The organism is Luteimonas sp. MC1828, assembly GCF_016461615.1.
In the GTDB taxonomy this organism is placed as follows: Bacteria; Pseudomonadota; Gammaproteobacteria; order Xanthomonadales; family Xanthomonadaceae; genus Luteimonas.
The window spans coordinates 673832-730417 of sequence record NZ_JAEMNY010000002.1 but is presented as its reverse complement, the minus strand read 5'-3'; the positions used below and the strand labels follow the sequence as shown (position 1 = coordinate 730417).

Annotated in this window: 48 protein-coding genes, 1 tRNA gene and 1 pseudogene (2 of these 50 only partly in view); 9 read left to right on the top strand and 41 right to left on the bottom strand. The window is 70.9% G+C overall.

Translation table 11 applies throughout. From position 1 onward, the window contains the following. The 3 genes in view from lgt to JHB91_RS13175 are tightly spaced (at most 37 nt apart) and all read right to left on the bottom strand, a layout consistent with a single transcriptional unit that may run on beyond the window. Positions 1-197, bottom strand: the beginning of a protein-coding gene (gene lgt, locus JHB91_RS13185; protein WP_199373330.1) for a prolipoprotein diacylglyceryl transferase. 727 nt of this gene lie to the left of the window's left edge; 197 of the gene's 924 nt are visible here — the first part of the coding sequence; the start codon lies at positions 195-197; the stop codon falls past the left edge of the window. 7 nt (positions 198-204) lie between these two features. Further along, positions 205-942, bottom strand: a complete 738-nt coding sequence (locus JHB91_RS13180; protein WP_199473186.1) for a TerC family protein — start codon at positions 940-942, stop codon at positions 205-207. Between the two features lie 37 nt (positions 943-979). Continuing rightward, positions 980-1360 (bottom strand): diacylglycerol kinase, encoded by a 381-nt coding sequence (locus JHB91_RS13175; RefSeq protein ID WP_199373331.1) that lies wholly within the window; start codon positions 1358-1360, stop codon positions 980-982. A gap of 296 nt (positions 1361-1656) precedes the next feature. Here JHB91_RS13175 and JHB91_RS13170 point away from each other — a divergent pair, with 296 nt between their 5' ends. Then, on the top strand, positions 1657-2142 hold the full coding sequence (locus tag JHB91_RS13170) for a hypothetical protein (RefSeq protein WP_199473185.1): 486 nt from the start codon (positions 1657-1659) through the stop codon (positions 2140-2142). 69 nt (positions 2143-2211) lie between these two features. Here JHB91_RS13170 and JHB91_RS13165 read toward each other — a convergent pair whose 3' ends face one another. The 11 genes from JHB91_RS13165 to nudE all read right to left on the bottom strand — a co-directional run bounded on the left by JHB91_RS13165 (position 2212) and on the right by nudE (position 12238). Continuing rightward, entirely contained in the window at positions 2212-2871 is a 660-nt protein-coding gene (locus JHB91_RS13165; RefSeq protein WP_199473184.1) for a LysM peptidoglycan-binding domain-containing protein, read from the bottom strand. Between the two features lie 146 nt (positions 2872-3017). Then, positions 3018-3992: an isoaspartyl peptidase/L-asparaginase gene (locus JHB91_RS13160; protein ID WP_233398742.1), complete on the bottom strand. Its 975-nt coding sequence runs from the start codon at positions 3990-3992 to the stop codon at positions 3018-3020. Positions 3993-4079: 87 nt separating this feature from the next. Further along, positions 4080-5315, bottom strand: coding sequence for an ABC transporter permease (locus JHB91_RS13155; RefSeq protein WP_199473182.1), 1236 nt, complete (start codon positions 5313-5315; stop codon positions 4080-4082). Beyond that, the gene (locus tag JHB91_RS13150; RefSeq protein WP_199373336.1) at positions 5312-6016 is read right to left on the bottom strand and encodes an ABC transporter ATP-binding protein; all 705 of its coding nucleotides are present in this window, start codon (positions 6014-6016) and stop codon (positions 5312-5314) included. The genes JHB91_RS13155 and JHB91_RS13150 overlap by 4 nt, the downstream gene beginning before the upstream one ends. Further along, positions 6013-7533: an efflux RND transporter periplasmic adaptor subunit gene (locus JHB91_RS13145; protein WP_199473181.1), complete on the bottom strand. Its 1521-nt coding sequence runs from the start codon at positions 7531-7533 to the stop codon at positions 6013-6015. The genes JHB91_RS13150 and JHB91_RS13145 overlap by 4 nt, the downstream gene beginning before the upstream one ends. A gap of 87 nt (positions 7534-7620) precedes the next feature. Then, positions 7621-8916: a HAMP domain-containing sensor histidine kinase gene (locus tag JHB91_RS13140; protein WP_199473180.1), complete on the bottom strand. Its 1296-nt coding sequence runs from the start codon at positions 8914-8916 to the stop codon at positions 7621-7623. A 13-nt stretch (positions 8917-8929) separates the two neighbouring features. Continuing rightward, positions 8930-9643 carry a response regulator transcription factor gene (locus tag JHB91_RS13135; RefSeq protein ID WP_199373339.1) on the bottom strand — a complete coding sequence of 238 codons (714 nt, stop codon included), beginning with the start codon at positions 9641-9643 and terminating at the stop codon, positions 8930-8932. Positions 9644-9742: 99 nt separating this feature from the next. Beyond that, positions 9743-10045: an Mpo1-like protein gene (locus JHB91_RS13130; RefSeq protein WP_199473179.1), complete on the bottom strand. Its 303-nt coding sequence runs from the start codon at positions 10043-10045 to the stop codon at positions 9743-9745. A 14-nt stretch (positions 10046-10059) separates the two neighbouring features. Beyond that, positions 10060-10863 carry a nucleoside triphosphate pyrophosphohydrolase gene (gene mazG, locus JHB91_RS13125; RefSeq protein ID WP_199374286.1) on the bottom strand — a complete coding sequence of 268 codons (804 nt, stop codon included), beginning with the start codon at positions 10861-10863 and terminating at the stop codon, positions 10060-10062. 42 nt (positions 10864-10905) lie between these two features. Continuing rightward, on the bottom strand, positions 10906-11697 hold the full coding sequence (gene cysQ, locus JHB91_RS13120) for a 3'(2'),5'-bisphosphate nucleotidase CysQ (protein WP_199473178.1): 792 nt from the start codon (positions 11695-11697) through the stop codon (positions 10906-10908). Next, complete coding sequence (gene nudE / locus JHB91_RS13115) at positions 11684-12238, bottom strand: ADP compounds hydrolase NudE (RefSeq protein ID WP_199473177.1); 555 nt, start codon at positions 12236-12238, stop codon at positions 11684-11686. Before nudE ends, cysQ begins: the two co-directional genes overlap by 14 nt. Positions 12239-12276: 38 nt before the next feature. On the opposite strand from nudE, the gene bioA reads away from it, so the two are divergent. After that, entirely contained in the window at positions 12277-13680 is a 1404-nt protein-coding gene (gene bioA, locus JHB91_RS13110) for an adenosylmethionine--8-amino-7-oxononanoate transaminase (protein ID WP_199473176.1), read from the top strand. Then, entirely contained in the window at positions 13671-14408 is a 738-nt protein-coding gene (locus JHB91_RS13105) for a 16S rRNA (uracil(1498)-N(3))-methyltransferase (RefSeq protein WP_199473175.1), read from the top strand. The genes bioA and JHB91_RS13105 overlap by 10 nt, the downstream gene beginning before the upstream one ends. Before the next feature lie 33 nt (positions 14409-14441). Here JHB91_RS13105 and JHB91_RS13100 read toward each other — a convergent pair whose 3' ends face one another. Genes JHB91_RS13100 through pilG form a run of 7 tightly spaced genes read right to left on the bottom strand, consistent with a single transcriptional unit; the run spans position 14442 to position 26269 of the window. Then, complete coding sequence (locus JHB91_RS13100) at positions 14442-14921, bottom strand: chemotaxis protein CheW (RefSeq protein ID WP_199473174.1); 480 nt, start codon at positions 14919-14921, stop codon at positions 14442-14444. An 8-nt stretch (positions 14922-14929) separates the two neighbouring features. Continuing rightward, positions 14930-16405: a chemotaxis protein CheB gene (locus tag JHB91_RS13095; RefSeq protein WP_199473173.1), complete on the bottom strand. Its 1476-nt coding sequence runs from the start codon at positions 16403-16405 to the stop codon at positions 14930-14932. Continuing rightward, complete coding sequence (locus JHB91_RS13090; RefSeq protein ID WP_199473172.1) at positions 16398-22859, bottom strand: Hpt domain-containing protein; 6462 nt, start codon at positions 22857-22859, stop codon at positions 16398-16400. Before JHB91_RS13090 ends, JHB91_RS13095 begins: the two co-directional genes overlap by 8 nt. 11 nt (positions 22860-22870) lie before the next feature. After that, positions 22871-24892 carry a methyl-accepting chemotaxis protein gene (locus tag JHB91_RS13085; protein ID WP_199373348.1) on the bottom strand — a complete coding sequence of 674 codons (2022 nt, stop codon included), beginning with the start codon at positions 24890-24892 and terminating at the stop codon, positions 22871-22873. 31 nt (positions 24893-24923) lie between these two features. Beyond that, positions 24924-25451, bottom strand: a complete 528-nt coding sequence (locus tag JHB91_RS13080) for a chemotaxis protein CheW (RefSeq protein WP_199374288.1) — start codon at positions 25449-25451, stop codon at positions 24924-24926. A 31-nt stretch (positions 25452-25482) separates the two neighbouring features. Next, entirely contained in the window at positions 25483-25848 is a 366-nt protein-coding gene (locus JHB91_RS13075; RefSeq protein ID WP_199373349.1) for a response regulator, read from the bottom strand. A 19-nt stretch (positions 25849-25867) separates the two neighbouring features. Further along, a complete protein-coding gene (pilG, locus tag JHB91_RS13070; RefSeq protein ID WP_182825315.1) occupies positions 25868-26269 on the bottom strand; it encodes a twitching motility response regulator PilG in 402 nt (133 codons plus the stop codon). 180 nt (positions 26270-26449) lie between these two features. Here pilG and gshB point away from each other — a divergent pair, with 180 nt between their 5' ends. Together gshB and JHB91_RS13060 are read left to right on the top strand one after the other, a co-directional pair. After that, on the top strand, positions 26450-27388 hold the full coding sequence (gshB, locus tag JHB91_RS13065) for a glutathione synthase (RefSeq protein WP_199473171.1): 939 nt from the start codon (positions 26450-26452) through the stop codon (positions 27386-27388). 99 nt (positions 27389-27487) lie between these two features. Next, positions 27488-28276 (top strand): energy transducer TonB, encoded by a 789-nt coding sequence (locus JHB91_RS13060; RefSeq protein WP_199473257.1) that lies wholly within the window; start codon positions 27488-27490, stop codon positions 28274-28276. Positions 28277-28306: 30 nt separating this feature from the next. On the opposite strand, the gene lepB is transcribed toward JHB91_RS13060, so the two are convergent. From lepB to mrcB, 5 genes are all read right to left on the bottom strand, one after another. After that, complete coding sequence (lepB, locus tag JHB91_RS13055; protein ID WP_199473170.1) at positions 28307-28933, bottom strand: signal peptidase I; 627 nt, start codon at positions 28931-28933, stop codon at positions 28307-28309. 70 nt (positions 28934-29003) lie between these two features. Further along, positions 29004-29726 carry a tRNA (adenosine(37)-N6)-threonylcarbamoyltransferase complex dimerization subunit type 1 TsaB gene (tsaB, locus tag JHB91_RS13050; RefSeq protein WP_199473169.1) on the bottom strand — a complete coding sequence of 241 codons (723 nt, stop codon included), beginning with the start codon at positions 29724-29726 and terminating at the stop codon, positions 29004-29006. A gap of 54 nt (positions 29727-29780) precedes the next feature. Beyond that, positions 29781-31763, bottom strand: coding sequence for an ATP-dependent DNA helicase (locus JHB91_RS13045; RefSeq protein WP_199473168.1), 1983 nt, complete (start codon positions 31761-31763; stop codon positions 29781-29783). Between the two features lie 94 nt (positions 31764-31857). Beyond that, the gene (locus tag JHB91_RS13040; RefSeq protein ID WP_199473167.1) at positions 31858-32400 is read right to left on the bottom strand and encodes a hypothetical protein; all 543 of its coding nucleotides are present in this window, start codon (positions 32398-32400) and stop codon (positions 31858-31860) included. Between the two features lie 2 nt (positions 32401-32402). Next, the gene (gene mrcB, locus JHB91_RS13035) at positions 32403-34814 is read right to left on the bottom strand and encodes a penicillin-binding protein 1B (RefSeq protein WP_199473166.1); all 2412 of its coding nucleotides are present in this window, start codon (positions 34812-34814) and stop codon (positions 32403-32405) included. A 147-nt stretch (positions 34815-34961) separates the two neighbouring features. On the opposite strand from mrcB, the gene JHB91_RS13030 reads away from it, so the two are divergent. Beyond that, the gene (locus tag JHB91_RS13030; RefSeq protein ID WP_199473165.1) at positions 34962-37055 is read left to right on the top strand and encodes a glycosyltransferase; all 2094 of its coding nucleotides are present in this window, start codon (positions 34962-34964) and stop codon (positions 37053-37055) included. 7 nt (positions 37056-37062) lie between these two features. Here the strand turns inward: JHB91_RS13030 and JHB91_RS13025 are convergent, their stop codons facing one another. Together JHB91_RS13025 and JHB91_RS13020 are read right to left on the bottom strand one after the other, a co-directional pair. Continuing rightward, positions 37063-38658 (bottom strand): hypothetical protein, encoded by a 1596-nt coding sequence (locus JHB91_RS13025; RefSeq protein ID WP_199473164.1) that lies wholly within the window; start codon positions 38656-38658, stop codon positions 37063-37065. A 54-nt stretch (positions 38659-38712) separates the two neighbouring features. Continuing rightward, a complete protein-coding gene (locus JHB91_RS13020; RefSeq protein WP_199473163.1) occupies positions 38713-40896 on the bottom strand; it encodes a bifunctional (p)ppGpp synthetase/guanosine-3',5'-bis(diphosphate) 3'-pyrophosphohydrolase in 2184 nt (727 codons plus the stop codon). Between the two features lie 64 nt (positions 40897-40960). Here JHB91_RS13020 and JHB91_RS13015 point away from each other — a divergent pair, with 64 nt between their 5' ends. Further along, on the top strand, positions 40961-41443 hold the full coding sequence (locus JHB91_RS13015; protein ID WP_199473256.1) for a hypothetical protein: 483 nt from the start codon (positions 40961-40963) through the stop codon (positions 41441-41443). Here the strand turns inward: JHB91_RS13015 and hrpA are convergent. Continuing rightward, positions 41436-45371, bottom strand: a complete 3936-nt coding sequence (gene hrpA, locus JHB91_RS13010) for an ATP-dependent RNA helicase HrpA (protein ID WP_233398700.1) — start codon at positions 45369-45371, stop codon at positions 41436-41438. The two genes, JHB91_RS13015 and hrpA, sit on opposite strands and share 8 nt — an antisense overlap. 219 nt (positions 45372-45590) lie before the next feature. Between hrpA and JHB91_RS13005 the strand changes: the two are divergent. Beyond that, positions 45591-46070: pseudogene (locus JHB91_RS13005) on the top strand (Dps family protein); the annotation flags it as partial. Positions 46071-46175: 105 nt separating this feature from the next. Then, the gene (gene recQ, locus JHB91_RS13000) at positions 46176-47996 is read left to right on the top strand and encodes a DNA helicase RecQ (RefSeq protein ID WP_199473160.1); all 1821 of its coding nucleotides are present in this window, start codon (positions 46176-46178) and stop codon (positions 47994-47996) included. Between the two features lie 6 nt (positions 47997-48002). Here recQ and JHB91_RS12995 read toward each other — a convergent pair whose 3' ends face one another. The 12 genes from JHB91_RS12995 to ruvB all read right to left on the bottom strand — a co-directional run. Continuing rightward, positions 48003-49013: an NAD(P)-dependent alcohol dehydrogenase gene (locus JHB91_RS12995; protein WP_199473159.1), complete on the bottom strand. Its 1011-nt coding sequence runs from the start codon at positions 49011-49013 to the stop codon at positions 48003-48005. A gap of 61 nt (positions 49014-49074) precedes the next feature. After that, positions 49075-49150: transfer RNA gene (locus JHB91_RS12990), tRNA-Lys, on the bottom strand. A gap of 68 nt (positions 49151-49218) precedes the next feature. After that, entirely contained in the window at positions 49219-49890 is a 672-nt protein-coding gene (gene queC / locus JHB91_RS12985) for a 7-cyano-7-deazaguanine synthase QueC (protein ID WP_199473158.1), read from the bottom strand. 34 nt (positions 49891-49924) lie between these two features. Further along, a complete protein-coding gene (queE, locus tag JHB91_RS12980; protein WP_199473157.1) occupies positions 49925-50611 on the bottom strand; it encodes a 7-carboxy-7-deazaguanine synthase QueE in 687 nt (228 codons plus the stop codon). 60 nt (positions 50612-50671) lie between these two features. Beyond that, complete coding sequence (gene ybgF / locus JHB91_RS12975; protein WP_199473156.1) at positions 50672-51499, bottom strand: tol-pal system protein YbgF; 828 nt, start codon at positions 51497-51499, stop codon at positions 50672-50674. 92 nt (positions 51500-51591) lie between these two features. Further along, positions 51592-52104, bottom strand: coding sequence for a peptidoglycan-associated lipoprotein Pal (gene pal / locus JHB91_RS12970; protein ID WP_199473155.1), 513 nt, complete (start codon positions 52102-52104; stop codon positions 51592-51594). Positions 52105-52168: 64 nt separating this feature from the next. Beyond that, a complete protein-coding gene (gene tolB / locus JHB91_RS12965; RefSeq protein ID WP_199473154.1) occupies positions 52169-53506 on the bottom strand; it encodes a Tol-Pal system beta propeller repeat protein TolB in 1338 nt (445 codons plus the stop codon). A 99-nt stretch (positions 53507-53605) separates the two neighbouring features. Beyond that, the gene (locus JHB91_RS12960) at positions 53606-54583 is read right to left on the bottom strand and encodes a cell envelope integrity protein TolA (protein ID WP_199473153.1); all 978 of its coding nucleotides are present in this window, start codon (positions 54581-54583) and stop codon (positions 53606-53608) included. After that, positions 54583-55023 (bottom strand): protein TolR, encoded by a 441-nt coding sequence (tolR, locus tag JHB91_RS12955; protein ID WP_199473152.1) that lies wholly within the window; start codon positions 55021-55023, stop codon positions 54583-54585. The genes JHB91_RS12960 and tolR overlap by 1 nt, the downstream gene beginning before the upstream one ends. 3 nt (positions 55024-55026) lie before the next feature. Beyond that, positions 55027-55827 (bottom strand): protein TolQ, encoded by an 801-nt coding sequence (gene tolQ / locus JHB91_RS12950; RefSeq protein WP_199473151.1) that lies wholly within the window; start codon positions 55825-55827, stop codon positions 55027-55029. Further along, positions 55824-56264: a tol-pal system-associated acyl-CoA thioesterase gene (ybgC, locus tag JHB91_RS12945; RefSeq protein WP_199373375.1), complete on the bottom strand. Its 441-nt coding sequence runs from the start codon at positions 56262-56264 to the stop codon at positions 55824-55826. The genes tolQ and ybgC overlap by 4 nt, the downstream gene beginning before the upstream one ends. Further along, positions 56261-56586 carry the final stretch of a Holliday junction branch migration DNA helicase RuvB gene (gene ruvB, locus JHB91_RS12940; protein ID WP_199373376.1) on the bottom strand. 697 nt of this gene lie beyond the right edge of the window, so the window shows 326 of its 1023 coding nt (coding positions 698-1023); its start codon lies off the right edge, out of view; the stop codon is at positions 56261-56263. The genes ybgC and ruvB overlap by 4 nt, the downstream gene beginning before the upstream one ends.

The following is a 56586-nucleotide window of genomic DNA, read 5'->3' as shown; positions in this document are numbered from 1 at the left end:
AGGTCGCCGAAGCCGGCGTCGTCCACGCCGGGCAGGCGCCCGGCACGGATGCGCGAACGCCCCAGCCACCACGCGCTGGCGAACGCCAGCAGGTACATCACCCCGTACCAGTGCACCGCCGGCTGGAACGTCCGCCCGAACAGCGCGAACGCCGGGGACTGGAGCGCGATCGGATCGATCAGGTGCAGGTAGGTCATGCCGTGGTCAGTCCGGAGCCACGTGGCGCAGCGCGCGGCGCTTGGCCCACAGGTTCAGCAGCTCCACGAACGCGGAGAAGCCCATCGCGCCGTAGATGTAGCCACGCGGAATGTGCAGCTCGAAGCCCTCGGCGATCAGGTACGCACCGATCAGCACGATGAACGCCAGCGCCAGCATCTTGATGGTCGGGTTGTTGTCGATGAACGTGCCCAGCGGGCGCGCCGCAAGCAGCATCACGCCTACCGCGATCAGGATCGCGATCACCATCACCGGCACGTAGTCGCCGGCCATGCCGACCGCCGCGATCACCGAGTCCAGCGAGAACACGATGTCGATGACCGCGATCTGCGCGATCACCATCGCGAACGACGTCGCCGCCTTGCCGGCGCCGCTGGCGTCCTCGTGCGCACCGGCGACCAGCTCGCGGATCTCCATCGCGCCCTTCACGATGAGGAACAGGCCGCCAAGGATCAGTACCAGGTCGCGCACTGAAACGCCCTGACCGAACACCGTGAACAGGTCACTGGTCAGTCCCGCCAGCCACGCCAGCGTGAGCAGCAAGCCGATGCGGGTGATGCAGGCCACGGCGATGCCGAACTTGCGGGCGAACTCGCGTTTCTCGGCCGGCAGGCGGCTCACGGCGATCGAGATGAACACCAGGTTGTCGATGCCGAGCACGATCTCGATCGTGGCCAGCGTGACCAGCAGGATCCAGACCTGCGGGTCGGAGATCAATTCCATCATTGCTTGCATATCCTTGGGAAATTCGTTTGGAGCTGCGTCACGCCAGGCGCGGCAACAGCAGTGCGCCCCAGACCAGCAGCACGTTGAGCATCAGCACGAACACCGCGGCGGAGCCCATGTCCTTGGCGCGTCCGGCCAGTTCATGGTGTTCATCGCCATAGCGGGCGATGACCGCTTCGATCGCGGAATTCAGCAGCTCAGCCGACAGCACCAGCAGCAACGAGCCGACCAGCAGGGCGCGCTCCACGCCACCCTCGCCCAGCCACAGGCCCAGCGGTGCCAGCACGACGAACAGCAACACCTCGAGCCGGAACGAAGACTCGTGCAGCCACGCCGCGCGCAGGCCCTGCATCGACCAGCCCGCGGCCTTGAGCATCCGCGCAGGCCCCCTGGGCATGTGTCCGGTTTCGTCGGCCATCACAGGAACTGCATGCTGATTCGCTGCCGCGTCCGACCAGAAGGTGGCAATTTTGCCACAAGGGCGGTTCCGGGGCCTGATCGGCTTCAGGTTGGCGCGTCGGGGCCGCGGCGCGGCAACTCCGGCCCCCGGCAGCGCGCCCGCCGTGGCCGTCTGTTTGCCCATGGGGATGCGTGCGCGTTCACTCCGCGCGCAGGCCCGGGCTGAGAGCATCCGCACTCACCGTATCGGGAACACGCATGCACCGGCACGCTGCTATCCTCGGACCGTTCATCGCACTCGCAATGGGAGCCACCATGAACCAAGCTTTCGCACAGGCCGCGCCCCGGCAGATGCACACCGGTGACACCGGCTATGCGCTGTTGCTCGAAGCCGCCAGTGCGCCGTTGCACGCGCGCCTGGGCGACGGGGTGTCCTTGCAGGTCGAGCGCCTCGACCGCCTCGGCAACTGGGCGTTCGTGCTCGGCACCATGCGCGCCGCGGGCGGCGGGCGCGTTGATTACCAGGGCACGCCGTTCGCGGAAGCCGCAGCGCAGGGTGGCATGTCCGATGTCTACGTCGCGCTGCTGCGCCGCGAACCGGATGCGGATGGCGCCAACCAGGCCGCGGCGGCAGCGCCCGCCGCGGCAGCGGCGCGCGACCAGGCCGGTGATGGCGACGATGACGCTGGTTTCCCCGCCGGCAGCTGGACGGTGCTCGATTACGCGATCGGCCCGGGTGACGTCGTCTGGCTCGACTGGCCGCAGGAACACGCCGCCCCGCGCGCGCTGTTCGGCTTCTGAGCCGACGCCGGCAATGACGGAAAGGCCGGGCAATGCCCGGCCTTTTGCATTCCCGTACCGCGGCCCGAATCAGCCCCTCGGGCTGATGATCTCGTAGTTGCCGGAGGCTCCGCCCCAGCTGATGCGCTGCGAGCCGTCTGCATTGACGTTGTTCGAGCCGATGAAGGTCGGCCTGCCGTTCTCCATGCCTGCAAACAACACCACGTGCGACTGGCCGTTGCGCTGCATCAGCACCACGTCGCCCGGACGCGCATTGGCCAGCGAAACCGTCTGCCAACCATCGGACTTCAGGTTGTTCGCCAGCGTGTTGACCGACGCGCTGGCCTGGCCGGCATCGATCAGCCCCGCCTTCTGCAGGCAGGCGGACACGAAATTCGCGCAGTTGACGTTGTTCGGCACCCAGCTCTGCATCGGCAGCTCGCTGCTGTGCTTAAGCTCGCCGGCGTTGCGGCCGATGAACTGCTCGGCGATCGCCGCGGCATTGTTGCCGCCCACCCTGGACGACCCGCCCACGTCCTGAGTACCGGCCACCCCGCCCGAGCCGCCGATCCCTCCCCCATTGCCCCCCGCGCCCGGAATGTTCAGCGTATCGCCGGCGTAGATCAGGTCGGCATCCTTGATCTGCGCGTTGCTCGCCATCAGCGCGTCGACGCTGGTGCCGTAGCGCTGCGCGATGTGCGACAGCGTGTCGCCGCTGACGATGTGGTGGCTGCTGCCGATGGCGGTCATTGGCGTCTCCGTTCCGCGGTCTGCGCGGCTGCGTGGTCTACGCAACGGAGTCTCGGTGCGGGGGCCACCAGCCACAACCCGGGGGCGGCCCCTATCGGGTTTACCCGAGGTGGCACGCACGGCTGCCGGCTGCCCGGCGCCTCGGCCTACTCCTCGCGGAAAATCGCCGTGCCGCGCGAACCGTCGGGCTTGACCCAGCCCCGATACATGCCTGACGTGTTGAACGGCATGGCGATGTTGCCGTCGGCATCGAGCGCGATCGCCCCACCGTCGCCGCCGAGGCCGGGCACTACGTTCATCAGCACTTCGTCGGCCGCCGCCTGCAGGCTGTCGCCGCGGTAGGCGACGCGCGCGCAGATGTCGTGCGCCACGGCAGCGCGGATGAAGAACTCGCCCCAACCGGTGCCGGACACGCCGCAGCGATCGTCGGCCCAGGTGCCCGCGCCGATCACCGGCGAATCGCCAACGCGGCCCCAGCGTTTGTTGGTCATGCCACCCGTCGAGGTGGCGGCGGCGATGTGGCCGTGCGCATCGAGCGCCACCGCGCCGACCGTGCCGAAGTACGTGCCCTTCAGGTCCGCCGGATCGGCGGCGCCGGAGTGGCGTGCCGCCGCCTCGCGCGCCTGCGCCTGCTCGAGCTGCTCGCGGCGGTGGTCGGTATCGAACCAGCGGTTGTCGACCCGGTCGAGTTCAGGCCGGGTATCGGCGAACGCTTCCGCGCCGTCGCCGATGAGCATTACGTGCGGCGAATGTTCCATCACCGCGCGCGCAAGGCGCACCGGGTTGCGCACCGTGGTCACGCCGGCCACCGCGCCCGCACGGCGCGTGTGGCCTTCCATCACAGAAGCGTCCAGCTCATGGCGTCCCTCGGCGTTGAACACCGCACCCTTGCCGGCGTTGAAGCGAGGCGATTCCTCCAGCGCGCGCACGGCGGCCTCGGCCGCGTCGAGCGCGCTGCCACCGCGGGCGAGCACGGCGTGTCCGGCGTCGAGCGCACGATCCAGATCGGCGCGGATCGCCCGATCCTCGCCGGCATCCAGCGCATCGCGTTCGATGACGCCGGCACCACCGTGGATCACCAGGGCGGTGGGGCGGTCGTTGGCATGGGCAGGACTGGTCATGGCGAGCGTGGTCGTCAGCAGGAGGGCGATCAGGCGCATGGCGGATCCCCGTGGGCGGGCCACAAGGATAGCCGACCGCCGCGCGCGCTACTGCGAGCGCAACGCCTCGATCGGGTCCAGCTGCGATGCCTTGCGCGCCGGGTAATAACCGAAGAACAGGCCGGTCGCGATCGAGAACCCCGCGGCCAGCGCGATCACCTGGCCGTTGAGCGCCACCGGCAGGTCGCCGAACCTGGCCACCAGCAGCGCGCCCGCGATGCCGATCACGATGCCGAGCGCACCGCCGATCAGTGACAGCAGCATCGCCTCGGCCAGGAACTGCCGGCGCACGTCGGTGGGCCCGGCGCCGACCGCCATGCGCAGGCCGATCTCGCGGATGCGCTCGGTCACCGACACCAGCATGATGTTCATGATGCCGATGCCGCCGACGATCAGGGAGATGCTGGCCACCGCACCCAGCAACAGCGACATCAGCCGCGTGGTGGCGGTGCGCGTGGCGACGATCTCGCTGATGTTGCGCACGCTGAAATCGTCGTCCTTGCCTGGCCCGATGCGATGGCGCTGGCGCAGCAGCGCCTCCACCTCGCCCTGCGCGTAGCCGAGGTCGTCGGCGTCGGCCACGGTGAGCGCGACCTGCATCACCGCCCCCGGTGGCAGGCCCATGGCGCCAAGCAGGCGGCGCCGCGCGGTCTGCAGCGGCACCATCATCACGTCGTCCTGGTCCTGGCCGAAGCCGCCCTGCCCCTTCGGCGCCAGGGTGCCGGTGACCACGAACGGCACACGGCCGATGCGGATGGTCTGGCCGACGCCGGAGTCCTCGCCGAACAGCTCGCGCCGCACGGTATCGCCGAGGATCACGCCCTTGGCGGCGGCGCTGTAGTCCTGGGCGCCGAAGGCCTCGCCCTCGGCGATGGTCCAGCCGTTGATGTCGAAGAAGTCCGGCTGCACGCCCTGCCAGCTGGTCGACCAGTTGTTCTCGGCATACACCACCTGGGTGCCGCCGCGCAGCGCGCCAGCGACGTACTGCACCTCGGGAATTTCCTGGCGGATCGCGTCCACGTCGCCTTCGGTGAGCGTGTAGAAACTGCTGGCGCTCATGCGCGCGCCGCCCTGGCCGCGGCCCGCGCCCGGCGAGATGTCCAGCCGTTGCGAACCAAGGCCGGAGACCATCTTGTCGATCTCGGCCTGCGTGCCCTGGCCGACCGACACCATCACGATCACCGCCGCGATGCCGATGATCACGCCCAGCGAGGTCAGCACGCTGCGCATCCAGTTGCCGCGCAGCGCGTGGGTGGCGGTGCGCAGGATGTCGCTGAACTTCATGGCGTCGCCTCGGCGTGTTCCGGGTGCAGTTCGCCGTCGCGCATCACGCAGATGCGATCGGCATGGGCGGCGACTTCGGCGTCGTGGGTGATCAGGATCACGGTGTGGCCGTCGTCGCGCAGGCGCTTGAACAGCGTCAGGATCTCCTCGCCGGTCTTGGAGTCGAGCGCACCGGTGGGTTCGTCGGCCAGCAGGATCGGCGGCCGGTTGATCAGCGCGCGCGCGATCGCCACGCGCTGCTGCTGGCCGCCGGAGAGTTCATTCGGGCGATGCCCGCCGCGTTCGCCAAGCCCCACCGCGGCCAGCGCCTCGCGGGCTCTCTCCTGTCGCTCCGCCGGCGGGATGCGGGCGTAGCCGAGCGGCATTTCCACGTTCTCCAGCGCGGTCATGCGCGGCAGCAGGTGGAAGCCCTGGAACACGAAGCCGATCTTGTCGCGGCGCAGGATCGCGAGCTCCTCGGCGTCCAGCGCGGACACGTCCACGCCGTCGCAGAGGTAGCTGCCGGCGCTGGGCTTGTCCAGGCAACCGATCAGGTTCATCAGCGTCGACTTCCCCGAACCCGACGGCCCCATGATCGCGATGAAGTCGCCGCGCTCGATGCGCAGGTCGACCGCCTTGAGCGCGACCACCTCGGCTTCGCTGCCGGGCGAGTACACCTTGCCCAGGCCGCGGGTCTCGATCACCGGGACGCGGGTGGTCATTTCGCGGGGCGCTCGCCGGTCACCAGCAGGTCGCCGGCTTCGAGCGCACCCGACAGCTCGGTGTCGGTGCCGTCGCTGGCGCCGACGCGCACCAGCACGGGCTGCGGGCTGCCGTCGACGAGCTTGTATACGGTGGCGCGCGTGGCGCCGACCAGCGAGGAGAGCGCGGCATCCCACCTGGCCGCCTGGCTTTCATCGAGGCTGCCACGGAAGCCTGCGAAATCCTCGCGGAAGCGCTGCAGCATGCGCTGGCGCATCTGCGAGGCCGCACCCGCGGCGCCGCCGGCGGACATCACGACCATCCGCGGGCCGCCGCCCTGGCCGCCCCCCTGGCCACCACCCGCGCCGGCGGCACCGGGCCGCGGCGCGGCCTGGCGTGCGACCTGGCGCGCCTGAACCGCCGCAAGCGCTTCGTCGAATGCCGCCTGCTGCGCCGGGGCCAGGCCCAGGTCAGCAGCTACCCGCGCGAGGTCCGCGGAGACACCGTTGCGTGCCCCGCCCGGCGGCATGGCGGCTGCTGCACCCTCGGCGCCGGTGGGCTTGTAGCGCAGCGCGGCGTTGGACACCTTGAGCACGTCATCGCGGCGGTTGACCTCGATCTCGGCGTTGACGGTCAGGCCGGGCAGCAGGGTGCCGTCGCTGTTGTCCACGGTCACCACCACCGGATAGGTCACCACGTTGCTGGTGTTGGTCGCGGCCAGGCGCACCTGCTCCACAACGCCGCGGAACTGGCGATCGGCGAATGCGTCAGCGGTGAAACTCACGCCTTGGCCGGCCTTGACCTGGCCGATATCGGCCTCGTCGACCGCCAGCTCGATCTTCATCTTCGACAGGTCCTCGGCGATGGTGAACAGCTCCGGTGCCTGCAGGCTGGCGGCCACGGTCTGGCCGGCCTCGATGGTGCGTGTCAGCACCACGCCGTCGACCGGCGAACGGATCACCGTGCGGTCGAGGTTGATGCGCGTGGTGCGGGTGGCGGCGGTTTGCTGCTGGATCTGCGCCTGTGCCGAGCGCACCTGCGCCTGCGCCTGCTCGCGCGCCGCGCGCGCAAGATCGATGTCGCTGCGCGCCACCAGCTGGCGGTCGCCAAGTTCCGCCTTGCGGCGATAGTCGAGTTCGGCGTTGCGCAGCGTCGCCTGCGCCTGGCTGAGCGACGCGCGTGCGCTGGCGATCTGCGCCGAGCCCTGTTCGATCTGCGCCTGGTAGCTGCTTGGATCGATGCGCGCGAGCACCTGCCCGCTTTCCACCTTGTCGTTGAAGTCGACCAGCACTTGGGTCACCTGGCCGGAGATCTGGCTGCCCACCACCACGGTGGAAATGGCGCTGAGCGTGCCGGTGGCGGAAATCGCCATGCGGATGTCGCCACGCTGGACCTCGGTGGTGCGGTACGCGCCTTCCTCGCTGGCACCGCGCGTGCCGCTCCACCACGCGCCAGCCGCGGCAAGCGCAGCGATCGCAACGGCGACAAGGATGTACGGCCGGGCGCGACGCCCGGCGGGCTTGGATCGTGTGCTCATGCGGTCTGTGGCTGCTGGCTGGGGTCGGGAGGCTAACGCATCATCGCGGCCTGCGTTGACCGCGTGCGCGCAACGCACGCAACCGGATCAGTGTTTCGCCCGCGCCGCCCCGAATTCGATGGTCACCGTGGTGCCCTGCCCCGCAACGCTGTCGATGCGCATCGGCCAGCCTGCGCGCTCGCTCAGCTGGCGCGCGATCGCCAGGCCCATGCCCTTGCCGCCGACGTACTGGTCGGCGCGGTAGAAGGGCTCGAACACGCGTTCCAGCACCTCGTCATCCATGCCGATACCGGTGTCGGTGATCTCGAGGCGATTGCGCCGCACGACCACGTCGATGCGCCCGGATTCGGTGAAGAAGCAGGCGTTGCGCAGCAGGTTGCCAACCATCACCGCCATCGCGCGCGACGATCCGCGCAGTCGCGGCGCGGCCTCTTCGTGCAGCGACAGCACCACGCCGGGCTTGTCGGTGAGCATTTCCCGCGCACCCTCGACCGCAAGGGAAACCATCGGGAGCAACTCGAACTCCTCGTCGGGGCCCGGCACGTCTTCGCGCGCCAGGATCAGGAACGCATCAAGCACGCCTTCCATCTCGCGCGCGGCAAGCTGGATCCGGCTGAGCGAACGCTGCATGCGCGGGGGCGTTTCCGGATCGCCGCGCAGCATGTCGGCGGCCACGCGGACCACCGCCAACGGCGTGCGCAGTTCGTGGCTCGCCTCGCGCGTGAAGTCACGCTCGCGGCGCATGAACGCCTGGGTGCGCTCCGTCAGGCCGCGCAGCGCATCGCCGAGCAGCCGCACCTCGCGCCCGGCCTCGCCCGTGAGTTGGCCGGGATCGATGGCGTCGAGATCCGGCGCGCGCGGATCCCATCGCGCCACCTCGCCCGCCATCTGCGTGACCGGCAGCACCATCTGCCTGGCGATGCGGTAGCTCAGCCAGCTCACCGCGGCAATCGCCAGCGAGGCCAGCAGCACCGCGATGAACAGCGTCCAGGTGGCCACCCGGTCGACGAGCGCGAACGACATGGTGATGTACAGCCGACCGTCGCGGCGTTCATCGATCAACAGGCGTTGGCGCACGCCGGCGATGCGCAGGTCGTGCAGACCCGGCGCCAGACTGGTGTAACTGTCGGGCACCGCCCGATTCCCGCCCCCGGAAGCCGGCACGAACCAAGCATGCACCGTCGCCGTACCGGGGACCGGGTGCGCGGGATCGTTGGCGCGCCCGTCCCAGAACGCGCGCGCCTCGGCGCGGATGCGTTCGGCGGTCATCCAGTCCCGCGCCAGCGACCCAGACCCGTACAGCACGACCACGACCGCGAACACCGCGAGTACCGCCTGGACGATGAACACGCGACGCAGCTTGTGCGGCAACCCTTGTGGCATCAACGTGGAACCGTCAGGCCGGGGGCTGTTCGATGTCCGCGATGCGATAGCCGGCGCTCTGCACGGTATGCAGCAGCGGCTTGTCGAACGGCTTGTCGATGGTCTTGCGCAGGTTGTAGAGATGGCTGCGCAGCGTGTCCGAATCGGGCAGGCTGTTGCCCCAGATCTCGCGCTCGATCTCCTGGCGGTTGACCACCCGCGGCGACTCGCGCATGAGGATGGTGAGGAGCTTCAGCCCGATCGGCGACAGCTGCAGTTCGCTGCCGCCGCGCGTGGCGCGGAGGCTCGCCGGGTCGAGGACCAGGTCGGCGACCTTCAGCACCTCCGAACCCACCTGGCGCCGCTCGCGACGGATCAGGGCACGCAGGCGCGCCTCGAGCTCCTGGATCGCGAACGGCTTGGTGAGGTAGTCGTCGGCGCCGGCACCCAGGCCGGTGAGCTTTTCGTCCAGCGTGTCACGCGCGGTCAGCATCAGCACCGGCGTGGACTTGCGGGCTTCCTCGCGCAGGCGCTTGCAGACTTCGATGCCGTCAAGCCGCGGCAGCATCAGGTCCAGCACCACCACGTCGTAGTTGTTCTCCGCGGCCAGGCGGTAACCGTCCAGGCCATCGGCGGCGTAATCGACCTCGAACCCCTTCCCCTCCAGGTACTCACCCACCATTTCCGAAATATTGCGGTTGTCCTCGACGATCAGGACAAGTCCACCCGGCTCCTGCGATCCGCGCATATGTGCTCCACTCCAAGGCAGTCTTCAGCTTTGTGAAAGGCTGCCGTGTGGCAGGTCTACGCGCCGTGAAGGCCCGGAGAAAGATCGCAAAAAAACCCGTCAGAACGGAATCCGGCCGGTCAGGATGTCCTTGAACATCACCCAGTCGCCGGCGAACGAGTACAGCGGGTGGCGGAATGTGGCCGGGCGGTTCTTCTCGAAGACATAGTGCCCCACCCAGGCGAACCCGTAGCCGCAGGCCAGGGCGGCCAGTACCCACCAGGCGTTGCCACGGAACATCGCCATGGCGACGCAGGCCAGCGCACCGCAGCTGCCCGCGAAGTGGAGCCGTCGCGAGGTGCGGTTGGCGTGCTCGGACAGGTAGAACGGATAGAACTCGCGGAAACTGGTGAAGCGCGACATCCCGGCCCCCGTCCTCAGTTGCTCTCGCGCGCCTTGGCGAGATCCCAGTAGCGATCCTGCTCTTCCAGCGACAGGCACTGCAAGCCGGTGCCGTCCGATGCGGCCATCGCCTCCATGCTGCGGAAGCGGCGCTCGAACTTGTGGTTGGCGCGGCGCAGCGCGGATCCGACATCGACCTTTGCGTGGCGGGCGAGATTGGCCGCGACGAACAGCAGGTCGCCGATCTCCGCTTCCAGGCGATCGCGGGCCGCGGCGTCATCCGCGTCGCCCGCCACCGCGTCGAACTCGACGCGCACTTCCGCAAGCTCTTCCTCGAGCTTGGCGAACACCGGTGCCGGCCCGGGCCAATCGAAACCGACCCGCGCCGCGCGATGCTGCAGCTTGGTTGCGCGCTGCCACTCCGGCAGGCCGCGGGCTATGCCGGCGAGCGCCGAGGTGTCGGCATCGCCGGCGGCCGCGCGCTCGGCGCGCTTGATGGCGTCCCACTCGCGCAGCACGCCTTCGGCATCGTCCTGGCTTGCATCGCCGAACACGTGCGGGTGGCGGCGCTCCATCTTGTCGGCGATCGCGTTGGCGACGTCGCCGAAGGCGAACGCACCCTGCTCCGCCGCCATCTGCGCATGGAACACCACCTGCAGCAGCAGGTCACCGAGCTCCTCGCACAGCGCTGGCAGGTCGCCGCGGTCGATCGCGTCGGCGACCTCGTAGGCCTCCTCGATCGTGTACGGCGCGATGCTCGCGAAGTCCTGCTCGAGATCCCACGGACAGCCGCCATCGGGATCGCGCAGCCGCGCCATGATCGCCAGCAACCGCTGCATGGGGTCGAGTTGTCCGTTCACGTGTTGCTCCTGGGCACGCGCCTAGATCCAGTCACGCCAGGGCAGCTGCGGATCGCCGAGCGCGATGAAGTCGCCGTTGAGCAGGGTGTCGCGCTGGTTGTAGCGGAACGGGCGGCCGCGCGGATCGAGCACGCAGCCGCCGGCGGCTTCGAGGATCGCCTGGCCTGCGGCGGTATCCCACTCGCTGGTCGGGCCGAAGCGCGGATACGCATCCATGCCGCCCTCGGCGAGCAGGCAGAACTTCAGCGACGAGCCGAGGCCGATGGTGGCGTGTTCGCCGATGCGCGCCATCAGCGCGGCGGTGCGCGTGTCGAGGTGCGAGCGGCTGGCGGCGACCGTCAACGGCATCGTGGCCGGGCGCCGCGTCTGGATCGCGCGCTCGCCGTCGGCGTCGCAACGCCACGCGCCCACGCCAGGCGTGCCGTGCCAGAGCACGCCGGTCACCGGTGCCTGGATCACGCCGAACACCGGCACGCCGTCATCGACCAGCGCGATGTTGACGGTGAACTCGCCATTGCGCTTGATGAACTCGCGGGTGCCATCGAGCGGATCGACCAGCCAGAACGTGCGCCAGCCGTGGCGCGTGGCCGGCGGTACGTGCGCCGACTCTTCCGACAGCACGGGAATGTCGGGCGTCAACGCGGCAAGGCCCGCGACGATGCAGCGGTGCGCGGCCATGTCGGCGGCGGTCAGCGGGCTGGCGTCGGCCTTGTGCTCGACCGCGAACTCGCCGGCGTACACCGCCATGATCGCGGCCGCGGCATCGCGCGCGACGGCCAGCACGCCGGCGCGCACGCCCTCAGCCAGCGGCATGGTGCGCCAGCCAGTCGCGGACGATGAACAGCGCGGCGATCGAGCGGCCTTCGGAGAAGTCCTCGCGCAGGATCAACTCATGCAGGCGGTCGAAGCGCCATGGCACGACCTCCAGCTCCTCGGGCTCGTCGCCGGGCAGGCGCTCGGGATACAGGTCGCGCGCCAGCACGAGGTGCGTCTGGTGGCTCATGTAGGTCGGCGCCAGGGTCAGCGCGCGCAGCACGTCGATGCGCTGCGCGCCGTAGCCGGCTTCCTCCTTGAGCTCGCGGTTTGCGGCCTCGACGGGCGTCTCACCGGCGTCGATGCGGCCCTTGACCAGGCCCAGTTCGTAGCGGTGCACGCCGGCGGCGTACTCGCGCACCAGCAGCACCGTGTCGGCGTCGAGCATCGGCACCACCACCACCGCGCCATGGCCGCGGCCATGCAGGCGCTCGTAGCGGCGGCGCTCGCCGTTGCCGAACTCGATGTCCATGTGCTCGAGGCGGTACGGGCCGGCATCGCTCTCGGTGATGCCGTGGATGATCGGCAGCCGGCGGCTCATCGCGACGTCCACGCGGCCGCTCGGGCGATAATGCAGCGATGTCCGACAAGACGATCCACGATCCCGCCATTCTAGCCGAGCCCGGCCGCTGGCGTTCCCGCGACCTGGCCGTGGTCTGGCACCCGTGCACGCAGATGCGCGAGCAGGCCGGCGAGCTGCCGATGCTCGAAGTCGCGCGCGGCGACGGCGCCTGGCTGGTCGGCCACGACGGCCGGCGCACGCTGGATGCGGTCAGCAGCTGGTGGACCAATATCCACGGCCACGCCGAGCCGCGCATCGCCGAGGCGGTGGCGCGCCAGGCGCGCACGCTGGAGCACGTGATCCTCGCCGGCGCCACGCACCCCGGCGCAGTGGAACTCGCCGAGCGCCTGCTTGCGCTCGCGCCACGCCAGCCCGGCCGCGCGCCGCTGGCCAAGGTGTTCTACGCCGACAACGGCTCGGCCGGCGTGGAAGTCGCGCTGAAGATGGCATTCCAGTGGTTCCGCAACCGCGGCGACGAGCCGCGGCGCACGAAGTTCGCGGCGCTGTCCAACGGGTACCACGGCGAAACGATCGGCGCGCTCTCGGTGGGCGACATCCCGCTGTACCGCCGCGTGTACGCGCCGCTGCTGCTGGAGGCGATGTTCACGCCCTCGCCCGATGCCTACCTGGCCGCTCCCGGCCAGTCTGCGGCGGCCTGCGCGGAGGATGCCGCGGACGCGCTGGCGCGCCTGTTCGACGACCATCCCGGCGAGTTCTGCGCACTGATCCTGGAGCCGCGGCTGCAGTGCGCCGGCGGCATGCGCATGCACGACCCGGTGTACCTGAAGCGCGCGCGCGAGCTGTGCGACGTGCACGGCGTGTTCCTGATCGCGGACGAGATCGCCACCGGCTTCGGCCGCACCGGCACCATGTTCGCCTGCGAACAGGCCGGCATCATGCCGGACCTGATGTGCCTGTCGAAGGGCCTGACCGGCGGCTTCCTGCCGCTGGCGGCCGTGCTCGCCACGGAGGCGATCTACGACGGCTTCCTCGACGACACGCGTGAACGTGCGTTCCTGCATTCGCACAGCTACACCGGCAACCCGCTGGCGTGCGCCGCGGCGCTGACCTCGCTCGACATCTTCGCCAGCGACGATGTCGTCGCCCGCAACCAGCAGACGGCCGCGAAGATGGCCGCGCTCGCCGCGCCGTTCGCGTCACTGCCGCACGTCGCCGACGTCCGCCAGGCCGGCATGGTGGTGGCCTTCGAACTGGCCCGCGATGGCAACCGCGCGACACCATTCGCGGCCTCCGACAAGGTCGGCCTGCGCGCCCATCGCGAAGCCATCGAACGCGGCGTTCTGCTGCGTCCGCTCGGCGACATCCTGTACTGGATGCCGCCCTACTGCATCGATGACGACCAGTTGGCGCTGCTCGCCGAGACCACGGCCGCGGCGATCGCGGCGGGTACATGCGCCTGACCCGCGCCTGGGTCGATGCGGTGCTGGCGCCCGGCATGCGCCTGGCGCTGCCCGAGGATGCGGCGGCCCATCTGCTCCGCGCACTGCGACTCGACGTGGGTGACAGCTGCGTGCTGTTCAACGGCGACGGCCACGACTACGACGCGCGCGTGGTCGCGGCCGGCAAGCGCGGCGGCGAGGTCGAAGTGCTGGCCGCGCGCGTGGTGGATGCCGAATCGCCGCTGCGCATCATCCTGCTGCAGGGCGTGGCGCGCGGCGAGAAGATGGACTGGATCCTGCAGAAGGCCACCGAGCTCGGCGTCGCCGGGTTCGTGCCGGTCAACAGCGAGCGCAGCGAGGTGCGGCTGGACGCCGCGCGGTCCGCAAAACGCGTGCAGCACTGGCAGGGCGTGGTGGCGTCCGCCTGTGGCCAGAGCGGCCGCGCGCGATTGCCGTCGGTGGCCGCTCCGCTCGGCCTGGCCGAGGCGATGGCGTCGCTGCCGGGAGACGCCCTGCGGGTGACGCTCGACCCGTGCGCGGCGACCGGCATCCACGCGCTGGCGATGCCGGCGTCGGCCACGGTGGTCGTCGGCGTCGGTCCGGAGGGCGGCTGGTCGCCGCGCGACCGCGAGCAGCTGGTCGCGGCGGGGTTCAGCGGCGTGCGGTTGGGGCCGCGGATCCTGCGCACCGAAACCGCCGGCATCGCGGCGATCAGCGTGCTGCAGGCGGCGTTCGGGGACCTGCGCTAGGCGACGCCCGGTGCGGGCGCCGAAGGCATGGCGTCAGGCAGCCAGGGCGCCGTGGATCGCGCGCTCGACCGCGTCCACGTCCGGCAGCAGCGCCGGCTCGTTGTTGAGCAGCACGCGCATGCGCACGGCGGTCGGCAACGCCTGATCGCCATCGCCGTCACCGGCGTCCTCCACCAGCGCGTCACGCGCCACCGTCACCAGGCGCGGGAAGCCCTGGGTCAGGAGCGCCAGGTGCGGAAGCTTGGCGTCCTCGCCCAGCGCCTTCAGCACCACGACCTTGCTGCCAAGGCCGCCGGCCTCGTCAGCCAGGCCGGACAGGCGCGAGAACGACACCAGCGGCAGTTGCCAGCCACGCCAGCGGATGCGGCCCAGCAGCCAGTGCGGGGCACCGTCCACCGGCTCCGGTTCGGCGAAGGACAGGACCTCGGCGATCGTGGCGTTGGGCAGCAGCAGGCGCGCGCCTGCGACCTGGATCAGGACGCCGCGGATCTCGGTGCTGGCAGGGGTGCTCATGTGGGTTCTCAACTTGGCCAGCGGTCGCACAGATGCTGCGCGAGGTCGGAGGGATCGGCCGACGCGGCACCACGCGCGATCAGCGCGTCGGCGGCGGCAGCGTCGTAGCAGGTCTCCGGCGACTGGGCCATCACCAGCGCACCGTCCATCGCCAGCGCCATGGCGCGCTCTGCGCGCACCGGATCGCTGCCGCTCAGGAACAGCAGCGCACTGTCGCCTGCCGGAAGCGCCGCGACGGGATCCCGCGCGTCGTCCTCTCCAACCGCCTCGAACACCAGGCGCGCGCGGTCGGCGACGACCACCAGCTCCGGCGGCAGGAAATAGATCGTGGCGGCCTCGGCGGCCTGGCCGGCTTCGGCGAGCGCCACCGGCAGCGGCGTCGCGCGTTCCATCTGCTTCACCAGCCGGTCGTAGCGTCCGCCGTCGAGCTGCAGGCGCACCAGCACCGCGCGCGGGAAACCCTCGGGCAGCGTGCCGAGCAGCTGGCGCACCGCATCCGGCCCACCCAGCCCGCCTTCCACCAGCACCGCGCCGCGCAGCGTGCCGTGGCCATAGCTGTCGAACTCGGCCAGCGACAGCCCGCCGAGGCGGCTTTCCAGGGCATCGAGATCGACGGAGGGCGCGGATGGCCGGCTTGCCAGCGGCGCGTCGTCTTCGGCCAGCGACAGGCCATCGCCCAGCGCGAGCATGTCGGCCCTGCTGCTGTCGTCGCTGTTGTCGGCGCTGTCGTCGGCCTCGCCTTCACCCGCCTCGACGACATCCGCGGCTGGCGCCTGCGGGTCGACCAGGCTGAATCCGAAATCGTGATCGGCGGCCACCAGCGATGCCTGGTCGCCGTGCGCGGCTTGCGCCTGCTCCGCCAGCAGCGCGGCGAGCCCCGGGTCGTCGGCCAGCGACGCACCGTAATCGCCGGTCGGCGCCGAAGAGGACCAGTCCATGTCTTCGGCCGACACCAGCCCGGACAAGCCGGAGCCCGGCACGGGATCATCGAACGCGTCCGCGCGTGGCACCTCGGCGGCAAGCTCAAGCGCCGTGTCCGCCAGCGCGACCAGATCGAGTGTGCTGCCGTCGAACTCGCGCGCCGGCAATGCACCCGGTCGGGGATGGAGGGCGTGTTCGTCCTCGGCTCCGGGCGGCAGCACGTCGTGGTGCCGGTTGAGCTTGGCGGCGAGGTGGCGGACCCAGCGCGCCGCGTCCCAGCCTTCGCGTTGCGCGGCCAACTCGGCCTCGTCGAACACAACCACGATCGCGGGATCCATGAGCAGGGCGTCGTAGCCCTCCAGCGCGTCCTCGATCGCCGGCTCCAGCGCGACCAGCACTGCCTGCGGCGCAAGCGCCACGGCCTCGGCGGGATCGGCCGTGACCGGATCGGCTGCCAGCGCGAGCTCCGCGCCGGCATCGGCAATCGCGGCCTCCAGGCGCACGCGCGCCTCACCGGGGCGCGCGAGCAGCAGCACGCGGATCTTGTCGCTCGCGTCAGGCATCTTCGCGCTTCAGCTTCAGCAGGTCGTAGACGTTGCGCACCAGCTCGTTCTCCTGGTACGGCTTGCCGAGATAGCGGTCCACGCCGATCTCGAACGCGCGCTGGCGATGCTTCTCGCTGGTACGCGAGGTGATCATCACGATCGGCACGTTGCGCAGGCGCGGGTCGGCCTTCATCTCGGTGGCGAGCTCGTAGCCGTCCATGCGCGGCATCTCGATGTCGAGCAGCATCAGGTCCGGCACGCGCTCGGCCATCCGCTCCAGGGCATCCAGGCCGTCCTTCGCGGTCGCGACCTCGAAGTTGTGGCGCTCCAGGATGCGGCCGGTGACCTTGCGCATGGTGATCGAGTCGTCGACCACCATCACCAGCGGTACCGGGCGCTGCTCCTGCGCGACCACAGGCTCGGCGTCGCGCGGCATCGTGACCTGGCGGCGCACCAGCGGCGCGACGTCGAGGATCACCACCACGCCGCCGTCGCCCATGATGGTGGCGCCGAAGATGCCCGGGATCGAGGCGACCTGCGGCCCGACCGGCTTCACCACGATTTCGCGGCTGCCGATGATCTGGTCCACCGCCACCGCCGCGCGCAGCTCGCCCGAGCGGACCAGCAGCACCGGCATCTGCATCTGGCCTTCGGCCTTCGCCGCGCCATGACCGACCAGTCCGCCGAGGTCGTGGACGATGTAGTCCTCGCCACCGTAGGAGTAGCTCGCGCCCGGCTTTTCGAACTCGTCGCGGGCAATGCGGCCGACGCCGCGCACCGAGGCGATGGGCACCGCGAAGCTGGTGTCGCCGATCTTGACGAACACCGCCTGGGTCACCGCCAGCGTCTGCGGCAGGCGCAGGATGAAGGTCGTGCCTTCACCCTTGCGGGTCCTGATGTCGAGCGTGCCGCCGAGCTGGCGGACCTCGCTGGCCACGACGTCCATGCCGACGCCGCGGCCGGCCAGGCGGCTGACCTCGTCGACCGTGGAGAAGCCGGGCTCGAAGATCAGCATGTCGAGGTCGGCATCGGCGATCACGGCGTCGGGACGCAGCAGGCCGCGCTCCTCGCCACGCCGGCGGATCGCGGCGCGGTCCAGGCCGTCACCGTCGTCTCCGACCTCGAGCACCACTTCCGAACCCTCGCGGCGAACCGCGATGCGCACGGTGCCCTCTTCCGCCTTTCGCGCCTTGCGGCGCTGCTTGGGCGACTCGAGGCCGTGGGCCACGGCGTTGCGCAGCATGTGCTCCAGCGGCGCGGTCATGCGCTCCAGCACGTTGCGGTCGAGCTCGCCATGCGCGCCGTCGAGCTTCAGCTGCACGTGCTTGCCGGTATCGCCGGCGGCCTGGCGGACCACGCGACGCAGGCGCGGCACCAGCCCGTCGAACGGCACCATGCGCGTGCGCATGAGGCCTTCCTGCAGCTCGGAGCTGACGCGCGACTGCTGCAGCAGCAGGGTTTCGTACTGGCGCGTCAGGTCATCCAGCGTCCCCTGCAGGCTGGTCAGGTCGGCCGCAGACTCGCCAAGCGCGCGCGACAGCTGCTGCAGGGTCGAGAAGCGGTCGAGTTCGAGCGGATCGAAGGTCGCGTCGCCGGTGTCCTGCTCGCGCTGGTACCGGGCGACGATCTGCGCTTCGGTCTCGATGTCGAGGCGGCGCAGCTGGTCGCGCAGACGCATGTTGGTCTGCTCCATCTCGCCCATCGCGCCGCGGAACGCGCCCAGCTGCTGTTCGAGGCGCGCGCGGTAGATCGCCACCTCGCCGGCGTAGTTGACCAGGCGGTCGAGCAGGTCGGCGCGGATGCGCACCTGCTCCTGCGGCGCGCGGACGGCGATGTCGTCGTCGTCGCCCCCAAGCGGCGAGTTGCTGATCGGAGCCGACAGCGGCCGGAGCTCGACCTTCGGCGCGGGGACGCGGACCGCATCGGCGGCCGCCGTGTGCGTCGCCAGGTCATCGCCGCGGGCACGCGCGTCGAACGCGTCGATCAACGCCTGCGACGCGCTGATCGCGCGGCCTTCGCCCACGCGCAGGACCATCGCATGCAGTCGGTCGAAGCCGCGCTCGAGCAGCGGCACGTCACCGCGACCGAGGTCGAAGCGCTGCTCCGCCACGGCTTCCAGCAGGGATTCCATCGCGTGGCCCAGCTCACCGATGGCGAACACGCCCGCCATGCGCGCGCCACCCTTGAGGGTATGCAGGTCGCGCTGCATGCCGACCACCGGATCGCGGTCGCCCGGCGCTTCGCGCAGGCGCGCAAGCAGGCCGTCGGAATGGTCGAGCAGGTCGCGGCTCTCCTCGACGAAGATGTCGATGAGCTCTGGATCGAGGCCGGTGAAGTCGAACGCCGCATCCGGGTCATGGTCCAGCGCGATCGCCGCCAGCAGCGCTGCCACCGCCGGGTCGACGTCGTGCCGGCCGTCGTTGGCGGCTTCGAGTTCTTCGGCTTCGAAGGCTTCGGCGTCGAGGCGCTCGGCTTCGAGGCGCTCGGCCTCGGCACGTTCGGCATCGAGGCGTTCGGCTTCGGCCTGATCGGCGGCGGCGATTTCGGCTTCCAGCTGCTCGAGTTCGAGGCGTTCCGCTTCCGCGCGTTCTGCTTCGACGCGTTCGGCGTCTGCCCGTTCGGCTTCGGCCCGCTCTGCCTCGGCGCTCTCTGCCTCGACGCGGGCTGCTTCAAGACGCTCGGCCTCGACCCGCCCGGCCTCGGCGCGCTCCTCTGCGGCGATTTCGGCTTCCAGCTGTTCGAGCTCTACGCGTTCCGCCTCCAGACGCTCGGCTTCGATGCGCTCGGCGTCGAGCAGTCCGGCTTCCAGCGCATCCAGTGCCGCGCGCTCGGCCTCAAGGCGCCCGGCATCGGATGCATCCAGGTCTTCGGCCAGCATCTCGGCGTCTGCGCCTCCGGCATCGAGCGACGCCACCATCGACTGCGCTGCTTCGGCCCGTTCGGCTTCAAGCCGTTCGCTCTCGATGCGTTCGGCATCGAGACGTTCGAGTTCAAGGCGTTCCGCTTCGAGGCGCTCCGCTTCGACTCGCTCCGCTTCGATTCGTTCGGCTTCGACTCGTTCTGCCTCGACGCGCTCCGCTTCGAGCCGCTCGGCTTCGACGCGTTCGGCTTCGCCGCGTTCGATTTCCACGCGCTCGGCCTCGACGCGCGCCGCCTCGACGCGCGCCGCCTCAAGGCGCTCCGCTTCGAAGCGCTCCGCTTCGAGGCGTTCTGCTTCAAGGCGCTCCGCTTCGAGGCGTTCTGCTTCGAGGCGTTCTGCTTCAATGCGCTCCGCTTCAATGCGCTCCGCTTCAACGCGCTCCGCTTCAATGCGCTCCGCTTCAATGCGCTCCGCCTTAAGGCGCTCCGCTTCGAGGCGCTCCGCTTCAATGCGCTCCGCGTCCGCGGCGACGCTGTCGGATGCGACGGCATCCTCGGAGGTCGGCTGGAAGTTCGCGTATTCGCTCAGGTCGAGATCGACCAGCTCCGGGGACTGGCCAATCAAGGCCTGCATCGCACCGGCAATGCTGTCGTCCGCCGCCGCGTCCGCGTCGGCGTCGCGCTCTCCGGCCTGGCCATCCTGCGGGGCCATCCTGATATCGGGCAGCGCGTCACGCAGGCTCACCAGGCGTGCGGCAAGTGCGATGGCTACCGGCACCTGCGGCGCGGGCGCATGCAGGCCGACCAGGGCGGCGCGTGCCACCTCGGTGAGTTCGCCGATGGCGGCCACGCCTTCCGCGGATGCCGGGGCACCGCCAGCGAGCAGGCGACGGATATACCCCTCGGCGGGCGCCACCACCTGCGCGACCGACGGCACTTCGGTCATCGCGAAGGCGCCGTTCATGGTGTGCAGGGCGCGCAGCAGCTCCTCGCTGGCCGGGGTCGGCGCCTCGGCCGCACGGGCCACCCACGCGTCGACCGTCACCAGGTGACCGGCGACCTCGGCGTCGAGGATTTCAAGCAGGAGCGCGTCGACCGACGCCGGCATCATCTCGATGGGGGCGCCGCCGGCCGTCTCTTCGGCCACGGCCTCGTCGTCCGGCGCAACGGCTGCGGTGTCGAAGTCCGCGCGCGCATCGGCGTCGATCCCCGACAGCGCGCTCGTCGCGGCGTCGCCGGCCGCGGACGCACCATCAATCGCCGCAGCAGACGGCACCGCATGCTCGGGCATGCCTTCGTCGCCGCTGGCGATACGCTCGGCGGAGGCCTGCATGCGCTCGAGGTCGACCTGCACGGGACCGTCGCCGCGCAGCGCAGCCTGCAGCTGCGGCAGGGTGTAGAAGGCCTGGTCGACCATCGCCACCACCGCCGGGCTCGCGACGCGCGTGCCGTCGAGCACGCGGTTGAGCATGTGCTCGACCTTCCAGCTGAATTCACCCAGCGTGCGCGCGCCGACCAGGCGCCCGCTGCCCTTGAGGGTGTGGAACACGCGGCGGATCGGGCGCAGGCGCTCGAGATCGTCGGGCTGCGCACGCCACAGCGGCAGCAGCTGGTCGAGGTTGTCGATCTCTTCCGCGAATTCCTCGAGGAACACCTCGCGGATCTCGTCGTCGATCTCGTCGCCGGTGGCCTCGAAGCCACCCGCGGCGCGCGCGATCGCGGGCGCGGGTGCAGGTGCGGGTGCCGGTTCCGATGCAGCTGCGGGCGCAGGCAGTGCCGCACGCGCGCCGTCGGCGTCGCGGTCGATCAGCGCAGCAACCGTGCGCTCGATGTCCGCCTCGCTGAAGACCGCCTGCGGCTCCGTGCCGGAACCGGCAGGCGATGCGGCAGCTCCGGTATCCAGTTCCGCCGGCAGCGGCCAGTAGCCCAGCGTTTCCAGGCTCTGGCGGGTGACATCGAGGATCTCGTCGCGGTTGAAGCGGTTCTCGCGCAGCGCCTCGAGGTAGTACTCCAGGCTCGCCAGTGCGTCGGCGAAGGTGTCCAGCTGGCGGCCGTTGGGCACGCGGCGGCAGCCGATCAATTCGGTTTCGGTGTAGCGGCGCACACCGGTGAGGTACGCGGCGGGCACTGGCAGCTCGAGCATCTGCAGTGCGCCCGAGACCTCCTGCAGCAGCCGCGGCACCTCGGCCAGCTCGGCGTGGTCCCAGCTGGTCTCGATGAACGCTACGAAGGCCTGGCGCGCATCGGCGAAGTTGGCGATGGCCTCGCGGACCAGCACCTCCAGCACCTTGCGCGACTCGGTGGAGAACAGGTCGTCCTGGTCGCCGCCCTCCTCGTCGCCCGCACCAAGGCGCGAAACCTGGTCGTCGAGCGTGGCTTCGACATAGAGCAGTGCGCCGGCAACGTCGAGCAGCGCGCCCTCGTCGGCGGCACGGTCGCCGCGGACGATGGCCGCCATGGCATCGCGCTGCTGCTGGATCACGCCGCGCGCGACGCCCAGGCCGAGCATGCCGAGGGTGTCGGCGACGCCGCCGAGTGCCTCGACCTGCGGCGCCAGGCGCGAGAGCTCGCCTTCGCCGGTGCGCAGGTGCAGGTCGAGCGCATCCTTGACGCGCAGCAGGTCTTCCTTGACGGCAGCGGATACGGTGTCGAGCAGCGCGCGGTTGCGGCCGCTCAGGCTGCCTTGCGCGTGGCTGATCTCGGAATCGGTGGGCAGCTGGCCGCCCAGTTCGAACGTGTCGTGCAGCGCGCGCAGCTGCTCATGGTCGCCGCTGCCGTGGGCCACGTGGTACAGCAGTTGGCGGGTCGGCTCGAGTACGGCCTCGGCGCGCGGAATGCCGAAGCCGTCGTCCTCGAACATGCGCCGCGATTCGCGCTCGACGCTGGCGAACGCCTGGCGCAGGCCCGGGCCTGCCTGCAGCGCGCCATCGGACATGGCCTTGGCCACCGACGACGCCACCCACAGCATCCGCCTCGCGGGCTCCTGCCGGGTCTGTGCCAGCAGCTCGTCGAGCGATCCGGCAAGCACGCCGGCATTGTCCGGCGCGCCGGATTCCGGCCAGGCGGCCATGGCGTCGCGCAGCCCGGAAAGCAGGGGCTGGACGCGCGCATTGCGCACCGGCGCCGGCTCGACCGTGGTCGGTGCCGGCGCGATCCCGCCGGGCAACGGACGCTGCAGGTCGGGCGCGAACAGCACGCTCTCCGACAACCCCGCTTCGCCGCGTGCCGCGCGCAGCTCGTTGAGCAGCGGCAGCAGCACGATCGGGATGTCCTTGTGGCCGCTCTGCAGGCGCTCGAGGTAATCCGGGAGCAGCACCACGCCGCGCATCAGGGTGGCGCAGGCGGCATCGCGGTCGGTGGTGCGACCGTCCTGCAGCGCCTGGGCCAGGCGCTCCATCTCCTCGGCCACCATCGCCGGCGCGTACAGCTCGACCATGCGCAGCGTGCCCTGCACCTGGTGCAGGTAGCTGGCACAGAAGCGCATGCGGCTGGTGTCGGCGGGGTCGGCGGCGAAGTCCTCGATCTCGATCCGCGCCTGGCGCAGGGTCTCGTCGAGCTCCGGCTTGACCCAGCCGAGCGTGGTGTAGTCGATAGCGTCGCGCAGGGCGGTCATCGGTCTGCGCTTCAGGCCGGCAGCTTGAAGTCGGCGACCGAGCGGCGCAGGTCGGCCGCGAGCTGCGCCAGGTTGCCAATCGACTCGGCGGTCTGGTTGGCGCCCTGCGAAGTCTGCGCGGTGATCGACTGGATCGTGTTCATGGTCGCGGTGATGTTGGTCGCGGCCGCGGACTGCTGCTGCGAGGCGCTCGAGATGCCTTCGATGAGCGATGCCAGGCTGGTCGACACGTTTTCGATCTCACCCAGCGCGGTACCGGCGTCCTCGGCCAGGCGCGCACCGGCGACCACCTCGGACGTCGTCTGTTCCATCGAGCTGACGGCCTCGTTGGTATCGCTCTGAATGGTCTGCACCAGCGTCTCGATGCGCTTGGTGGCGTTGGATGCGCGTTCGGCGAGGCGTTGCACTTCGTCGGCCACGACCGCGAAGCCACGGCCCGCCTCACCGGCGGACGCCGCCTGGATGGCCGCGTTGAGCGCCAGGATGTTGGTCTGCTCGGAGATGTCGTTGATCAGTTCGACGATCGAGCCGATCTCCTGCGAGCTTTCGCCGAGGCGCTTGATGCGCTTGGAGGTTTCCTGGATCTGGTCGCGGATCGAGTCCATGCCGGCGATCGTCTCGCGGACCACGCCCGCGCCCTTGGTGGCGATCTGCACCGAGCGCTGCGCCACGTCGGCGGACTCGGCGGAGTTGCGCGACACCTGGTTGATGCTCTGCGCGATCTCGTTGATGCGGTCGGACGCGGAGTTGATCTCCTGCGCCTGGTGCTCGGCGGCCTCGGCCAGGTGCATGGCGGTGGCCTGCGTCTCCTGCGCGCTGGACGCCACCTGCACCGAGGTGTCGTTGATCGTCTGCACCAGGCTGCGCAGCTGCTCGACGGCGAAGTTGATGGAGTCGGCGATGGCGCCGGTCATGTCCTCGGTGACGGTGGCCTTGACCGTCAGGTCGCCTTCGGCGAGCGAACCCATCTCGTCCAGCAGGCGCATGATCGCCTCCTGGTTGCGGTTGTTGAGCTCCATGGTGTTCTCGAAGCGCTCGCGGCGCTCGCGACCGGACGACCACAGCAGGCCGACCAGCGCGGCCAGCGCCAGGCCACCGAAGATGATCGAGATCCAGATGTTGCCCAGCAGGCTGGTGTCGCGCAGCGAACCGAACGCGGTCAGCGCCTGGAACAGCGATTCGCTGTTGCCGAGCAGCTTGTCCGATCCGGTGGTCAGCGCGGCGGCCGCGTTCTGCGCGGTGAACAGGTCCTCGGAGCTCGCGAGGATCGCGTCGAGGTCCTTTTTCATTTCCCCCCACTGCGTCGTCGCCTGCGCCAGCGCGGCCAGCGCGGCGGCGTTCGACAGCGGCTGCACGTTCATCGCATCGTCGCCGGAGCGCAGGCCTGTGAGCACCTGGTCGAAGACGCCCGCGTCGCGGGCCAGCGCATCGCCCGCGTTGGAGGCACCGGCGCCGCCGGCGCGGATCTCGGTGACGCGACGCGCCATCGTGGACGCCAGCACCACCTCGCGCAGCGCGATGTAGATCTGCGACGACGGCGAGCCGCTGGCCGACATCGCGCGCACCACTTCGTCGAGCTGCGCCTGCAGCTGCGGCACCGCCTGGCTGAAGCGCTCGGCATTGCCGGCGAAGGCGACCACGGCGGCCTCGCTGGCCAGCACCTGGTCGGCGTTCATCGCAAGTGGCGCCCAGGTTTCGCCGACCGCGCGGATCGGGCCGCTGACGCCGGTGGTGGTGCCGAAGTTGCTGTCGAGGCGGGAAATGTCGCCGTCGATCGCGGCCTTGGTGGCGCGGAACGTCGCGAACGACGCGGCATTGCCTTCCACCGCCTCGCGGCCCTGGTTGGCCAGGCGCTGCGAGTTCACCTGCAGGCTGGAGGCCGCCGTACTGGCGCCGCCGAGGCGCGCGGCCTTGGTCATCGCATAGATGGTGTTGCCGGCGAATACCAGCAACGAGACCACGAGCAACCAGATCCAGACGTTGGTGCCGATGTTGCGACCCTTGCCGGCTACGCTGTCGATGACATTGCTCATGGAGTTACCTCTGACCTTGCTGGGGCGGCGGTCATGCCGCGGCGTGTCTGAATTCGGGAGTGCGGGACAGCCTGTCGAGGCTGAAAACCGCCCATGCATGACCGCCCACGTCGTAGGCGCGGTCGATGAAATTGGCGTAGCGGCCATCGGCAAGGCCGGCGGCGTCCGTCTCCTGCTCGACCAGGAAGCTGCGCTGGCCGTACAGCTCGTCGATCGTCACCGCCACGTCGCCGCCGGGCTGGCGCACCAGCAGCACGCGCTGGCCTTCGTGGAGCACGGTGCGCTCGCCTTCCAGGAACATGCGCAGGTCGACAACCGGCAGCAGGTTGCCGCGGATATTGGCGACGCCAAGCATCCAGGGCTGCGCCCCGGGCACCGGCGTCAGCTGCGGCATCGGCAGGATCTCGACCACCTCGTCGAAGCCGGAAGCCAGCGAGCGACGGCCAACGCGATAGCCCACGCCGCGCCACAGGCCAGGCGCATCCAGCTGCTCAGGCAGGCCAGCGATGTGCGCCAGGCTGCGCTGCTCGTAGCTGGCGAGGATCTCGAACGGATCCATCGCCACCGGTTGGGCGTGGGCATTGGCCACTTCAGCCACCGAGCAGGCTGTTGATCTGCTCGACCAGGTCGCTTTCGACCGGCGGCTTGACGATGTAGCCCTTCGCGCCCTGGCGCATGCCCCAGGCCTTGTCGGTCTCCATGCCCTTGGTGCTGACGATCAGCACCGGGATGGCGCTGGTCACCGCATCGCGCGACAGCGCGCGCGTTGCCTGGAAACCATTCATGCCGGGCAGCACCAGGTCCATCAGGACCAGTGCCGGCAGCTCGCGCTTGCAGACTTCGATGCCGTCCTCGGCGTTGGCCGCAGCCAGCACCTGGTGGCCGTTGCGTTCGAGCAACTGGGTGAGGACCGCGGTATCGGTCGGCGAGTCCTCGATCAACAGGATCTTTGCCATGGTGTGCCTGTCCCCCCGGTCAGGCGTTGACGTGTTTGCGGATGGCGTCGAGGAGTTCCTCGCGCGTAAAAGGCTTGGTGACGTACTGCTCGGAGCCCACGATGCGACCGCGGGCCTTGTCGAACAGGCCGTCCTTGGAAGACAGCATGATCACCGGCGTGTGCTTGAAAAGCTGGTTGTTCTTGATCAGTGCGCAGGTCTGGTAGCCGTCCAGGCGCGGCATCATGATGTCCACGAAGATGATCTGCGGCCGCTGGTCGGCGATCTTGGCCAGCGCCTCGAACCCGTCGGTCGCAGTCACCACGTCCGCACCCTCGCGGCGCAGCAGTGTCTCTGCCGTGCGGCGGATGGTCTTCGAATCGTCGATCACCATCACGCGCAGGCCATCAAGGCTGCCGGCGCGGTTTTCGTCCTGCGTCATCATGTCTCCCCGGTGCGCGTCGCTCGTAAACGCCGGCGTCGCTGCAAGCAGTCTTATATCCCAGTCGGACGCCACACTGTCAAGCGAGAATATGGCGTTGTGCGTGCGCGATCAGCAATCGCGGCAGTGGTGCCGCGCGCAGCTGCTAACATTTGTCAGTTACTGCCGTGGAAGGCCCATATGCCACTCGAAGTCATCGTCGTGATGGACCCGATCGGGTCGATCACCATCGCCAAGGATTCGACCTTCGCCATGCTCCTCGAGGCGCAGCGGCGTGGCCATCGCCTTCACTACGTGGTGCCGGGTGGCCTGTCGATGGAAGGTGGCGTGGCGCAGGCGCTCGTCGCGCCGCTGCAGGTCGCTGACGACGCCGCGGGCTGGTTCGAACTGGGAACTGCGTCACAACGCGCGTTCCAGGCGCGCGACGTGGTGCTGATGCGCCGCGACCCGCCGGTCGATTCGGACTACCTGCACGACACGTTGATCCTCGACGCCGCGCGCATGGCCGGCGCCAACGTGGTCAACGATCCGCGTGGACTGCGCGACCTCAACGAGAAGCTCGCCGCCCTGCTCTTCCCGCAGTGCTGCCCGCCGACCCTGGTCAGCCGCAATGCCGCCGCGCTGAAGGCGTTCGTCGGCCACCATGACCAGGCGGTGCTGAAGCCGCTGGATGGCATGGGCGGCCGCTCGATCTTCCGCGCCAGCGCTGGCGATCCCAACCTCAACGTCATCCTCGAGACGCTCACCGACAGCGGCCGGCACCTGGCCATGGCGCAGCGCTACCTGCCGGAGATCACCGAGGGCGACAAGCGCATCCTGCTGGTCGACGGCGTGCCGGTGGACTACTGCCTGGCGCGCATCCCGCAGGGCGACGAGTTCCGCGGCAACCTGGCCGCCGGCGGCCGTGGCGAAGGCCGTCCGCTGAGCGAGCGCGACCGCTGGATCGCGGCGCAGGTCGGCCCCGAGATGGTCCGCCGCGGCATGCGCTTCGTCGGCCTGGACGTGATCGGTGATTACCTCACCGAGGTCAACGTCACCAGCCCGACCTGCATCCGCGAGCTCGACGCCCAGTTCGGCCTCAACATCGCCGGCCTGCTGTTCGACGCCATCGAGCAGTGAGGAGCGGCGGCTGACGTGGCGGCATTGCCTGCGCAATCGGTGATCGGCGAGCGCGACCGGCTCGGCGCAACGCTGGTGCTGTCGCTGCTGGTGCACGGCATGCTGGTGCTGGGCGTCGGCTTCGCGCTCGACGACGCGGCGCCGGTGCTGCCCACGCTGGATGTCATCCTCACCGAAACCACCAGCCCGCTGACGAAGTCGCAGGCCGATTTCCTCGCCCAGGCCAGCAACCAGGGCGGCGGCGAGGACGAGCTCAGCAAGCGCCCGCGCGACGCCCAGGTCGGCCAGCTGCCGCAGGACGAGGCCGGCGTGGCACAGCAGGCGATGCGCGCGCAGTCACCCGACGCCAGCGTCCCGCCGAAAACGCGGGTGGTCGCCAGCCGCAACGGCGAGACGCGCGTCGCCGCGCCGGAGGACACGCCGCTTGCCGACGACACGCCCCTGCCGCGCGGCGAGGAGCGCATCGAGCGCGACCTGGCGATGGCACGACTGGCGGCGGAGATCCACCTGCAGTCGGAGCGCTACGCCAAGCGACCGAAGCGCAAGTTCGTGTCGGCAAGCACCCAGGAGTGGGCGTACGCGACCTACCTGCGCAGCTGGGTGGACCGCGTCGAGCGGGTCGGCAACCTGAACTATCCGGACGAGGCACGCCGCAGGCAGCTGTCCGGCACGCTGGTGATCAGCGTGGCGATCCGCCGCGACGGCTCGGTGGAGCGCGCGGAGGTGATCCAGTCCAGCGGCGTGCGCCTGCTCGACGACGCCGCGCTGCGCATCGCCCGCCTCGCCGAGCCTTACCCGCCGCTGCCGCGTACCGAGGAGGAGATCGATGTCCTCCACGTCACCCGCACCTGGAACTTCCTGCCGGGCGGCGAGCTGGTCGACGACTGACGGCGCGGCACGTGTGCCGCGACCGCAGGGTTACAGCGCCTGCCAGCGCAGGCCCTCGCCGCGCCGGTAGTACACGCCCCGCGCACGGGCATACACCGAATCGGCACTGACCAGTCCGAACATGCGGCCGTCGGCGCTGGCGCCTCGATGGTCGCCGAGCACCAGCAGCTTGCCCGGCGGCACGCGCAGCGAGGCGATGTCCGGCCCGCCGCCATCGCCGAGGTCGAGCGCCACCTGCCGCCCGCCGAAGGACTCGATGCCCGCATCGGCGCCACGCGCCAGCGCCCGGCCATTGATGCTGAGGCGACCATCAAGCAGCGCCACCCGGTCACCCGCCACGGCCACCACGCGCTTGATCAGGCGCGTGCCGTCATGCGGCGACTTGAACACCGCGACATCACCGGCGCGCGGCACATCGCGCTCGATCAAAGTGATGGCGGTGAACGGCACGCGCACGCCGTACGCACTCATGTCGACCACCACGCGATCGCCCGGCTGCAGCGTCGGCTGCATGGAGCCGCTGGGCACCACGTAGTGGTTGGCGAACGAACTGCGCGCCACCAGCAGCAGCGCCAGCATGACCAGCAGCGGTGCCGATTCGCGGAACAGGCGGGCAAGGCGCCCGTGTGCACCCTGCGCGGTGGTGGATTGCGTCATGGCGGAGCCTTGGCGGTGTGGAGGCGTGGACCTCCACCGACCCTGCCGGCTGCGCGAAGGTTCCCGGGCCTCAGCCGCGCTGGCGCGATGCCGCCTGCTCGGCCAGGGTGAGCGCCACGTTGTTGCGCAGGTAGGCGGGTTCCAGCAGCTCGGGAGCCACCGCCTCACCGCGCGCGAATGCCGCCGCCGCCAGCCGTGCCAGGTCGCCGGCGCGCGGCAGCGCCGCGTCGTCGACCGCGACCAGCCGTGCACCGAAACGCGTGCGCAGCGCGCCGTCGAGCGCCGCGAACCCGGTGCCGACGCCGATCCAGCCGCCCTCCCCGGCTTCACCCGGCAGCGCGGCCGCATCCGGTGCCATGACCGCCTCCGGCGCCAGTAGGCGCCACGCGTCGTGCTCGCGCGCGAAGCCGCCGAAGTAGACCTCGCCCATGCGCGCGTCGATCGCCGCCAGCACACGGGCATCCGCAGGGCCTGCTTCCGGGATGCGCGCGCCCTGCGCCAGCACCGCCAGCGTGGACACCGCCAGCGCCGGCAGGTCGAGCGCGAGCGCGATGCCCTGCGCCAGCGAAATCCCGAGCCGCACCCCGGTGAACGCGCCCGGCCCGCGGCTGACCGCGATGCCATCCAGGCTGGCGCGGGCGATGCCGGACTCCGCCAGCAGCGCGTCCGCCCAGGGCAGCGCCAGCTCGGCGTGGCGCCGCGGCGCGACCTCGAAGCGCTCGCGCACCTCGCCATCGAGCCAGAGCGCGACCGAGCAGGCCTCGGTGGAGGTTTCAATGGCAAGCAGGCGCATGGACGGCGGACCGGACGGCGGGGCGCGACAGCGTAACCCGCGCCAGCGCCAGGCTCAGCCCCGGGCGAAGAACGCAGCCACGTCGGCGATGTCGCGGGTGTGCGGGAACGGTGGCAGCGACTTCAGGAAGCGCTTGCCGTAGCCCTTGCCGAGCAGGCGCGGATCGCACAGCACCAGCACGCCGCGATCGGTTTCCGAACGGATCAGCCGGCCCACCCCCTGCTTGAGCGCGATCACCGCCTGCGGCACCTGCTCGTCGCGGAACGGATTGCCGCCGGCGCGGCGGATGGCGTCCAGCCGCGCCTCGAACACCGGATCGTCGGGCGCGGCGAACGGCAGCTTGTCGATCACCACCACGCTCAGCGCGCCGCCGGCCACGTCGACGCCCTCGCGGAAGCTGGCGGCACCCAGCAGCACGCCGTTGCCTGACTCGCGGAACCTCTGCAGCAGGACGTGCCGCGGCGCCTCGCCCTGCACGAACAGCGGCCAGGGCCCGTCGCGCAGGCCCTCCGCGGTCTCGCGCAGCGCGCGGTGCGAAGCGAACAGCAGGAACGCGCGGCCGCCGGAGGCCTCCAGCACCGGGCGCACCGCGGCGGTGACCGCCGAGGTGTAATCGCGCGACGACGGCTCGGGCAGCGACGGCGGCAGGTAGGCGAGCGCCTGGGTGCCCCAGTCGAACGGGCTTGGCGCCAGCAGCGTGCGCGGCTCGACCAGCCCAAGCCGGGTGGCGATATGGTCGAAGCGGCCGTCCACCGCCAGCGTGGCCGACGTGAACACCCAGGCCGCGCCCGAGCGTTCGCGATGCGCGCGCAGCGGCCCGGACACGTCCAGCGGCGTGCGCTGCAGGCGGAAGCCGCGCGGTGACAGTTCGTACCAGCGGATGTCGTCGTCGGCCTCGGCCATGCCGTCGTCGAGGCCACGCGGCACGCACCAGCGCGCGAGACGCCCCTGCTGGTCGAGCGTGCGCACGTGGCAGGCCTCGAGCCCGGGCGCGGCATCGCGCAGCGGCGCCAGCGCCTCGGCCAACGCGTGCAGCGCCGCCGACAGCGCGTCCAGCGCCGTGGCGACGTTGGCGTGCAGCAGCGCCTGCGCCTGCGTGCCGCGCACCGGCAAGACCTCCAGTTCCGCGCGCAGGCCACGCGTCGCCTGCTCCAGCGCGCTCGCCGGCGCCTGCAGCACCGCCAGCGCGCCGTCGACGTCGCGGCATTCGGCGACCGCATCGCGCGCCAGCTCGACCAGCGGGCGCGCCGACAGGCCTTCGCCGAAGAACTGCGCGGCGAGCTCGGGAAGCTGGTGCGCTTCGTCGACCACGAACGCCTCGGCGCCGGGCAGGATCTCGCCGAAGCCCTCCTGCTTCAGTGCCAGGTCGGCCAGCAGCAGGTGGTGGTTGACCACCACGATGTCGGCATCCTGCGCGCGCTGGCGCGCCTGCACCACGAAGCACTCGCCCCAGAACGGGCATTCGTTGCCCAGGCAGTTGTCGGCGGTGGAGGTGACCATCGGCAGCAGCGGCGAGTCTTCGGCCAGCGATTCCAGTTCGGCCAGGTCGCCCATGCGCGTGCGCCCGCCCCACGCGACGATGCGCTCGAACTGCGACGCCTGCGCCGCGCTGGTGAAGCGCGCCTCACCGCGCGCGCGCTCCACGCGATGGCGGCACAGGTAGTTGGCGCGGCCCTTCAGCAGCGCGGTGCGCAGGCCAATGCCGAGCGCATCGCGCACCCGCGGCAGGTCGCGGTGGTAGAGCTGGTCCTGCAGTGCGCGCGTCCCGGTGGAGATGATGGTCTTGCGCCGCGACAGGATGGCGGGCACCAGGTAGGCGAAGGTCTTGCCGGTGCCGGTGCCGGCTTCGGCCAGCAGCACGTCGCGACTGTCGAAGGCCTCGGCCACTGCAGCGGCCAGGTCCTGCTGCGCCGGTCGAGGCCGGAACCCGGGCAGGCGGTCGGCCAGCAGGCCGCCTTCGACCAGCGCGGCGCGGCTGCGCGCCGCCAGCTCGCCCTCGACCTGCGGCGCGGCGACATGGGATTCGGAATGACTCATCTGGTCGCCATGATCGCCGCAAACCGCGGGCCTGGTCGTCATCCGTCGACCGGTGGCGGCGTCGGCGGAGTACGCGCGCGACGCGATCGCGTGCTCAGTAGCGCGCCGGCGGTCCGATCCGGCAGGCGTCGATGGCGGCCTTGGCCGCGGCCGCACCGGCGGCATCTCCCTCGAGCAGGCGCACCTGTTCGAGGGTCGCCCAGTGGCGGCGGCACAGCGGACCGACCTGCGAACCGAGCGCGAACGCGCGCTCGGCGAGGCTGGCGGCCGCGGCGCGGTCGCCCAGCAGCAGCGCCAGCTCGGCGCGCTCCTGCAGCAGCGCGGGATCGCCGGGCACGATCGTTATCGCGTGGTCCAGCGCCTTGGCGGCGTCGGCGACATGGCCTTGGGCTTCGAGGCGATGCGCCTGGTCGCGCAGGTCCTCGACCTCGTTGTCGCGCAGCGGCTGCACCGAGAGTTCGCCTTCGCCATCGCCGGCGGAGGCGCGGATCGCAGCGACCATTTCCGCCGGCGTGGCCGAAGTAAGCGACGTGGACGGGGCGATGGTCGGCGCCGAGGCGCAGGCCGCCAGCGCGGCAAACAGCACGCACGCCAGTGCGATGCGCAGCGACGGCGCGCGGAACGTGGGGGACGTCATGGTCACTGCTGCGGTTCCGAAGGCGGTGGGGGTGGCGGCGAATCCTGGGGCTCTGCCGCGCTTTCGCGGTCGCGACCGAAGCCGAGCCACTCGCGCCAGCCTCCACCGCCCTGCCCGCTCTCCTCGACATAGGCAGGCGGCGCGCAGGGTTGCCAGGGCGGCGCGAAGCCATCGGCGAACGCGAACCGGCGCGCCTCCGGGCAGCCGGCATCGGTGCTGGTGCCGCCGACCACCCACTGCCAGTCGAGGCCCTTGTCGCCGACCTTGAGCGGCGCGGTGGGCAGCGCCTTGAACAGGCCCGACCAGATCCGCATCGCGCCGGTGGCACCATACAGGCCGGTCTGCTCGTTCTTGTCGTTGCCCACCCAGACGACCGCGAGATGGTCGCCGGTGTAACCGGCAAACCAGCTGTCGCGGCCGTCGTTGCTGGTGCCGGTCTTGCCGGCGGCGTTGAGCTTGCCCAGGCCGTCGTTGACCAGCTGCCGGCCGGTGCCGGACGACACCGCGTGCTGCAGGGCCAGCGTCACCAGGCGCGCCGCGGTGCGGTCGCCGTCATCGGGCTGCGGCGGCGCCTTGTCGTAGCGCTTGAGCACGCGGCCGTCGTCGCCCAGCACCCCGCGCACGGTGTACAGCGGCTGGATCTCGCCGTCGGACGCCAGGAACTGGTAAAGCTGCGCCATGGCATACGGGCTCTGGTCGACGGAGCCCAGGATGAGCGCCGGATTGGCCACCGCCTCGATGCCTGCGAGCTGCTTGATCAGGTTGGCCAGGCGCTCCGGGCGCACCGCCATGCCCACCCGCACCGTCGCCTGGTTGTAGGAGCGCGCCAGCGCATCCACCAGGCGCACGCTGCCGTGGCTCCTGCCGTCGGAATTGCCGGGGTTCCAGCGCTTGCCGGTGTCGAGCGTCACGGTCACCGGGGAGTCGTCCACCCAGGTCGCCAGCGACCAGCGGTCCGGCAGGGCCAGCGCCAGCAGGTATACGAACGGCTTCAACAGCGAGCCGACCGGCCGCTGTGCCTCGACCGCGCGGTTGAAGCCGGGGTTCGACACGTCACGGCTGCCGATCACCGCGACCACTTCGCCGTTGTGCACGTCGGTGACCACGAGGCCGGTCTCGAGCGCCGGGCGGCGCGCGTTGTCGAGCGATTTCATGGTGCGCTTGACCGCGGCTTCGGCATACGCCTGCGCCGAGGGCGACATGCTGGTCATGACCGCCAACCCGGCGCCCTGCAGCTCCGCAGCCGAGTAGTCGGCGGCGAGGTGCCGGCGCACCAGGTCCACGTATGCCGGGAAGCGGTTGGCGGCGGCGCTGCCCGGGCGCTCGCTGACGCCCAAAGGCGCGGCGACGGCGCGGTCGTGCTCAGCCTGCTTGATCAGCCCGGTCTCGAGCATCTTGCCGAGCACGAAATCGCGGCGCGCGCGCGCGCGCTCGGGATGGCGGCGCGGATCGTAGTCGGAGGGCCCGCGGATGATGCCGACCAGCAGCGCGACCTGTTCGGTGGAGAGGTCGTCGAGGTGGCGGCCGAACCAGTGCTCGGAGCCCGCAGCCACGCCGCGGATCGCCTGCGCGCCGCGCTGGCCCAGGTACACCTGGTTGAGGTAGGCCTCCAGGATCAGGCCCTTGTCGTAGCGCGCCTCGATCAGCAGCGCATAGATGATCTCGTTGAACTTGCGGCTCCAGGTCTGCTCGCGGCCGATGCCGAGCAGGCCGCTGCGCGCCAGCTGCTGGGTCAGCGTGCTGGCGCCCTGCTTCGTGTCACCGGCCTTCAGGTTCACGAACGCCGCGCGCAGCATGCCGCTGAGGTCGATGCCGCGGTGGTGCGCGAAGTCGCGGTCCTCGACCGCCTGCAGCGCATCGGTGAGCTGCTGCGGCACCTCCTGCACGCGTACCAGCCGGCGCTCTTCCTGTTGCTTGCCGTACAGCGTGGCGATGCGCGCCGGATCCAGGCGCGCGGCCTTGGCGTCGCGGTCGGCCACCAGGTCGCGGACCTTCGAGACCCGGCCCGAGGCCAGGCGCACTTCGACGCGGCTCGGCGCCACGTCGCCGCCGACGTCCTGGAAACCGCGGCTGGCGATGGTGAAACGCCCGCCTTCGCCCGCCGCCCAGGTGCCCGCCTTGCGGCCGTCGCCTTCGCGATAGCCGGCCGCGGCAAGTTCCGTCTTGAGCGTGCCGGCATCCATCGCCAGGCCCGGTGCCAGCGCCAGCGGCCGCGCGTAGACGCGGGTCGGGATCTGCCACTGCAGCTGCCCGAAGCTCTTCCCGACCTGGTGGTTCAGGTACAGCGTGTACGGAATGAGGAAGCCGAGGCCGAGGCCGACGGCGGCCAGCGCCCAGGTCAGCAGCCGGCGGCGCCAGTCAAGCCGCGGGCTGTCGATGTCGTGGTCGTCTTCGTCGTAATCGATGCGTGCCATGTGGGCTCGGCGGCCCGCGGGCCAGGTGGCGCCGGGTGGGCGCGTTGAAGGGATGCGAGAATGGAAAAAAAGCGTGCCGAGTCTAGCCCAGCGCCAGCGCGCTCCCGGTCACGCCGCCACCCCCCAGTCAGCCGGAGTTGTCGCTGGATGTCGTTCTCGATCGCCGACGCGCGCTTTTTCGTCGCCCGTGCCTCCGGCCTGCTGCACCGTGGCCTGCTGAGCCTGCGCACCCGCGGCGTGGCCTCGAGCTGGACGCGCGTGTGCGCGCAGCTCCGGCCCGCGCCGCCGGCACTGCGCGCAGCGCTGTACCTGCCGGCACGCGCGCCGTTCGCGCCGTTCACGCTGCCGACGAGCGAGGCACCGAGGGCGAGCGTGGTGATCCCGGTGTACGGCCAGTTCGCGCATACCCTGGCCTGCCTGCGCGCGCTGGCGGCGCATCCGCCGGCGGCGGCGTTCGAGGTGATCGTGGTCGACGACGGCTCGGCTGACGAGACTGCCGACGCGCTGCCGCGGGTCGCGGGCCTGCGCTATCACCGCCGCGCCGTGAATGGCGGCTTCATCGCCGCCTGCAACGACGGCGCGGCGCTGGCCCGCGGCGAGGTGCTGGTGTTCCTCAACAACGACACCGTGCCGCAGCCGGGCTGGCTGGACGCGCTGCTCGGGACCTTCGACGCGGTGCCCGACGCCGGCCTGGTCGGCGCACAGCTGCTCTACCCCGACGGCCGCCTGCAGGAGGCCGGCGGGGTGGTGTTCAACGACGGCAATGCCTGGAACTACGGCCGCCTCGGTGATCCATCGCATCCGCGCCATGCCTATCTGCGCGATGCCGACTACGTCAGCGGCGCGGCGATCGCGATCCCGCGCGCGCTGTTCCAGGAGCTCGGCGGCTTCGACACCCGCTACGCGCCGGCCTATTACGAAGACACCGACCTCGCCTTCGCCGTGCGCGCCGCCGGGCGCCGCGTGCTGTACCAGCCCGCGGCAAAGGTGGTGCACGACGAAGGCGCCACGTCCGGCACCGATACCGGCACCGGCCCCAAGGCGCACCAGCTGCGCAACCGCGAGGTCTTCCTCGCCCATCGCGCCGCGGCACTCGCGCACCACCGCGCGCCGCACGAGCCGACGCCGGCCACGCTGCATGCCGGCCAGCGCCAGGTGCTGGTGATCGACGCGCTCACCCCGCAGCCCGACCGCGACTCCGGCTCGCTGCGGCTGGTCAACCTGATGCGCCTGCTGCGCGAGGAAGGCGCGCACGTGGTGTTCCTGCCCGCCAACCGCAGCTACGACGGCCGCTACACCGACGCCCTGCGCCAGCTGGGCGTGGAAGCCTGGTGCGCGCCACACGCCGCGCGCGCGCCGGCTTGGCTGGCCGAGCACGGACCGCGCTTCGACGTGGTGGTGGCCTGCCGCCATTACGTGGCCAGCGAGTTCATCCCGCTGCTGCGCCGCCATGCGCCGCAGGCGCGGCTGGTGTTCGACAGCATCGACCTGCACTACCTGCGCGAGCAGCGCGCCGCGGAGGTCACCGGCGACGCGGCGATCGCGAGGGCCGCGCTGCGCACGCGCGCGCGCGAACTCGCAGTCATCGCCGCGAGCGACATCACCCTGGTGGTCAGCGAGGCCGAGCGCGTGGTCCTGCAACGCGATGCGCCGCAGGCCACCGTCGAGGTGTTGTCCAACCTGCACAGCGTGGCCGGGCCCGGCAGGCCATTCGCCGAGCGCCGCGACCTGGTGTTCGTGGGCGGCTTCCGTCACCCGCCGAACGTCGATGCCGTGCGCTGGTTCGCCGCCGATGTCTTCCCGCATGTCCGCCGGCAGCTGCCGGATATCGCGTTCCACGTGATCGGCGATGACGTCACTCCCGAGGTCGCCGCGCTCGCCGCGCTGCCGGGCGTGGTGGTGCATGGCCACGTGCCGGATATCGCGCCGTACATGGATGGCGGACTGGTCGCCATAGCGCCGCTGCGCTTCGGCGCCGGGGTCAAGGGCAAGATCAACCTCAGCATGGCGCACGGCCAGCCGGTGGTCGCCACGGCGTGCGCGGTCGAGGGCATGCACCTGGTCGACGGGCACGACGTGCTCGTGGCCGACGAGGCCGAAGCATTCGCGGCGGCGGTGGTACGCGCCTGCGGCGACGCCGCGCTGTGGCAGGCATTGGCGACGCACGGGCTCGAAAACGTGGCGCGGCACTTCTCCGCCGACGCCGCGCGCGCGGCCGTGCGCCGCGTGTTCATGGCCTGACGCGGCCTCAGTCGGCGGGAGCGCCCGCCGCGCGCAGCCGCTGCCTGAAATCGTCCAGCCCCGGCACGCCGGGATCGATGGCGCGCGCCAGCGCCAGCGCGCGCTGCGCGCGCTCCACTTCGCCGGCACCCAGGCGCTCGTTGCCCACCGCCAGCCAGCGCTGCGCGAGCCGCGTGCGCGCGGCCGCGAGCTCGCCCGCGTCCTCGCCCAGGGCCGCGCGCGCGTCCAGGCAGGCGCGCGCCTGGCCCAGGCTGTTGCCGCGCAGTTCGCGCTCGTAGCAGTCGCGCGCGGCCGGCAGCAGGCGCGCGCTGGCGGCGCGCACCGCGCGTGACTGCGGTGCCAGCGCGCGGGCACGGGCGATCTTGTCGAAGGCGCTCTCCCCCGGCGGCGACAGCAGGTTGCCGCGCGCACGCGCGGCCTCGGCCGCGTCCAGCAGCTGGCGCACGCGGCGGTCACGCTCGGCTGCAGGCAGCCGCGTCGCGAACTGGGCACTGTTCTGGCGCGCGCGTTCGAGCCGCGCTTCGGCCTCGGCGACGCCCGCGGCATCGGGCGCGATGGCCTGCGCCCTCGCCAGCGCGGCCTCGGCAGCCACGAACGCGAAATCCGCGGCCAGGCGCGATGCCTCCGCGGCGTGCGCGCTGGCCACCGCCGCCACGCCGTCCTGCGCCGAGGCATCGCTGGCATCCAGCGCCAGCAGCGCGTTGTAACCCTCGAGGGCGCGGTCGAGCCGACCGCGCGCCAGGGCGTTGTCGGCACGGCGACGCACGGCATCGGTCTCTTCGGTCAAGCGTGCCAGCGTGTCCGGGAGGTCGATGTGGCCGCCGTCGAAACGTCGCGCCGCATCGATGCGCTGCGCGGCCGCGCCGAGCTCGCCGCGCCGCAGCGCCTCGCGCGCCTGCCCCAGCAGCTCCGCCAATGCATCTTCGCGACCGCGCAGCGCGTCCGCATGCGCGGGCTCGATCGCCAGCACTCGCGCGTACAGCGGCAGCGCGGCGCTGTCATCGCCTTCGAGATGTCCGCGCAGGCGCGCAGCTTCGGCCGCGGCCAGCAGCGAATCCAGGCCGGCATGGCCGGCCTCGCGGCGGCGCAGCGCTTCCTCCAACTGCTCGGCCTCCGCCTTCGGCACCGAAAGCTCACGCGCCAGCGCCAGCCCGGCGCGGGCGTCGTCCAGTCGATCCTCGGCAAGCGCCACGCGCGCCTGCGCAAGCGCCGCCGCCGCCACCTGCGCCAGGCCCTGGCTGGCTTCGCGGCGGTCTGGGTCCATGGCCAACGCGGCTTCGAACAGCTCGCGCGCCCCCGTGCCATCGGCGGCACTGAGGCGGCCTTCGGCCAGTGCGCGCTCGGCTTCTGCGCGCAGCGCCTGGCTGCGTGTCTCGGGCCACAGCAGCCCGCCGAGCGGCGCACGCAGCACCGCCAGCAGCACGACCACCAGCATCGAACCGATCAGCCACCACTGCCAACGGCGCGCAAGCCCGAGGCGTTCGACCACGCCGCCACGCCGCCGCGTGCCGCCATGCAGGCGGGAGCGCGCGGCGGCGGCGGTGGAATCGCGGGCGGCGTCGGGATGCGATGAGGGAATCACGCCCGGGAGCATAAGCGGCACCGGGTGAATGCGCGCGCGACGCCGGCGACCGGGCCTGCGTCGCAGCCGCCGCGCTCAGGTGCGGTAGGCGCGCTCCACGCCAGGCAGCGCCTCGAGCTTGCCGAGCAGGCGCGACAGCTGCCCGAAATCCGCGACGCGCAGCGACAGCCGCAGCTGCACGCGGCCACGACCGCCGCCGGCATCGCCGTCGATGGCGAGCACGTGCGCATCCTCCTGCGCGATCAGGTTGGTGACGTCCTTGAGCAGGTGCTTGCGGTCGATCGCCTGCAGCATCAGTTCGGCCTGGTGGGCGCCGCCGGAGGCGCCCCACTCCACCGGCAGGACGCGCTGCGGCTCACGCGCGGCCAGGCGCAGGAACGACGCGCAGTCGCTGCGGTGCACGCTCACCCCGCGCGCACGCGTCAGGTAACCGGCGACAGACTCGCCCGGCAGCGGCTGGCAGCAGCGCGCCACCTGCACCAGCAGGTTGTCCACGCCGACCACGGTGAACGCCGGCTTGCCGCCGGGCCGCAGCCGCTTCGGCGCGCGCAGCGCGATCACGTCCGCGTCTTCGCCGGCGGCTTCTGCCTCGCGCTGCTCGCGCTCGTGGTCGGCCAGCGCGCGCACCACCTGGTGCGGCCCCACGTCGCCCAGCGCGACCAGCACCTGCAGGTCGTCGGCGCTATCGACGTTGAACCTGCGCAACGCCGGCGCGAGGTCCGCGTGCTGCATGCCGACGCGCTTAAGCTCGCGGTCCAGCAGCTCGCGGCCGGCCTGCAGGTTGCGCGCGCGGTCGAGCTTGTGGAACCAGCTGCGCACCTTCTCGCGCGAGCGCGCGCTGGCGAGGAATCCGTTGGACGCCAGCAGCCAGTCGCGGCGCGGCTCCGACACCTTGCCGGTCAGGATCTCGACGCGGTCGCCGGTGTGCAGCACGTGGTCGAGCGTCACGATGCGGCCGTCCACCTTGGCACCGCGGCAGCGGTGGCCGACCTCGGTGTGCACGCGGTACGCGAAGTCCAGCGGCGTGGCGCCAAGCGGCAGGTCGACCACCTCGCCCTTCGGCGTCAGCGCGTAGATCCGGTCCTCGACAAGCTCGGTGTCGAAGGCGCCCGCGAGCGCGCCGTCACCGGCCTCCGCCGGCGCGTCGAGCAGCCGTCGCATCCACTCGATCTTGCGGTTCACCGCGGCCTCGCCGGCCGCCGAGCGCTGCGTGCCGGCGCGCCCCTGGTAGGCGTGTTCCTTGTAGCGCCAGTGCGCGGCCACGCCGAGCTCGGCCTGGTCGTGCATCTCGCGGGTGCGGATCTGCACCTCGAGCGTCTTTCCCTCGGGCCCGACCACGGCGGTGTGCAGCGATCGGTAGTCGTTGTGCTTGGGGCGGGCGATGTAGTCGTCGAACTCGCCCGGCACCGGCGCCCACAGCGCATGCACCGCGCCCAGCGCCGCGTAACAGGCCTGCACGTCGTCGACCAGCACGCGCACCGCGCGCAGGTCGTAGAGCTCGCCGATCGGCGCGTTCTTCTTCTGCATCTTCTTCCAGATGCTGTAGATGTGCTTGGGCCTGCCGGCGATGTCGGCAGTGATGCCCGCGGCGGCCAGCGCTTCGCCCAGGCGCGCCTTGACGTCCTCGATGTAGCGCTCGCGCCCCGCGCGCTTGTCGTCCAGCAGGGTGGCGATCTGCCGGTAGGTAGCCGGCTCGAGATGGCGGAACGCCAGGTCCTCGAGCTCCCACTTCAGCTGCCAGATGCCGAGCCGGTTCGCCAGCGGCGCGTGGATGTCGCGGGTCAGCCGCGCGAGCGCCAGACGTTCGGCGTCGGGCAGCGCGGCGGCGGCGCGCATCCGCGCGAGCTGGCGCGCGAGCAGGATCGGCACCACGCGCAGGTCGCGCACGATCGCCAGCAACAGGCGGCGCAGGCCTTCATGGCTGCGTCCGCGCTCCTGTTCGGCGTGCAGCGCCCAGACCTGGCTGGCGGCGCGCTGGCCCTCGAGCAGTGCCGCGATCGCCGCGCCGGCGGGCGCTGCGTTCGCGGCGTGGCGTTCGGCCCAGTCCGGGCAGGCGTGCAGGACGGCAGCGGCCAGCACCTCGCCATCGGCGTCGAGCAGGGCCAGCGCATCCAGCGTGTCGGCCAGCACCCGCGGCGGGTCGCCGCCCGTGCAGGGACCGCCCGCGGCCGCCTCGCGCAGCAGTGCGCGCAGGGGCTCGGCGAGGGTGGCGAGCGCGGGCCGCGCCAGCAGGGTTTCGATGTCCACGGCTTCGGCCATGGCGGGCGGCGATCCACGGCGGGGGACGGTCTACACTAGCCGCACCACGCCACTTGGAACAGACATGATGCCGGTACGCAGTATCTTCCTCGCCGCCCTGCTCCTCGTCGCAACGCCCGCGTTCGCGCAGCAGTCGATCCAGGCGCAGATGAGCGCCGATGAATTCAAGGCCGCCGGCCTCGACAAGCTCAGCGCCGCGGAGCTCGCGCGCCTTGACGCGTGGCTCAACCGCACCATCGTCGACGAAACCGCCAAGGCCGCGGACGTCGCCAAGGATCGGGTGATCAAGGAGCATCGCGGCTTCGCGTCGTTCGGAACCGACGAGCCGATCACCGCCCGGATACCGGGCGAGTTCCGCGGTTTCCGGCAAGGCCGCGACTACACCCTCGACAATGGCCAGGTGTGGCGGCAGGTTGACGGCGCCAGCCTCGTCGGCGCGCGCCTGACCGATGCCCAGGTCACCATCACCCCGAGCCTGGTCGGCTCGACCTGGTACATGCAGGTGGGCACGTACAACACCCGCGCCAAGGTCCAGCGCATCAAGTAAGCGCCGCCAGCCGTGCCGCCAGCTTCTTTGGCGACACGCCGCCGCGGGTGCCGAGCTCCTGCGCGAAGAGCTGCACGCGCAGCTCTTCCAGGTCCCAGCGCAGCGCCTGCCAGCCGGGAGCACCGGCGCGGCCGGCCTGCACCGCCTGCGCCAGCGCGTCCGCAAACGGCTTCAGCTCGAGCATGCGCTGCTGGTCGCGGGTGGGATCGTTGAGCGCGCGCGCCGCGCGCGTGGCCAGCGCCTTCAGGTAGCGCGGGTACTCGGCCAGCGCCGTTCCCGGCACGTCGCGCAGGAACCCCGGCGGCACCAGCGCCGCGAGCTGCGCCTGCATGTCGTCGAGGTTGCCACGCGCCCAGCCGACCAGGCGGCTGTCGAGCGCGGCGCGGACATCGGCCACCAGGCCGAGGATCTGCTCGGCCAGCTGCAGGCGGCGCATGGCTTCACCGAACAGCTCCCTGCCCAGCGCCTCGCTGCGCGTGGCGAAGACCGCCGGGTCGCGGATCGATTCGAGCCCGTCGGCCGCAAGTGCCGCGAACGCGCCGTCGACGAGGTCGTTGCGCAGGTATTCGGCCGGCCGGCCGCCGTTGGCACGCGGCGCGGCGGATTCGATGGCGGCGTACAGCAGGCCGGTCTTCGGCGACACCGGCAGCTGCCTGCGCGCCTGGCGCATGCGCTCGGCAAGCGCGATCGCGAGCAGGCGGCGCACGCCTCCGGGATGCTGGCGGAGCGCTTCGGCGCGGTCGGCGTGGACCTCCAGCGACGCGCTGTCGCCCTGGTCGTGCAGCGCGGGATAGGCGGGCACGCCGCCGGCGCCGGGCACCGATTCGGGGATCGCCGTGTCGGGGAACGCGGTCAAGGCCTCGCGCGCGAGTCCCTCGGACGCCTGCGCGGCGAAGGCATCCGCGGCGCGACCGCCAAAGCGTGCCCGCAGCGCGTCGAGATCGCGCGCCTCGGCCAGCACGCTGCGGGCGTCGGCATCGAGCAGGCGCAGGTTCGCGCGCAGGTGCGGCTCGAGCGCGGCATCGTCGAAGTCGGTCGGCGCGATGTCCACTCCGGTCATGCGCTTCAGGAAGCGTGCGAGCGCGCCGTGCAGGGTGTCGGTGGCGGCGTCGGCGCTGCCGTGCGCTTCGGCGAAGGCGCGCGCGAAGTCCGGCGCCGGCACGAAGTTGCGGCGCAGCGCCTTGGGCAGGCCGCGCAGCAGCGCCGTCGCTTTCTCCAGCACGAAACCCGGCGCCAGCCATGTCAGCCGCGGCGCGTCGAGGGCGTTCAGCAGGTGCAGCGGCACGACGACCGTCATGCCGTCGTCCACGGCGCCCGGCTCGAAGCGGTAGTGCATGGCCAAGCGCGCGTCGCCGAGCGCCAGGAACGCCGGGTAGCGGTCGGCATCGCTGCCATCGCCGACCAGCAGGTCCTCGCTCGACCACTGCAGCGCGCGCCGCTCCTCGCGCGACAGCCGCGCGTACCAGGCGTCGAGCGCCTGCGCGCTGGTGATCTCCGCGGGAATGCGGTCGCGGTACCAGCGCAGCATCCAGTCGTCATCCACCACCAGGCCGGAGCGGCGCTGCTTGGCTTCCTCTTCCTCGGCGGCGGCCAGCGCGCGGCGGTTGCGGGTGACAAAGTCGGCGCGCAGGTTGATCTCGCCCGCCACCAGGCCGTCGCGCAGGAACAGCTCGCGCGACTCCTCCGGATACAGCGCGCCGTAGTGGATGGGCCGGGCGGCGACCAGCACCAGGCCGAACAGGCCGAGCTGCTCGCTGCCCGTGACGCGACCCTGTCGGCGCGACCAGCGCGGGTCGAAGTGCCGCCGCGACAGCAGGTGATCGAGTTCGGCCACCACCCAGTCCGGCTCGATCGCGGCGTTGGTCAACGACCAGACCTTCTCGGTATCCAGAAGCGTGGCCGACAACACCCACGGCGGCGGCTTCGAGGCCAGCGCCGATCCCGGAAACAGCTGGAAGCGGCGCCCGCGCGGGCCTTCGTAGGTCGCCGCGCGGCGCTTGTCGCGTTCCGGCAGCGCATGCCCGACCTGTGTCGGCAGCCCCGCCAGCAGCGAGCGGTGCAGCAGCACGAAGCGGTCGGGTTGCTGCCTGGCGGCGGGTGCACGTGCGACCGGGCTTTCCGCAGGCGCAGGGATCTCGCCGCTGTCGGCTTCCTCCTCCCAGCCGAGGCCTTCGCACTGCAGCTTCAGCTGGCGGTGCAGCTCGCGCCATTCGCGCATGCGCAGGAAGCCGAGGAAATGGCGCTCGCACCACTTGCGCAGCTGCGACTGGGTCATCTCCTCGTGCGCGTCGCGATAGGCACGCCAGAGGTTGAGGATGGCGACGAACTCGGACTTCGGGTCGCGGAACAGCGCGTGCGCGGTGTCGGCCGCCGCGCGCTGGTCGGCCGGGCGTTCGCGCGGGTCCTGGATGCCGAGGAAGCTGGTGATCGCCAGCATCTCGCGCAGGCAGCCGTGGCCGTGCGCGGCGACCAGCATGCGCGCCAGCTTCACGTCGACCGGCAGCCGCGCCATCAGCTTGCCGATGGCGGTGAGCTCGCGACGCGCATCCACCGCGCCGAGCTCGGTCAGCTGCTGCCAGCCGTCGGCGATGGCGCGCGGATCGGGCGGCTCCAGGAACGGGAACTCCTCGATCGTGCCCAGGCCCAGCGACAGCATGCGCAGGATCACCCCGGCCAGCGCCGCGCGGCGGATCTCCGGGTCGGTGAATGCCGGCCGCGCCGCGAAATCCTCCTCGGCGTACAGCCGGTAGCAGGTGCCGGGCGCGATGCGGCCGCAGCGGCCGGCGCGCTGGTTGGCGCTGGCCTGGCTGACCGGTTCGATGTGCAGGCGGTCGAGCTTCTGCCGCGGGCTGTAGCGCTTGACGCGCGCCAGACCCGGATCGACCACGTAGTGCGTGCGCGGCACGGTGAGCGAGGTCTCGGCGACGTTGGTCGCCAGCACGATGCGCCGCTGCGTCCCGGGGTTGAACACCCGGTCCTGGTCGCGCACCGACAGCCGCGCGTACAGCGGCAGCACTTCGGTGTGGCGGTACTTGCGGCCTTCCAACGCGCGGTGGGCGTCGCGGATCTCGCGCTCGCCGGGCAGGAACACCAGCACGTCGCCGCCCATGCCGCGGCCGCCCTGCAGGATCTCGTCGCAGGCGGCCACGATGCCGTCGGTCACCGTGGGCGCGTCGGGCCGGTAGCGCACCTCGACCGGATAGCCGCGGCCTTCCACGTTGACCACCGGCGCGTCGTTGAAGTGCGCCGAGAAGCGCGCGGTGTCGATGGTGGCCGAGGTCACCACCAGTTTCAGGTCGGGGCGTTTGGCGAGCAGCTGCTTCAGGTAGCCGAGCAGGAAGTCGATGTTGAGGCTGCGCTCGTGCGCCTCGTCGATGATCAGCGTGTCGTAGCGCGACAGCCAGCGGTCGGACTGGATCTCGGCCAGCAGGATGCCGTCGGTCATGAACTTGATCGCGGTCTGCTCGCCGACGTTCTCGGTGAAGCGCACCTGGTAGCCGACCGCGCCGCCCAACGGCACCTGCAGCTCCTCGGCTACGCGGCGCGCCACGGCGCGCGCGGCGATCCGCCGCGGCTGGGTGCAGCCGATCATCCCGGCCGCGCCGCGCCCCGCGGCCAGGCACAGCTTGGGCAGCTGGGTGGTCTTGCCGGAGCCGGTCTCGCCGGCCACCACCACCACCTGGTGCCTGCGCAGCAGCGCCACGATGTTGTCGCCTTCGGCCGCGATCGGCAGGTCCGGATCGACCTCGGCCTGCGGCAGCGCTTTCGCGCGCGCCTCGCGTGTCGCCACCGAACGCGCCAGGGCCTCGGCAAACGCGGCCTCGCGGGCGGCATCCGCCGGCATTGCACGCCAGCGCGCCAGCAGCCCGAGCAGGCGGCCACGGTCGCGGGTCAGCGCGCCGTCCACCGCGGCACGCGCACCGCGCATTGACGCGGTACTTGCAGCCGCGTGGCTAGACTCCTTCTGTTTCATGCAGATCCGATTCGCGGCCCGGGCCGATCACGTGTGTCCATCGTGCCCATTGTCGCGTGCAATCAACGAGAGGAAACCCCGATGGCCAAGACCAAGACGAAGACCACCAAGAAAACCGCCGCCACCCGCGCCAGGGCCGCCGACCCCGCCGCGTCTCCCGGTCCGACCTCGATGGCGCCCAACGTCGACATCGGCATCTCCGACAAGGACCGCAAGACGATCTCCCAGGACCTGTCGCAGTTCCTGTCCGACAGCTTCACGCTGTACCTGAAGACCCACAACTTCCATTGGAACGTCACCGGCGCGATGTTCAATTCGCTGCACGCGATGTTCATGGACCAGTACACCGAGCAGTGGAATGCGCTGGACGAGACCGCCGAGCGCATCCGCGCACTGGGCTACAACGCCCCGGGTTCGTACGCGGAGTTCATCCGCCTGAGCTCGATCACCGAGGAGCCGGGCCTGACCGAAGCCCCGGACTGGCGCGAGATGGTGCGCCAGCTGGTGGTCGGCAACGAGGCCGTGTGTCGCACCGCGCGCCGCGCCCTGGCGCACGCCGACGATGCCGGCGACGACCCCACCGTGGACCTGCTCACCCAGCGCCTGGTGGTCCACGAGAAGAACGCCTGGATGTTGCGCTCGCTGCTGCAGTAGCCCGCCGCGCCGGATCCTTCCGGCGGCCGCCAATGGAGACGCCCGACCCCCGTGTCGGGCGTCTTCGCACCGGGTCGCGGGACGGCGGGCGCGTATCCTTGTCGCATGAGTGACAACGCCCACCAGGTGCTGCGCGGGGTTTTTGGCCACGACGCCTTCCGCGGCCAGCAGGCCGCCATCATCGAGCACGTCGCCGGCGGCGGCGATGCGCTGGTCCTGATGCCCACCGGCGGCGGCAAGTCGCTGTGCTACCAGGTGCCGGCGCTGCTGCGCGAGGGCACCGCGGTGGTGATTTCGCCGCTGATCGCGCTGATGCAGGACCAGGTGGAGGCACTGCGCCAGCTGGGCGTCAACGCGGCGTTCCTCAATTCCACCCTCGATGGCGCCGAGGCCGCGGCCGTCGAACGCCAGCTGCGCGAGGGCACGCTGGACCTGCTGTATGTCGCGCCGGAACGCCTGCTGACGCCACGCTTCATGGCATTGCTCGACGCCAGCCGCATCGCGCTGTTCGCGATCGACGAAGCGCACTGCGTTTCGCAGTGGGGCCACGACTTCCGCCGCGAATACCGCGAGCTGACCGTGCTCCACGAGCGCTGGCCGCAGGTGCCGCGCATCGCGCTCACCGCCACCGCCGATCCGCCCACCCAGCGCGAGATCGCCGAGCGCCTGCAGCTCGAGGACGCGCGCCACTTCACCAGCTCCTTCGACCGGCCCAACATCCGCTACACCGTGGTCAACAAGGACAACGGCCGCCGCCAGCTGCTCGACTTCATGGCGGGCCACCGCGGCGAGGCCGGCATCGTGTACTGCCTGTCGCGCAACAAGGTCGGCAAGACCGCCGAGCTGCTGCAGGAAGCGGGCATCGACGCCCTGCCCTACCACGCGGGACTGGACGCGTCCGTACGCGCCGCCAACCAGCGCCGTTTCCTGCTCGAGGACGGCGTGGTGATGGTGGCCACCATCGCCTTCGGCATGGGCATCGACAAGCCGGACGTGCGCTTCGTGGCGCACATGGACCTGCCCAAGTCGATCGAGGGCTACTACCAGGAAACCGGGCGCGCCGGCCGCGATGGCGACCCCGCCGACGCCTGGATGTGCCACGGTCTGGGCGACGTGGTGCTGCTGCGGCAGATGATCGACCAGTCCGAATCCGGCGACGAGCGCAAGCGCCTGGAGCACCGCAAGCTGGATGCGCTGGTCGGCTACTGCGAGTCGATGCGCTGCCGGCGGCAGGTGCTGCTGGCCAACTTCGGCGAGGACTACGCCGGCAACGGCCCGGGCGAACCCTGCGGCAACTGCGACAACTGCCTGCACCCGGCGGAGTCATGGGACGCGACCGTCGCGGCGCAGAAGGCGCTGTCGTGCGTGTACCGCAGCGGCCAGCGCTTCGGCGCGGCGCACCTGATCGACATCCTGCGCGGCTCCGACTCCGAAAAGATCCGCCAGTTCGGCCATGACGCGCTCAGCACCCATGGCATCGGTGCCGACCTCGACGCGCGCAGCTGGCGCGGCGTGTTCCGGCAGCTGGTCGCCGCCGGCCTGCTGGAGGTGGACAGCGCGGGCTTCGGCGGCCTGCGGCTGACCGCCGACAGCCGCGAGGTGCTGCAGGGCCGTCGCCAGGTGCTGCTGCGCAAGGAAGCACCGCGCAGCCGCGGCAGCGAACGGCGCGACCGTCCTGCCGCCGTCGAGGTGGCGCGCGCCGACCAGCCGCTGTTCGAGGCGCTGCGCGCGCTGCGCACGCGGCTGTCACGCGAACAGGGCGTGCCGCCCTACGTGATCTTCCACGACGCCACCCTGCGCGAAATCGCGCGCCTGCGCCCGCGCACGCCGGGCGACCTCGCGCTCATCGGCGGTATCGGCGCCGGCAAGATCGAGCGCTATGGAGACGAGGTACTGGACGCGGTCGCCGAGGTCGAGGCGGCCTGAGCCGGCTCAGAGGTCGAGGACGATCTTGCCGAAGTGGCTGCCGCTTTCCTGGTGGCGGAACGCGGCCACCAGGTCATCAAGCGCGAAGTGGCGGTCGATGACCGGGCGCAGGCTGCCGGCATCGAGCGCGCGCACCATGTCCTGCTGCTGGCGGCGGTTGCCGACCACCAGGCCCTGCAACCGCAACTGGCGGGCAAGCGCCAGCGCCAGCGGTATCCGCGCGTCGACACCGGTCAGCACGCCGATCAGCGAAACATGTCCGCCCACGCGGCACGCCAGCATGGACTGTTCCAGGGTGTCGGGGCCGCCGACGTCCAGCACATGGTCCACGCCGCGGCCGCCGGTGAGCCGCTGGGCGGTCACGCCCCACTGCGGATCCTGGCGATAGTTGATCACCTCGTCGGCACCAAGCGCGCGCAGCCGCTCGAGCTTGGCATCGCTGGACGACGTGGCGATCACCCGCGCCCCGGCCAGCTTCGCTAACTGCAGCGCGAATACCGACACGCCGCCGCTGCCCTGCACCAGCACGACCTGTCCGGGCTGCAGCGCGCCATCCTCCATCAATGCGCGCCAGGCGGTCAGCCCTGCGGTGGTGAGGGTCGCGGCCTCGGCATGGCTCCAGCCACGCGGCGCATGCGTGAACGCGGTGGCGCGCGCCGTCACCTGCTCGCGCGCATAGCCGTCGATGCCGTCGCCCGGGACACGGGAGAAGCCGTCGGCGGGCGCCTCGCCATCGAGCCAGTCGGGGAAAAACGTGCTGACCACGCGGTCGCCCACGGCGAACTCCGTGACGCCGGCGCCCAGTGCGGTCACTTCGCCCGCGCCGTCGGACATCGGGATGCGCTGCTCCGTCGGTCCGGTCACTCCGCTCACCACCAGGTAATCGTGGAAATTGAGGGAACTGGCGTGCAGGCGCACGGTGATCTCGCCCGCTGCGGGCTCGACCGGCCGCGTGATGCCGGTCGTGACATGCTCGAAGCCGCCGCCGGCGGAGATGTACAGCGTCTTGATGGTCATGTGGGTCTCCCCTTGATGACCGGGGCTCCCGGGGCGCGATGGATGCGCCGGAGTCACGATGTGGTGGGCCGTGATGGATTCGAACCATCGACCAGCGGATTAAAAGTCCGATGCTCTACCGACTGAGCTAACGGCCCGGCAGGGGCGGAATTATGTCACACGCCTCTCGCCAGGCAGCAGCCCGCGTGGCCGGAAGCGCGACGCATCACCCCACGTAGCGGGTCGGATCCGCCACGCCGGCGCCGGCGAAACCCTCGGCGCGGAGTACGCAGGCGTCGCAGCGGCCGCAGGCGCGGCCTTGGGCATCGGCGCTGTAGCAGGACACCGTCTGCGCGAAGTCGACGCCGAGGCGCAGGCCTTCGCGCACGATGTCGGCCTTGGACATGCGCTGCAGCGGCGCGTGCACGCGGATCCCCGCGCCCTCCACGCCGGCCTGCGTGGCCAGGTTGGCGAGGCGCTCGAACGCTGCGATGAACTCCGGCCGGCAGTCCGGATAGCCGGAATAGTCCACGGCGTTGACGCCGCAGAAGATGTCCGCCGCGCCCACCACTTCGGCCCAGCCGAGCGCCACCGACAGCATGATGGTGTTGCGCGCCGGCACGTAGGTCACCGGAACGCCCGTGCCGCCCGGCTCCGGCACGTCGATGTCGGCGGTCAGCGCCGAGCCACCGATCGCGCGCAGGTCCACGCCCACCACCTTGTGCGCGGCCACGCCCGCGGACGCGGCCAGCGCGGCCGCGGCCTCGAGCTCGGAGGTGTGGCGCTGGCCATAGGCGACGCTCAGCGCATGCACGGCGAATCCCTGCTCGCGCGCGATGGCCAGCACCACTGCCGAATCCATCCCACCGGAAACCAGCACGACGGCGTTTTTCTTCATGGCCGCCGAGGCTCCTTGACGGTTCGCCTGCACGTTACCGGCCCGGCTCATCGTTCCAGAGGATCTTGTGCAGCTGCAGCTGGAACTTCACCGGCAAGCGGTCGGCGACGATCCAGTCGGCCAGTTCGCGCGGTTGAAGCTCCGACTTGCTGGGCGAGAACAGCACGTCGCAGCGCTCCGGCAAGGCCTGCTCGGCCAGGGTCGCGCGCGCCCACTCGTAATCTGCGCGATTGCAGATCACGAACTTGACCTGGTCGTGCGCGGTGAGCAGCGGAATGTTGGACCAGAGGTTGCGGTGCACCTCGCCGGAGCCGGGCGTCTTGATGTCGAGCACGCGCGACACGCGCGGGTCGACGTCGGCGATGTCGATCGCGCCCGAGGTTTCCAGCGACACCACGAATCCGGCGTCGCACAGCGCACGCAGCAGGCCGATGCAGCGCTTCTGCGCCAGCGGCTCGCCGCCGGTGACGCAGACATGGCGCACGCCGTGGCTGGCGACCTCGTCGACGATGGCGGCGATGTCGCGCCACTCGCCACCGTGGAAGGCGTAGGCGGTGTCGCAGTACTGGCAGCGCAGCGGGCAGCCGGTCAGGCGCACGAAGACCGTGGGCCAGCCGGCGTCGCGCGCCTCGCCCTGCAGCGAGAGGAAGATTTCAGTGATGCGAAGCCGGTCCGGGGCCGCGGCAGCGGCCACGCCGGACTCGGCGGAAAGGGTGTCCATGGGCGTCATTCTACCGCGCGCCCCGCGCCTCTCCCCGTACGGGGCGGCGGAAAGCAGGGTTCAGCGCAGGCTGTTGAGCTGGATCGAGCGCAGGCGGTCGTCGGCCGTGCGCGCGGCGTCGGTACCCGGGTATTTCGCCACCACCTGGCCCAGCGTGGCCTCGGCCGCGGGCAGGTCGCGCAGGCCGTACTGCGACAGGCCCACCTTCAGCAATGCGCCCGCGCTCTTGTCATGCGTGGGATAGCGCTGCAGGACCGCCTGGAACTGTTCCATGGCCAGCGCGTAGTTGCTGGTGACGTAATAGCTTTCACCCAGCCAGTACAGCGCGTTCGGCGCGTAGGAGCCGGTCGGATAGGCGCGCAGGAACGCCTGGAACAGGTTGGCGGAATCCGCGTAGCGGCCTTCCTTCATGGCGGAAAACGCCAGCTCGTAGGCGCTGCGCTCGTCGGCGGCGTTGGCCAGCAGGCCGGCATCGCCGAACACGGCCGGAGCGCTGTCCACGGGGCCCGCCGAACGCGGTGCCGGGGTGGCTGGCGACTTGGCCGCAGGCGGCGTCGACGCAGCGGGAGCAGGCGCCGAACCTCCGGCGCCTTCCAGGCGGTTCATGCGGTCGTCGAGGTCGAGGTACTGGTTGCGGGCACTGGTCTGCAGCTGGTCGTTCTGCTGCTGCAGTTCCTCGATCTGCCCGCGCAGCGCCTGCACTTCATTGCGCAGTGCGGTGAGCTGGTTGAGCAGGTCGACGTTGCCCTGGTTGTTGGCGGCCTGCGCTTCGAGCGCGGAGACACGCTCGCCAAGGCTGGCACGCTGCGCCGAAGCCGGCGGGGCGAACAGCGCCGCGGCAAGCGCGCTGGCGAGGACAAGGCTGGACAGGACGTGGCTGCGGGTCATGGCATCGGCTGCTGTTGTTCGGACTCTGGAAAGACAATCGGCAGCTGGCGGGGTTCCCCGACAGCTGCCGACGTGGGTCACGCGTGCGCCGCTCAGCGGGCGGTATAGACGATCTCGGCGCGGCGGTTCTTGGCCCAGCAATCCTCGTTCGAGGCGGTGCAGGTCGGACGCTCTTCGCCGTAGCTGGTCACCGAGACCTGGCTGCCGTTGCCGCCGTTGGCCTGGAGGGCCGACGACACGGCATTGCCGCGGCGCTCGCCGAGGCCCAGGTTGTAGTCGCGGCTGCCGCGCTCGTCCGCATGGCCTTCGAGGGTCAGGCGCGCGGACGGACGGTCACGCAGGTACTTGGCGTGGCACGCCATCGCAGCCTGGAACTCCGGGCGCAGCGCTTCCTGGTCGAGATCGAAGTACACCACGCGCTGGCGCAGGCATGCATCGGTATCGAGGTCCTCAGGACCGTAGGCGCCCGCGGTGGTGGCCGGCTGGGTGGTGGTCGGGGTCGAAGGACCGGTGTCGACCGGCGCCTCTTCCTTGACCTTCTTGGTACACGCTACGGCGGCCATGCAGAGCAGGGCCGTGAGCAGAACGCGGGTTGGGGTCTTCATCTCTCGTCGATCCTCTGCAAAGGGGTTATGCATTCAGCTTGCTGGCGGGGATGTGCAGGCAGCGTCAGCGCTGCCGGAACGGTCCCCATGCGGGTTCGCGGACGTTGCCGTCGGCGAGCACCAGTCTTTGCCGGACCCGGCCATCGGCGGAGACGGCATACAGGACTCCCCTGGTGCCTTCCCTTGCCGCGTACAGGACCATGCTGGCGTTCGGGGCGAAGCTCGGTGACTCATCGAGCGATCCCGGCGACAGCGTGGACCACCTCGGTGAACCGAGGCTGCGATCCAGCAACGCGATACGGTATACGTTTCCTGAACCTTGTGCCACGGCGATCTTCTTGTCGTCGAACGACACCGTCGGGCTGGCGTTGTAATTGCCCTGGAAAGTCACGCGCGTGGCGCTGCCGCCGGACGCAGGCACCTGGTACACCTGCGGCCTGCCGCCGCGGTCGGAAGTGAAGTAGACGCTGTTGCCGTCGCTGCTCCAGGTGGGCTCGGTGTCGATGCCGATCTGGCTGGTCAGCTGGGTCAGCGCCTTGCTGCCGAGGTCCATCACGTAGATCTCGGGGCTGCCGCTGCGCGAGAGCGTGAGCGCCAGGCGATTGCCGTCGGGCGAGAACGCGGGCGAGCTGTTGATGCCGCGGAAGCTGGCCACGCGCTCGCGCGCGCCGGTGCCGAGGTCCTGGATGTAGATCGCAGAGTTGTTGTTGTGCTCGAACGACACGTAGGCCAGGCGGCGCCCGTCGGGGCTCCAGCTGGGCGACATCAGCGGCTCGGTCGAGCGCACCACCACCTGCGGCGCGTGGCCGTCGGCGTCGGCCACCATCAGCGCATAGCGCGTGTTGGTGCCGGTGCCGGTGGCGGTGACATAGGCGATGCGCGTCCAGAACGCGCCGCGCACGCCGAGGATCTTCTCGTAGATGGCATCGGCCATCTGGTGCGCGACATCGCGCATGGCGTTGGCGCGGCCGGTCATGGCCATGCCGAGCAGGCGCTCCTGCTTGGCGACGTCGAACAGTTCGTACTCCACCCGGAACGCGCCGCCGCCGGCATCGACCACGCGGCCGACGACCAGGAAGTCCTGCTTCAGCAGGCGCCAGGTCGGATAGTTGACCTCGCTGCCGCGCGTCGGGCGCTCGGTGATGTCCTGCTCGGGCAGGCCGCGGAATTGCCCCGATCGCGCCAGGTCCTCGCGGACCACGCGGGCGACGTCGGTATCAGGCGCCGCGCCGCCACCCTGGTAGGGCATCGGTACCACGGTGATCGGCAGCGCCTGGGCGTTGCCGCCCACGATGTCGATCTCGAGCGCCTGCTGCGCCGAGGCGGCAAACGGCAGGAGCAATGCAAGGCAGGCGACAAGCCAGGCGCTGGGCGTAGCCAGGCGGCGTTGGGTTCGGGTCATTCCGGGCTCCGGGGGGGCGATGCGGTGAGCGTGACAGGGTGGCGGTGAAAGCATGCTCAAGGATGAACGCGGGCGGACCCGACGGCCAGCGACGCGCGATCAGCGGTCCGCTGCAGTGAAATTGAGGTTGATCGTGCGGTTGAACACCGACTCGAAGCCGGCATAAGGCAGCGGCTGCGCCTTGAGCACCGCGGCTTCCACGGAACGGCGGCCGAGTTCGTCGAACGGACACGACGGCGCAACTTCCGCCTTGACGACCGTGCCGCCGCGCACCTGGGTGATGTGGATGACGCACTTCTGCCCCAGCGGCACGTTCTCGGGCCGGGTCCAGTTGCGCAGGATCGCTTCCTGGATCGCCGCCGCATAGCGCGCGCTCAGCCCGGCATCCACGCCGTCGTTGCCCGGCGGCGGCGTGCCCGCGGTGGACTGCTGCGCGGACGCCTGCTGCGCGCGCTGGTCGGCAATCTGCTTGAGCTTCTGCTCGGCAAGCTCCGCTTCGCGTCGCGCCTGCGCCTGCTGCTTGCGCAGCTCGGCGAGCTTCTCCTCGCGCTCGCGCTGCTGCGCCGCCAGGCGCCGCTGCTTCTCGGCCTCCTCCTGGCGCAGGCGTTCGGTGAGGTCGATCTGCTCCTGGCGACGCCGCGCTTCCTGCTCGCGCTCGGCGGTCTCGCGCGAAATCGCGTCGCGCCGCGCGGCATCCTGGTCGACGGTGTCGGGCTCCGGAACCTGCTCCTGGGCCTGCGGTTGCGGCGTGACCGGCGAGTCTTCCGGCCGCGGTTCGGGCAGAGGCTGCGGTGGCGGCACCGCGGCTTCTTCCACGGGCTCGGGCAGCGGCTCCGGATCGGGCTCCGGCTCGGGTTCCGGCGGCACCGGGTCGGGACGGTCGCGCAAGGTGCGCTGCATGGCCGGCGACAGGTCGCCGGCATCCATCATTTCGGCGCTGATCGGCGAGCCGGCGGCCGACTGCGGCGCGGCCGCGCGCGTCCACCACAGGCCGGCGAACATCAGGGCGAACAGGGCGACGTGGAGCAGCAGCGCCAGCCCGAACGCCTGCGCGGTATCGGCGCGGCTTTCACGCATCAGCGCGGACCGTCCTGCCTGGGATTGCTCATCAGGCCAACGCGCTCGACACCGGCGTTCTGCAGCAGCGCCATCGCGTCCATGACGTTCTGGTAGCTGCCGTTGCCGTCGGCCGCGATGAACACCGCGACCTGCGGGTTGTTGGCCACGATGGCGCGCACCCGGGCGTTGAGCGAGGCGGCATCGACCGCTTCATTGCTGCCCGCCTCCACCGCGAGGAAGTAGTGGCCGTCGGCGTCCACGCTGACCACCACCGGATCCTTCTTTTCCTGGATCGATTTGGCGTTGGATTCCGGCAGCTGCACGTCCACGCCGAGGTTCATCAGCGGTGCGGTCACCATGAAGATGATCAGCAGCACCAGCATCACGTCGATGTACGGCACGACGTTGATCTCGTTCTTGAGCTTGCGACGGCGCGCGCGCCGGCTTCGGACGGACATGGGTCAGGCCTCCCCGGTGGTCGCCTGCCGCTCCAGGATCGAAGAGAACTCGTCGGAGAACGCGTCGTAGCGACCGGCGATGCGCTCGACCCGCGTCGCGAAGCGGTTGTACGCCCACACCGCCGGGATCGCGGCGAACAGGCCCATGGCGGTGGCGATCAGCGCCTCGGAAATGCCCGGCGCGACGCTGGCGATGGTGGCTTCCTTGACGTTGGCCAGGCCCTGGAAGGCGATCATGATGCCCCACACCGTGCCCAGCAGGCCCACGTAGGGCGCGATGGAACCGACGTTGGCGAGGAACTCGAGGTTGTGCTCGAGTCCGTCCAGCTCGCGCGAACTGGCCACGCGCATGCCGCGTTGCGCGCCTTCGAGCTGGGCGCGTCCGTCACCACCGATGCGCTGGCGGCCGCGCGAGTATTCGCGGAAGCCGGCCTCGAAGATCGACTCCAGGCCTTCGACTTCGCGGTTGCGCTCGCTGGCCGAGCTGTAGAGCTTGCCGAGGTCGACGCCGGACCAGAACTTCTCTTCGAAGCGGTCGGCTTCCTTCGCGGCGCGGTCGAGCATGCGCTTCTTGCGGAAGATGATCACCCACGATGCGATCGACGCGAACAGCAGCACCAGCATCACCAGCTGCACGGGGATGGAGGCGTGCAGCACCAGGTGCAGCAGGTCGAGGTTGGCGCCGGCGGCCGGTGCCGCCGCGGCCTGCGCGGCGTCGGCCGCGAGCTCGACGGACTGCGCCGCGGCTTCGTCGGGCAACGGTTCCGCCGTGGTCGCCTGCAGCAGGGTGGCCAGTACACTCATCGGTCTTGCTCCGCGTTCGATTCGAGGGGTTTGAGTTGCAGGTACAGGTGGTCCGGGATGGCGCGCGGCCGGAAGCCGCCGGCGTCGAGCGCCGCGACCCGCACCCGCGCGGCCACCAGCAGTTCGCCGTCGCGCCGCACTTCCTGCGTGAACACCACGCTGGCGCGGCGGAGCTCGGCAACTGCCACGGTGACCTGCAGCGCGTCGTCCAGGCGTGCAGGCCGATGGAAGTCGAGCTGCATGTCACGGACGGCGAACACCAGGTCGTGCTGGTCGCGCATTCCACGTTGCCCGTGCCCGAGGGCGCGCATCCAGTCACTGCGTGCGCGTTCGAAGTAGGCCACGTACCGCGCGTGGTACACCACGCCGCCAGCGTCGGTATCTTCCCAATACACCCTTGTCGCCAAGCTGAACGGGTGGCAAACCGCGCTTGTCATGGCAGCAATTCCCTGCCTGCGCCGCGCGGCTGCAGGCCGAGGTGGCGGTAGGCCTTGTCGGTGGCCATGCGCCCGCGCGCACTGCGCACCAGGAAGCCCTGCTGGATCAGGAATGGCTCGATCACGTCCTCCAGCGTGCCGCGCTCTTCGCTGAGCGCGGCAGCCAGCGACTCCACGCCCACCGGGCCACCGTCGAAGCTGCCGATGATCAGGTTGAGCAGGCGCCGGTCGAGGTCGTCGAAGCCTTCCGGGTCGACCTTCAGCAGCTGCATCGCGGCCTTGGCGACCTCGTGGTCGATATGGCCGCCGGCGCGCACCTGGG

Bases quoted from the DNA above. Each gene is read 5' to 3' on its own strand.
- JHB91_RS12995 (WP_199473159.1), bottom strand. From the start codon at position 49,013: ATGACCATCAAGACGCTGTACATCTCCGCCGGCGGCGGCTTCGAGCAT.
- ybgC (WP_199373375.1), bottom strand. From the start codon at position 56,264: ATGACAAGCGCGGTTTGCCACCCGTTCAGCTTGGCGACAAGGGTGTAT.
- JHB91_RS13130 (WP_199473179.1), bottom strand. From the start codon at position 10,045: ATGTCGCGCTTCACCAGTTTCCGCGAGTTCTATCCGTTCTACCTGTCC.
- JHB91_RS13020 (WP_199473163.1), bottom strand. From the start codon at position 40,896: ATGGCCGAAGCCGTGGACATCGAAACCCTGCTGGCGCGGCCCGCGCTC.
- JHB91_RS13155 (WP_199473182.1), bottom strand. From the start codon at position 5,315: ATGAAGTTCAGCGACATCCTGCGCACCGCCACCCACGCGCTGCGCGGC.
- tolQ (WP_199473151.1), bottom strand. From the start codon at position 55,827: ATGAGTGTACTGGCCACCCTGCTGCAGGCGACCACGGCGGAACCGTTG.
- JHB91_RS12960 (WP_199473153.1), bottom strand. From the start codon at position 54,583: ATGCGTGAAAGCCGCGCCGATACCGCGCAGGCGTTCGGGCTGGCGCTG.
- JHB91_RS13150 (WP_199373336.1), bottom strand. From the start codon at position 6,016: ATGACCACCCGCGTCCCGGTGATCGAGACCCGCGGCCTGGGCAAGGTG.
- pilG (WP_182825315.1), bottom strand. From the start codon at position 26,269: ATGACGCAGGACGAAAACCGCGCCGGCAGCCTTGATGGCCTGCGCGTG.
- bioA (WP_199473176.1), top strand. From the start codon at position 12,277: ATGTCCGACAAGACGATCCACGATCCCGCCATTCTAGCCGAGCCCGGC.
- lepB (WP_199473170.1), bottom strand. From the start codon at position 28,933: ATGACGCAATCCACCACCGCGCAGGGTGCACACGGGCGCCTTGCCCGC.
- mrcB (WP_199473166.1), bottom strand. From the start codon at position 34,814: ATGGCACGCATCGATTACGACGAAGACGACCACGACATCGACAGCCCG.
- nudE (WP_199473177.1), bottom strand. From the start codon at position 12,238: ATGAGCCGCCGGCTGCCGATCATCCACGGCATCACCGAGAGCGATGCC.
- JHB91_RS13140 (WP_199473180.1), bottom strand. From the start codon at position 8,916: ATGCCACAAGGGTTGCCGCACAAGCTGCGTCGCGTGTTCATCGTCCAG.
- queC (WP_199473158.1), bottom strand. From the start codon at position 49,890: ATGAAGAAAAACGCCGTCGTGCTGGTTTCCGGTGGGATGGATTCGGCA.
- JHB91_RS13175 (WP_199373331.1), bottom strand. From the start codon at position 1,360: ATGGCCGACGAAACCGGACACATGCCCAGGGGGCCTGCGCGGATGCTC.
- JHB91_RS13105 (WP_199473175.1), top strand. From the start codon at position 13,671: ATGCGCCTGACCCGCGCCTGGGTCGATGCGGTGCTGGCGCCCGGCATG.
- JHB91_RS13145 (WP_199473181.1), bottom strand. From the start codon at position 7,533: ATGAGCACACGATCCAAGCCCGCCGGGCGTCGCGCCCGGCCGTACATC.
- cysQ (WP_199473178.1), bottom strand. From the start codon at position 11,697: ATGCCGCTGGCTGAGGGCGTGCGCGCCGGCGTGCTGGCCGTCGCGCGC.
- tsaB (WP_199473169.1), bottom strand. From the start codon at position 29,726: ATGCGCCTGCTTGCCATTGAAACCTCCACCGAGGCCTGCTCGGTCGCG.
- queE (WP_199473157.1), bottom strand. From the start codon at position 50,611: ATGGACACCCTTTCCGCCGAGTCCGGCGTGGCCGCTGCCGCGGCCCCG.
- JHB91_RS13090 (WP_199473172.1), bottom strand. From the start codon at position 22,859: ATGACCGCCCTGCGCGACGCTATCGACTACACCACGCTCGGCTGGGTC.
- tolR (WP_199473152.1), bottom strand. From the start codon at position 55,023: ATGTCCGTCCGAAGCCGGCGCGCGCGCCGTCGCAAGCTCAAGAACGAG.
- mazG (WP_199374286.1), bottom strand. From the start codon at position 10,863: ATGCAGCGGTTGCTGGCGATCATGGCGCGGCTGCGCGATCCCGATGGC.
- pal (WP_199473155.1), bottom strand. From the start codon at position 52,104: ATGAAGACCCCAACCCGCGTTCTGCTCACGGCCCTGCTCTGCATGGCC.
- JHB91_RS13015 (WP_199473256.1), top strand. From the start codon at position 40,961: ATGATGCCGGTACGCAGTATCTTCCTCGCCGCCCTGCTCCTCGTCGCA.
- JHB91_RS13100 (WP_199473174.1), bottom strand. From the start codon at position 14,921: ATGAGCACCCCTGCCAGCACCGAGATCCGCGGCGTCCTGATCCAGGTC.
- JHB91_RS13080 (WP_199374288.1), bottom strand. From the start codon at position 25,451: ATGGATCCGTTCGAGATCCTCGCCAGCTACGAGCAGCGCAGCCTGGCG.
- JHB91_RS13180 (WP_199473186.1), bottom strand. From the start codon at position 942: ATGATGGAATTGATCTCCGACCCGCAGGTCTGGATCCTGCTGGTCACG.
- JHB91_RS13170 (WP_199473185.1), top strand. From the start codon at position 1,657: ATGAACCAAGCTTTCGCACAGGCCGCGCCCCGGCAGATGCACACCGGT.
- JHB91_RS13040 (WP_199473167.1), bottom strand. From the start codon at position 32,400: ATGACGTCCCCCACGTTCCGCGCGCCGTCGCTGCGCATCGCACTGGCG.
- ybgF (WP_199473156.1), bottom strand. From the start codon at position 51,499: ATGACCCGCAGCCACGTCCTGTCCAGCCTTGTCCTCGCCAGCGCGCTT.
- JHB91_RS13160 (WP_233398742.1), bottom strand. From the start codon at position 3,992: ATGACCAGTCCTGCCCATGCCAACGACCGCCCCACCGCCCTGGTGATC.
- recQ (WP_199473160.1), top strand. From the start codon at position 46,176: ATGAGTGACAACGCCCACCAGGTGCTGCGCGGGGTTTTTGGCCACGAC.
- tolB (WP_199473154.1), bottom strand. From the start codon at position 53,506: ATGACCCGAACCCAACGCCGCCTGGCTACGCCCAGCGCCTGGCTTGTC.
- JHB91_RS13030 (WP_199473165.1), top strand. From the start codon at position 34,962: ATGTCGTTCTCGATCGCCGACGCGCGCTTTTTCGTCGCCCGTGCCTCC.
- JHB91_RS13045 (WP_199473168.1), bottom strand. From the start codon at position 31,763: ATGAGTCATTCCGAATCCCATGTCGCCGCGCCGCAGGTCGAGGGCGAG.
- JHB91_RS13060 (WP_199473257.1), top strand. From the start codon at position 27,488: ATGCTGGTGCTGGGCGTCGGCTTCGCGCTCGACGACGCGGCGCCGGTG.
- gshB (WP_199473171.1), top strand. From the start codon at position 26,450: ATGCCACTCGAAGTCATCGTCGTGATGGACCCGATCGGGTCGATCACC.
- JHB91_RS13075 (WP_199373349.1), bottom strand. From the start codon at position 25,848: ATGGCAAAGATCCTGTTGATCGAGGACTCGCCGACCGATACCGCGGTC.
- JHB91_RS13165 (WP_199473184.1), bottom strand. From the start codon at position 2,871: ATGACCGCCATCGGCAGCAGCCACCACATCGTCAGCGGCGACACGCTG.
- hrpA (WP_233398700.1), bottom strand. From the start codon at position 45,371: ATGCGCGGTGCGCGTGCCGCGGTGGACGGCGCGCTGACCCGCGACCGT.
- JHB91_RS13135 (WP_199373339.1), bottom strand. From the start codon at position 9,643: ATGCGCGGATCGCAGGAGCCGGGTGGACTTGTCCTGATCGTCGAGGAC.
- JHB91_RS13095 (WP_199473173.1), bottom strand. From the start codon at position 16,405: ATGCCTGACGCGAGCGACAAGATCCGCGTGCTGCTGCTCGCGCGCCCC.
- JHB91_RS13085 (WP_199373348.1), bottom strand. From the start codon at position 24,892: ATGAGCAATGTCATCGACAGCGTAGCCGGCAAGGGTCGCAACATCGGC.